This is a genomic window from Sphingomonas folli (genome assembly GCF_019429525.1).
In the GTDB taxonomy this organism is placed as follows: domain Bacteria; phylum Pseudomonadota; class Alphaproteobacteria; order Sphingomonadales; family Sphingomonadaceae; genus Sphingomonas; species Sphingomonas folii.
Window position 1 is genome coordinate 114,590 of the sequence record NZ_JAHXZL010000001.1, and the last position, 56,607, is coordinate 171,196.

General features: G+C 72.1%; 48 protein-coding genes, 1 tRNA gene and 1 pseudogene (2 of these 50 only partly in view). 32 read left to right on the top strand and 18 right to left on the bottom strand.

Translation table 11 applies throughout. The features are described from left to right. The 3 genes in view from uvrC to leuB are tightly spaced (at most 39 nt apart) and all read left to right on the top strand, a layout consistent with a single transcriptional unit that may run on beyond the window. Positions 1-682, top strand: partial view of an excinuclease ABC subunit UvrC gene (gene uvrC, locus KZ813_RS00530; protein ID WP_219753044.1) — the 3' end only. It extends 1,238 nt beyond the left edge of the window; 682 of the gene's 1,920 nt are visible here — the last part of the coding sequence; its start codon lies off the left edge, out of view; the stop codon is at positions 680-682. Between the two features lie 39 nt (positions 683-721). Beyond that, on the top strand, positions 722-1,453 hold the full coding sequence (gene recO / locus KZ813_RS00535) for a DNA repair protein RecO (RefSeq protein WP_219753045.1): 732 nt from the start codon (positions 722-724) through the stop codon (positions 1,451-1,453). Positions 1,454-1,481: 28 nt separating this feature from the next. Then, positions 1,482-2,534 carry a 3-isopropylmalate dehydrogenase gene (leuB, locus tag KZ813_RS00540; protein WP_258046289.1) on the top strand — a complete coding sequence of 351 codons (1,053 nt, stop codon included), beginning with the start codon at positions 1,482-1,484 and terminating at the stop codon, positions 2,532-2,534. Positions 2,535-2,721: 187 nt separating this feature from the next. Here leuB and KZ813_RS00545 read toward each other — a convergent pair whose 3' ends face one another. Beyond that, positions 2,722-3,963 carry a glycosyltransferase family 39 protein gene (locus KZ813_RS00545; protein WP_219753047.1) on the bottom strand — a complete coding sequence of 414 codons (1,242 nt, stop codon included), beginning with the start codon at positions 3,961-3,963 and terminating at the stop codon, positions 2,722-2,724. Between the two features lie 184 nt (positions 3,964-4,147). Between KZ813_RS00545 and KZ813_RS00550 the strand changes: the two genes are divergently transcribed. Genes KZ813_RS00550 through KZ813_RS19990 form a run of 4 tightly spaced genes read left to right on the top strand, consistent with a single transcriptional unit; the run spans position 4,148 to position 7,081 of the window. Then, on the top strand, positions 4,148-5,353 hold the full coding sequence (locus KZ813_RS00550) for a trans-sulfuration enzyme family protein (protein WP_219753048.1): 1,206 nt from the start codon (positions 4,148-4,150) through the stop codon (positions 5,351-5,353). A 14-nt stretch (positions 5,354-5,367) separates the two neighbouring features. Next, positions 5,368-5,766 carry a Co2+/Mg2+ efflux facilitator ApaG/CorD gene (apaG, locus tag KZ813_RS00555; protein WP_132909438.1) on the top strand — a complete coding sequence of 133 codons (399 nt, stop codon included), beginning with the start codon at positions 5,368-5,370 and terminating at the stop codon, positions 5,764-5,766. Next, entirely contained in the window at positions 5,763-6,554 is a 792-nt protein-coding gene (locus KZ813_RS19985; protein WP_308461747.1) for a LysR family transcriptional regulator, read from the top strand. The genes apaG and KZ813_RS19985 overlap by 4 nt, the downstream gene beginning before the upstream one ends. After that, the gene (locus KZ813_RS19990; protein WP_308461748.1) at positions 6,551-7,081 is read left to right on the top strand and encodes a GNAT family N-acetyltransferase; all 531 of its coding nucleotides are present in this window, start codon (positions 6,551-6,553) and stop codon (positions 7,079-7,081) included. The genes KZ813_RS19985 and KZ813_RS19990 overlap by 4 nt, the downstream gene beginning before the upstream one ends. Before the next feature lie 176 nt (positions 7,082-7,257). Here the strand turns inward: KZ813_RS19990 and KZ813_RS00570 are convergent, their stop codons facing one another. The 3 genes from KZ813_RS00570 to KZ813_RS00580 form a co-directional block, all read right to left on the bottom strand. Then, the gene (locus KZ813_RS00570) at positions 7,258-7,884 is read right to left on the bottom strand and encodes a hypothetical protein (protein ID WP_219753050.1); all 627 of its coding nucleotides are present in this window, start codon (positions 7,882-7,884) and stop codon (positions 7,258-7,260) included. A 75-nt stretch (positions 7,885-7,959) separates the two neighbouring features. After that, entirely contained in the window at positions 7,960-9,390 is a 1,431-nt protein-coding gene (locus KZ813_RS00575; protein WP_219753051.1) for an AMP nucleosidase, read from the bottom strand. Between the two features lie 209 nt (positions 9,391-9,599). Beyond that, on the bottom strand, positions 9,600-10,079 hold the full coding sequence (locus KZ813_RS00580) for a peroxiredoxin (RefSeq protein WP_219753052.1): 480 nt from the start codon (positions 10,077-10,079) through the stop codon (positions 9,600-9,602). Positions 10,080-10,176: 97 nt separating this feature from the next. Here KZ813_RS00580 and KZ813_RS00585 point away from each other — a divergent pair, with 97 nt between their 5' ends. The 11 genes and pseudogenes from KZ813_RS00585 to KZ813_RS00635 all read left to right on the top strand — a co-directional run bounded on the left by KZ813_RS00585 (position 10,177) and on the right by KZ813_RS00635 (position 27,288). Beyond that, positions 10,177-10,737 carry a YqgE/AlgH family protein gene (locus KZ813_RS00585; RefSeq protein ID WP_219753053.1) on the top strand — a complete coding sequence of 187 codons (561 nt, stop codon included), beginning with the start codon at positions 10,177-10,179 and terminating at the stop codon, positions 10,735-10,737. 72 nt (positions 10,738-10,809) lie between these two features. Next, a complete protein-coding gene (gene ahcY / locus KZ813_RS00590) occupies positions 10,810-12,282 on the top strand; it encodes an adenosylhomocysteinase (RefSeq protein WP_258046290.1) in 1,473 nt (490 codons plus the stop codon). 173 nt (positions 12,283-12,455) lie between these two features. Then, the gene (locus KZ813_RS00595; protein WP_258046291.1) at positions 12,456-15,464 is read left to right on the top strand and encodes a TonB-dependent receptor plug domain-containing protein; all 3,009 of its coding nucleotides are present in this window, start codon (positions 12,456-12,458) and stop codon (positions 15,462-15,464) included. A gap of 116 nt (positions 15,465-15,580) precedes the next feature. Beyond that, positions 15,581-17,917, top strand: a complete 2,337-nt coding sequence (locus KZ813_RS00600; RefSeq protein WP_219753055.1) for a sensor histidine kinase — start codon at positions 15,581-15,583, stop codon at positions 17,915-17,917. Then, positions 17,914-18,378: a tRNA (adenosine(37)-N6)-threonylcarbamoyltransferase complex ATPase subunit type 1 TsaE gene (gene tsaE, locus KZ813_RS00605; RefSeq protein WP_219753056.1), complete on the top strand. Its 465-nt coding sequence runs from the start codon at positions 17,914-17,916 to the stop codon at positions 18,376-18,378. The genes KZ813_RS00600 and tsaE overlap by 4 nt, the downstream gene beginning before the upstream one ends. After that, positions 18,375-19,352 (top strand): aminoglycoside phosphotransferase family protein, encoded by a 978-nt coding sequence (locus KZ813_RS00610; protein WP_219753374.1) that lies wholly within the window; start codon positions 18,375-18,377, stop codon positions 19,350-19,352. Before tsaE ends, KZ813_RS00610 begins: the two co-directional genes overlap by 4 nt. Next, the gene (locus tag KZ813_RS00615) at positions 19,349-20,104 is read left to right on the top strand and encodes a nucleotidyltransferase family protein (protein WP_308461749.1); all 756 of its coding nucleotides are present in this window, start codon (positions 19,349-19,351) and stop codon (positions 20,102-20,104) included. The genes KZ813_RS00610 and KZ813_RS00615 overlap by 4 nt, the downstream gene beginning before the upstream one ends. Further along, positions 20,097-23,093: a double-strand break repair protein AddB gene (addB, locus tag KZ813_RS00620; protein ID WP_219753057.1), complete on the top strand. Its 2,997-nt coding sequence runs from the start codon at positions 20,097-20,099 to the stop codon at positions 23,091-23,093. Before KZ813_RS00615 ends, addB begins: the two co-directional genes overlap by 8 nt. 22 nt (positions 23,094-23,115) lie before the next feature. Continuing rightward, a complete protein-coding gene (gene addA / locus KZ813_RS00625) occupies positions 23,116-26,538 on the top strand; it encodes a double-strand break repair helicase AddA (RefSeq protein ID WP_219753376.1) in 3,423 nt (1,140 codons plus the stop codon). Positions 26,539-26,580: 42 nt separating this feature from the next. Next, positions 26,581-26,910, top strand: a pseudogene (gene trxA, locus KZ813_RS00630) (thioredoxin); the annotation flags it as partial. 93 nt (positions 26,911-27,003) lie between these two features. Continuing rightward, complete coding sequence (locus tag KZ813_RS00635; RefSeq protein WP_219753059.1) at positions 27,004-27,288, top strand: virulence factor; 285 nt, start codon at positions 27,004-27,006, stop codon at positions 27,286-27,288. 166 nt (positions 27,289-27,454) lie between these two features. Here KZ813_RS00635 and nagE read toward each other — a convergent pair whose 3' ends face one another. The 6 genes from nagE to KZ813_RS00665 form a co-directional block, all read right to left on the bottom strand. Beyond that, positions 27,455-29,155: an N-acetylglucosamine-specific PTS transporter subunit IIBC gene (gene nagE / locus KZ813_RS00640; RefSeq protein WP_219753060.1), complete on the bottom strand. Its 1,701-nt coding sequence runs from the start codon at positions 29,153-29,155 to the stop codon at positions 27,455-27,457. Then, positions 29,152-31,620, bottom strand: a complete 2,469-nt coding sequence (gene ptsP / locus KZ813_RS00645; RefSeq protein ID WP_219753061.1) for a phosphoenolpyruvate--protein phosphotransferase — start codon at positions 31,618-31,620, stop codon at positions 29,152-29,154. Before ptsP ends, nagE begins: the two co-directional genes overlap by 4 nt. Before the next feature lie 29 nt (positions 31,621-31,649). Beyond that, on the bottom strand, positions 31,650-32,819 hold the full coding sequence (gene nagA / locus KZ813_RS00650; protein ID WP_219753062.1) for an N-acetylglucosamine-6-phosphate deacetylase: 1,170 nt from the start codon (positions 32,817-32,819) through the stop codon (positions 31,650-31,652). Beyond that, a complete protein-coding gene (locus KZ813_RS00655; RefSeq protein WP_219753063.1) occupies positions 32,816-33,874 on the bottom strand; it encodes an SIS domain-containing protein in 1,059 nt (352 codons plus the stop codon). Before KZ813_RS00655 ends, nagA begins: the two co-directional genes overlap by 4 nt. A 69-nt stretch (positions 33,875-33,943) precedes the next feature. Continuing rightward, positions 33,944-34,678 carry a copper homeostasis protein CutC gene (locus KZ813_RS00660; protein ID WP_219753064.1) on the bottom strand — a complete coding sequence of 245 codons (735 nt, stop codon included), beginning with the start codon at positions 34,676-34,678 and terminating at the stop codon, positions 33,944-33,946. Then, complete coding sequence (locus KZ813_RS00665; protein ID WP_219753065.1) at positions 34,675-35,697, bottom strand: glycosylasparaginase; 1,023 nt, start codon at positions 35,695-35,697, stop codon at positions 34,675-34,677. The genes KZ813_RS00660 and KZ813_RS00665 overlap by 4 nt, the downstream gene beginning before the upstream one ends. Before the next feature lie 184 nt (positions 35,698-35,881). On the opposite strand from KZ813_RS00665, the gene KZ813_RS00670 reads away from it, so the two are divergent. Beyond that, entirely contained in the window at positions 35,882-38,923 is a 3,042-nt protein-coding gene (locus KZ813_RS00670; protein WP_219753066.1) for a TonB-dependent receptor domain-containing protein, read from the top strand. Between the two features lie 79 nt (positions 38,924-39,002). Here KZ813_RS00670 and KZ813_RS00675 read toward each other — a convergent pair whose 3' ends face one another. The 6 genes from KZ813_RS00675 to KZ813_RS00700 form a co-directional block, all read right to left on the bottom strand. Next, positions 39,003-39,401: a DUF6165 family protein gene (locus tag KZ813_RS00675; protein WP_219753067.1), complete on the bottom strand. Its 399-nt coding sequence runs from the start codon at positions 39,399-39,401 to the stop codon at positions 39,003-39,005. Beyond that, complete coding sequence (locus tag KZ813_RS00680; protein WP_258046292.1) at positions 39,358-40,287, bottom strand: glycosyltransferase family 9 protein; 930 nt, start codon at positions 40,285-40,287, stop codon at positions 39,358-39,360. The genes KZ813_RS00675 and KZ813_RS00680 overlap by 44 nt, the downstream gene beginning before the upstream one ends. A gap of 120 nt (positions 40,288-40,407) precedes the next feature. Next, a complete protein-coding gene (locus KZ813_RS00685) occupies positions 40,408-41,625 on the bottom strand; it encodes an amidohydrolase family protein (RefSeq protein WP_219753068.1) in 1,218 nt (405 codons plus the stop codon). After that, positions 41,622-42,611: an aspartate carbamoyltransferase catalytic subunit gene (locus KZ813_RS00690; protein WP_219753069.1), complete on the bottom strand. Its 990-nt coding sequence runs from the start codon at positions 42,609-42,611 to the stop codon at positions 41,622-41,624. The genes KZ813_RS00685 and KZ813_RS00690 overlap by 4 nt, the downstream gene beginning before the upstream one ends. Before the next feature lie 12 nt (positions 42,612-42,623). Continuing rightward, on the bottom strand, positions 42,624-43,154 hold the full coding sequence (gene ruvX, locus KZ813_RS00695; RefSeq protein WP_219753070.1) for a Holliday junction resolvase RuvX: 531 nt from the start codon (positions 43,152-43,154) through the stop codon (positions 42,624-42,626). Continuing rightward, positions 43,151-44,251, bottom strand: coding sequence for a DUF3089 domain-containing protein (locus tag KZ813_RS00700; RefSeq protein ID WP_219753071.1), 1,101 nt, complete (start codon positions 44,249-44,251; stop codon positions 43,151-43,153). The genes ruvX and KZ813_RS00700 overlap by 4 nt, the downstream gene beginning before the upstream one ends. Positions 44,252-44,390: 139 nt before the next feature. On the opposite strand from KZ813_RS00700, the gene gatC reads away from it, so the two are divergent. From gatC to KZ813_RS00740, 8 genes are all read left to right on the top strand, one after another. After that, the gene (gatC, locus tag KZ813_RS00705; protein ID WP_219753072.1) at positions 44,391-44,678 is read left to right on the top strand and encodes an Asp-tRNA(Asn)/Glu-tRNA(Gln) amidotransferase subunit GatC; all 288 of its coding nucleotides are present in this window, start codon (positions 44,391-44,393) and stop codon (positions 44,676-44,678) included. Positions 44,679-44,729: 51 nt separating this feature from the next. Further along, positions 44,730-46,211 (top strand): Asp-tRNA(Asn)/Glu-tRNA(Gln) amidotransferase subunit GatA, encoded by a 1,482-nt coding sequence (gene gatA / locus KZ813_RS00710; protein WP_219753073.1) that lies wholly within the window; start codon positions 44,730-44,732, stop codon positions 46,209-46,211. A 45-nt stretch (positions 46,212-46,256) separates the two neighbouring features. Next, positions 46,257-46,553 carry an AbrB/MazE/SpoVT family DNA-binding domain-containing protein gene (locus KZ813_RS00715; protein WP_219753074.1) on the top strand — a complete coding sequence of 99 codons (297 nt, stop codon included), beginning with the start codon at positions 46,257-46,259 and terminating at the stop codon, positions 46,551-46,553. Beyond that, positions 46,550-46,960 carry a type II toxin-antitoxin system VapC family toxin gene (locus tag KZ813_RS00720; RefSeq protein WP_219753075.1) on the top strand — a complete coding sequence of 137 codons (411 nt, stop codon included), beginning with the start codon at positions 46,550-46,552 and terminating at the stop codon, positions 46,958-46,960. Before KZ813_RS00715 ends, KZ813_RS00720 begins: the two co-directional genes overlap by 4 nt. Further along, the gene (gatB, locus tag KZ813_RS00725; RefSeq protein ID WP_219753076.1) at positions 46,953-48,416 is read left to right on the top strand and encodes an Asp-tRNA(Asn)/Glu-tRNA(Gln) amidotransferase subunit GatB; all 1,464 of its coding nucleotides are present in this window, start codon (positions 46,953-46,955) and stop codon (positions 48,414-48,416) included. The genes KZ813_RS00720 and gatB overlap by 8 nt, the downstream gene beginning before the upstream one ends. 120 nt (positions 48,417-48,536) lie before the next feature. Continuing rightward, entirely contained in the window at positions 48,537-49,262 is a 726-nt protein-coding gene (locus tag KZ813_RS00730; RefSeq protein ID WP_308461750.1) for a hypothetical protein, read from the top strand. Next, positions 49,259-50,428: a M48 family metallopeptidase gene (locus KZ813_RS00735; protein WP_258046293.1), complete on the top strand. Its 1,170-nt coding sequence runs from the start codon at positions 49,259-49,261 to the stop codon at positions 50,426-50,428. Before KZ813_RS00730 ends, KZ813_RS00735 begins: the two co-directional genes overlap by 4 nt. An 11-nt stretch (positions 50,429-50,439) precedes the next feature. Next, positions 50,440-51,033, top strand: a complete 594-nt coding sequence (locus tag KZ813_RS00740) for a hypothetical protein (RefSeq protein ID WP_219753078.1) — start codon at positions 50,440-50,442, stop codon at positions 51,031-51,033. Between the two features lie 224 nt (positions 51,034-51,257). On the opposite strand, the gene KZ813_RS00745 is transcribed toward KZ813_RS00740, so the two are convergent. Continuing rightward, a complete protein-coding gene (locus KZ813_RS00745; RefSeq protein WP_219753079.1) occupies positions 51,258-51,458 on the bottom strand; it encodes a hypothetical protein in 201 nt (66 codons plus the stop codon). 11 nt (positions 51,459-51,469) lie between these two features. Then, positions 51,470-51,631 carry a hypothetical protein gene (locus KZ813_RS00750; RefSeq protein ID WP_219753080.1) on the bottom strand — a complete coding sequence of 54 codons (162 nt, stop codon included), beginning with the start codon at positions 51,629-51,631 and terminating at the stop codon, positions 51,470-51,472. A 112-nt stretch (positions 51,632-51,743) separates the two neighbouring features. Here KZ813_RS00750 and KZ813_RS00755 point away from each other — a divergent pair. The 5 genes from KZ813_RS00755 to clpX all read left to right on the top strand — a co-directional run. Next, a tRNA-Leu gene (locus tag KZ813_RS00755) sits at positions 51,744-51,828 on the top strand. A 58-nt stretch (positions 51,829-51,886) separates the two neighbouring features. Beyond that, a complete protein-coding gene (gene tig, locus KZ813_RS00760; protein ID WP_219753081.1) occupies positions 51,887-53,608 on the top strand; it encodes a trigger factor in 1,722 nt (573 codons plus the stop codon). Positions 53,609-53,753: 145 nt separating this feature from the next. Next, a complete protein-coding gene (locus KZ813_RS00765; RefSeq protein WP_219753082.1) occupies positions 53,754-54,713 on the top strand; it encodes a glycosyltransferase family 2 protein in 960 nt (319 codons plus the stop codon). Between the two features lie 56 nt (positions 54,714-54,769). Beyond that, positions 54,770-55,459 carry an ATP-dependent Clp protease proteolytic subunit gene (locus tag KZ813_RS00770; RefSeq protein WP_183943830.1) on the top strand — a complete coding sequence of 230 codons (690 nt, stop codon included), beginning with the start codon at positions 54,770-54,772 and terminating at the stop codon, positions 55,457-55,459. 248 nt (positions 55,460-55,707) lie between these two features. Then, positions 55,708-56,607, top strand: the 5' portion of a protein-coding gene (clpX, locus tag KZ813_RS00775) for an ATP-dependent Clp protease ATP-binding subunit ClpX (protein WP_219753083.1). The gene runs 366 nt beyond the window's last position; the window shows 900 of its 1,266 coding nt (coding positions 1-900); it begins with the start codon at positions 55,708-55,710; the stop codon falls past the right edge of the window.

A 56,607-nucleotide genomic window follows, 5' to 3' on the forward strand; every position in this document is an offset into this window, starting at 1 on the left:
GCTGGGCGACTCGCCCGACCGGATCGAGGTCTATGACAACAGCCACATCCAGGGCACCAACGCGCTCGGCGCGATGGTGGTCGCGGGGCCCGAGGGCTTCCGCAAAGGGCAGTATCGCAAGTTCAACATCAAGCAGGCCGCGACCGACGACGACTATGCGATGATGCGCGAGGTGCTCCAGCGCCGCTTCGCGCGCGCGCTGGAGGAGGACCCCGACCGCGACGGCGAGGCCTGGCCCGACCTGGTGCTGCTCGATGGTGGGCGCGGGCAGCTCAACGCCGCCAAGGCGGTGCTGGAGGATCTCGGGATCGAGGACGTGTGTCTGGTGGGCGTCGCCAAGGGGCCGCATCACGGCCGCGAGGGACGCGAGGTGTTCCACCTGATGGACGGGCGCGAGCTGACGCTGCCGGTCAACTCGCCGCTGCTCTTCTATCTCCAGCGGCTGCGCGACGAGGTCCACCGCTTCGCCATCGGCGCGCACCGCGCCAAGCGCGCCAAGGCGATCGGCGCGAGCCCGCTCGACGAGGTGCCGGGCATCGGCCCGGCGCGCAAGAAGGCGCTGCTGATGCACTTCGGCACCGGCCGCGCGGTGCGCAACGCCAGCCTGGAGGATCTGCGCAAGGCGCCGGGCGTGAGTGCCGCGGTGGCGCAGCAGGTCTACGACTTCTACCACGCGCGCTGAGGGCTGGGCGCGGCGGGCGCGCCGCCCTATCTCGGCGCGGTGCATCTCGCCGCCGACGCCTTGATCCTCTCCGCCCGCGCGCACGGCGAGCATGGCGCGGTGGTGCGCGGCTTCACCCGCGACGACGGGGTGCGCCCCGGCTACGTGCGCGGCGGCCACTCGCGCCGGCTGCGCCCCTCGCTCCAGCCCGGCAACGTCGTGCGCGGCGACTGGCGTGCGCGCAGCGACGAGCAGCTCGCCGCGCTCACGGTCGAGCTGGTGCACAGCCGCGCGCCGCTGTTCGCGCAGCCGCTGCCCGCCGCCGCGATCGAGTGGCTGTGCGCGCTCACCGCCGGCGTGCTGCCCGAGGCGCAGCCCTATCCGCGCCTGCACGACGCGCTCGCCGCGGTGTTCGACGCCATCGAGGCGGCGCCGAGCGCGCAGGGCTGGGCCGGCAGCGTCGCGCGCTACGAGCTGCTGCTGCTCGCGGAGCTGGGCTTCGGGCTCGACCTGAGCGGCTGCACCGTCACCGGCGCACGCGACGACCTCGCTTATGTCAGCCCGCGCAGCGGCGCCGCGGTGAGCCGCGCCGGCGCGCTCGGCTATGAGGCGCGGCTGCTCGCTCTGCCCGCGTTCCTGTTCTCGGGCGGCGCGGCGCGCTGGGACGAGGTGCTCGCCGCGCTGGCGCTCACCGGGCATTTCCTCGCGCGCGACGTGCTCGTCGATCGCCGCCGCGATCTGCTGACCGCGCGCGATCGGCTGGTGGCGCGGCTCGCGCGGGCGGTTGCGTGAGCGCGCGCGCCGCGCCATGCGGTGCCGCATGACCGACTCCACCCTCATCGCGATCCTGCCCGGCGACGGCATCGGCCCCGAAGTGACGCGCGAGGCGCGTCGCGTGCTCGAGGCGCTCGACCTCGGCCTCGTCTTCGAGGAAGCGCCGGTCGGCGGCGCCGCCTATCGCGCGAGCGGCCACCCGCTGCCGCCCGAGACGCTCCGACTGGCCGATCGCGCCGCGGCGGTGCTGTTCGGCGCGGTGGGCGACCCGGCGTTCGACTCGCTCGAGCGCGCGCTGCGTCCCGAGCAGGCGATCCTGGGCATCCGCAAGCATCTCGGCACCTTCGCCAACCTGCGCCCGGCGCGGATCTTCCCCGGCCTGGAGGATGCCTCGACGCTCAAGCCCGAGGTGGCGCGCGCGATCGACCTGGTGATCGTGCGCGAGCTCAACGGCGACGTCTATTTCGGCGCCAAGGGCCGCGGCACGACCGCGGAAGGCAAGCGCGAGGGGCACGACCTGATGCGCTACGACGAGGACGAGGTGCGCCGCATCGCGCGCGTCGGCTTCGAGACCGCGGCGAAGCGGCGCGGCAAGCTGTGCTCGGTCGACAAGGCCAACGTGCTCGAGACCTCGCAGCTGTGGCGCGACGTGGTGAACGAGGTGGCGCGCGAGTATCCGCAGGTCGCGCTCACCCATATGTACGTCGACAATGCGGCGATGCAGCTGGTGCGCGACCCGGGCGCGTTCGACACGATCGTGACGGGCAATCTGTTCGGCGACATCCTCTCCGACCAGGCTAGCATGTGTGTCGGCTCCATCGGTATGCTGCCGTCGGCCGCGCTCGACGGCGCGGGCAAGGGGCTGTACGAGCCGATCCACGGCTCGGCGCCCGACATCGCGGGGCAGGGCCGGGCCAATCCCTGCGCCGCGATCCTGTCGGCGGCGATGCTGCTGCGCCACTCGCTGGGGCAGGACGCGGCGGCGGACCGCGTCGAGGCGGCGGTCGCCGCGGCGCTGACGCGCGGGCTGCGCACGCCCGACATGGGGGGCGACGCGACCACCGCGGCGATGGGCGACGCGGTGCTGGCGGGACTGTAAGTGCTTCATTCCTCCCCGGTACGGGGAGGGGGACCGCCGGTGGTGGAGGGGGCTGTCCGCGAGCGTCACGCTATGTCTCCTGTTCCCACCGACGACGCGCGACGTGGCGAGCCCCCCACCGTGCGGCGCACGGTCCCTTCGCCGTGCCGGGGAGGATCGAGGTCGCGCCGCCTGACGCGCGCCTCCTTCACACCCAGCTCGGGAACCACGTCCAGCGGTGGAAGGCGGCCGCGTGCGCGAGCGGCGCGGCGGTGAGCACCGGCAGGAAGTAGAGCGTCAGCGCGAAGGCCAGCAGCAGGTACGCCTCGTCCCACCAGCCCAGCCGGTCCCGCCAGTGATCCAGCGCCACCGCCAGCGCGACGCTGAGGAAGACGCTCGCCGGATAGTAATAATAGTAGAAGCCCAAAGACTTAGGGATGACGGCGAAGATCCCGACCGCGAAGGTCCACAGTACCGCGGGCGCGAGCAGCCGCGCCGAGCCGCGCTTCACCCAGCCCCGGTAGCACGCCGCGACCGCCGCCAGCCCGCCCCACATGACCGCCGGGTTGCCGAGCAGGATGATGCCGCGCTGCGCGCCGTCGACGGGCTCGTACAGATACCAGATCGGGCGGATCAGCAGCGGCCAGGTCCACCAGTTCGACTGATAGGTGTGGTGCGGGAGTTTCTGCGTCTGGCGAAGGTACATGTCCCATTGGAACGGCAGCAGCCGCGCCAGCGTCATCGGCTCGCTGGCGTAGTAGAAGGCGGGAGCGAAGGTCAGGAAATACATCGCCACCGACGCGCCGCCCAGCAGCGCCAGCGCGCGGGCGGGGCCGAGCCCCGGCCAGCGTTCCGGCCGCTCGCGCTTCATCATCACGAAGGTCACCGCCGCCGCGGCGACGTACGGTGCCGCCACCCATTTGCACGCGGTGGCGAGCCCCAGCAGCGCCGCTCCCGCGGTCCAGCGCGCGGCGCTGCCGTCGCGCATCGCCGCGGTGAGCAGCACGACGCCCCATAGCAGGAAGGCGAGCATGAACGTGTCCAGCATCGCGATCCGCGCCTGGACATAGACGGTGAAGCCCAGCACCGAGAGCAGCGCGCCGGTGAGCGCGGCGCGGGTGCGCCCGGTCAGCAGCCAGGTCAGCGCGAACACGCCCGCGACCGTCGCGCTCCCCGCCAGCGTCGACATCGCGCGCCAGCCGAGCGGCACGTCGCCGAACAGCCGCAGCCCCAGCGCGATCAGCTCCTTGGCGAGCAAAGGGTGCTCCATGTTCGCCGGTCCGGTGAGATCGCGCAGCGCGCGCGCCGCGGGCAGGTAATGGACCTCGTCGAACACCGGCTTGTCGGGCACGGTCACGCGGAACAGGAACAGCAGCTCGGCCGCGAGCGCGATCGCCAGCGCGAGTAACCGGGGGCGGGGCGTCGTCACCGTGTCGTCGCGCGCGGCCATCTATTTCCCCGTTCGTGCTCCCGCGCACGCAGGAGCCCCAGGGCCGCGAGCGTGGCGGGTCATCACCCTGGGTTCCTGCGCACGCAGGAACATTCGGCTTCCTTGCGTCAGCGCCGCCGCCGCGACAAGCCTCACCGCCGCCGCCCCTTGTCTCTTCGCCTCGCGGGGGGCAAAGCGTGCCGCCATGAAGCGGCGCAGCGGACAGGACCGGTCGGTCACCCAGCATTGGCGTCCCGCCACCCTCGCGGTGCGCGGCGGGACCGCACGTTCCGAGTTCGGCGAGACCTCGGAGGCGATCTTCCTCACCTCGGGCTACAGCTACGATCGCGCGGAGGACGCCGCGGCGCGCTTCGCCGGCGAGCAGGAGGGGATGACCTATTCCCGCCTGCAGAATCCCACGGTCGAGATGCTCGAGCACCGCATCGCGTTGCTCGAGGGCGCCGAGGCGTGCCGCACCATGGCGACGGGCATGGCGGCGATGACCGCGGCGCTGCTGTGCCAGCTGCAGCAGGGGGACCATGTCGTCGCGGGCCGCGCCGCGTTCGGATCGTGCCGATGGCTGGTCGATACCCTGCTGCCGCGCTTCGGCATCCAGTCGACCACGGTGGACGCGCGGGACGCTGGCGCGTTCGAGGCGGCGGTGCGGCCGGAGACCAAGGTCTTCTTCTTCGAGACGCCCGCCAACCCGACGATGGACGTGGTCGACCTCAGAGCGGTGTGCGGGATCGCGCGCGAGCGCGGGATCGTCAGCGTGGTCGACAATGCCTTCGCCACGCCGGCGCTCCAGCGCCCGCTGGAGTTCGGTGCCGACGTGGTCGCTTACTCCGCCACCAAGATGATGGACGGCCAGGGGCGGGTGCTCGCCGGGGCGGTGTGCGGCAGCGAGGATTTCGTCACCAACACGCTCCTGCCGTTCACGCGCAACACCGGGCCGACGCTGAGCGCGTTCAACGCGTGGGTCGTGCTGAAAGGGCTGGAGACGCTCGACCTTCGCATCCGCCGCCAGTCGGAGAACTCGGTCGCGGTCGGTACATTCCTCGAGGGGCGCGTGCCGCGCATCCTTCATCCCGGGCTGGCGAGCCACCCGCAGCACGCCTTGGCGATGACGCAGATGGCAGCGGCGGGGCCGATCTTCGCCTTCGAGGTGGCCGATCGCGCGCAGGCGCACGCCCTGCTCAACGCGCTGGAGCTGATCGACATCTCGAACAATATCGGCGACTCGCGCTCGCTGATGACCCATCCCGCCTCCACCACCCATTACGGCGTCTCGCCCGAGGCGCGTGCCGAGATGGGCGTGACCGAGGGGCTGCTCCGGCTCAACGTCGGGCTGGAGGATCCGCGGGATCTGATCGACGACCTCGACCAGGCGCTCCGCCAGGTCGGCCTGTGAGCGGCGCGATCGGCATGGAGGCGCTGTTCCCGCTCGCCGCCACCACCGGCACGGTGACGGTGCGCGTCTCGGTCAGCTATCTGCCCGAACAGTCCGAGCCCGCGCGCGGTCGCTGGTTCTGGGCCTATCACATCCGGCTCGAGAACGACGGCGAGGGGGCGGTGCAGCTGCTCACGCGTCACTGGGTGATCACCGATGGCAACGGCGCGCGCCACACCGTGGAGGGCGAGGGGGTCGTCGGCGAGCAGCCGCTGATCGCGCCGGGGGCGAGCTACGATTATGTCTCGGGCTGCCCGCTCGCGACGCCGAGCGGCGCGATGCAGGGCAGCTATCGCATGATCGCCGAGGACGGACAGCTGTTCGACGTCGCCATCCCGCGCTTCGCCTTGACCGCGCCGGCGGTGGCGGAGTGAAGCGCACCCACCTGCCGCTCAACGGCCTGCGCGTGCTCGACGCGGCGGCGCGCCACCTGTCGTTCACCCGCGCCGCCGACGAGCTGGCGGTGACCCCGGCCGCGGTGGGGCAGCAGATCCGCGCGCTGGAGGACACGCTGGGCGTCGTCCTGTTCCGCCGTACCACCAAGGGACTGGAGCTCACGCCCGAGGGCGAGGCGGGGCTCGCGCCGCTGCGCCAGGGCTTCCTCGAGTTCGAGGAAGCGGTGCGCGCGATGCAGGCGGGCCAGTCGTCCAAGTCGCTGACGATCGCGGCGCCGCGCGACGTCACCGAGAAATGGCTGCTGCCGCGCCTCGCCGAGATCGCGGCGGGCGATGCCGAGCTGCGCTTCGCGCTGGTCGCGGCGGACGACAATGTCGACTTCACCGAGGCGAACCTCGACCTCGCGATCCGCTGGGGCGAGGGCCCCGGCGCGCTGGAAGGCGAGGCGATCGAGAGCGAGGGGCTGGTCACGGTCGAGCGCGCGGGCGGGGGCGCCGACACGGTGATCCACTGGCCCGGCGCGCCCGCGGGCGAGGGCGGCGCGCAGGTGCGCGTCGGCGACGCGGGGCTGGCGATCGACGCCGCCGCCGCGGGGCTGGGACGCGCCACCGTACCCGAGCTGCTCGCGACGCGCGACATCGCTGCGGGCCGGCTGGGTGTGGTCGGGGAGGCGGTGCCGTCGCGGCTCGGCTATTGGCTGATCGCGCCTACCCCGCAGTGGCGCCAGCGCAAGGTGCAGGCGCTGGTCGAGGCGCTGGGCGGGTGACGCCGCGGCTCGCGACCGCGCGGCTGGTGCTGCGCGCGCGCGTGCCCGACGACGCGGAGGCGCTGTTCGCGGCGATGGGCGACCCGGTGGCCATGACCTGGTGGTCGCACGCGCCGGTGGAGTCGGTCGCCGCGCTGCGCGAGCGTTTCGTCGCGCGCGACGACGGGAGCTGGCGCACCTGGGCGATCACGCGGGTCGACGATGACGTCGCGATCGGCTTCGTCGCGGCGGGTGAGAAGCGCGCCGGCGTGGTCGAGATCGGCTATCTGCTGGTGCCCGCGGCACAGGGACAAGGTCACGCGCGAGAGGCGGTGGGCGCCGTCATCGAGCAGCTCTTCGCGGAGGGGTATCGCCGCGTGTTCGCCGACACCGACCCGGAGAATGTCGGCTCGAACCGCCTGCTCGGTTCGCTCGGCTTCCGGCGCGAGGGCCTGCTGCGCGCCGAGTGGGAGACGCATCTCGGCGTGCGCGACACGGTGTTGTGGGGGCTGCTGCGCGGCGAGTGGGTCGGGGCGACCGCGTCGTAGAAGGTTTCCATCACCCTTCCCGCGACCCCGGCGCTGGCCAGGTCCCAGTCGGGAGGCGGGCGTGAGAAAGCATAAGCCCTCCCGACCGGACCCCCGGCCTGCGCCGGGGAACCAGTCGGAAGAGGATAGCTGCGCTCCGTGAGAGGAAGAGCGGCGCGCCGTGCCGCCCCGAGCCCTCACTCCGGGACAGTATTCTCGTCGGCGATCTTGGCCTCGAACGACTTACTCGAGTCGGTGCCGTCGGGCTGGTGCGCGCCGCCGGGCTTGGCGCCCGCCTTGCCCTCGACCTTCGCGCCGACCTTGCCGTCGGGCTTGGGGGTCGGCGCGGGCAGCGACGGCTGTTTCGGCGAGGAGCTGCGCAGCGACAGCAGCGCCGCGGTCGCCGCCGCGCCGATCGCCGCCACGCCGCCGGCGATCGCCGCCGCGCCCCATTTGCCGCCGACCTTGTCCGCGGCGCGCGAGGCCGCCTTGCCGGCGCCGCGCGTGCCGCGCGTGGCGCTCTTGCGCGTGTCGCCTACCGCGCGGGCGGCGCGCTTGCGCGCGGTGCCGGCGGCACGCGACGCGCTCTTGGTCGCCGCGGTCACCGCCTCGCCCGCCTGTTCCAGCGTCGACGACTCGGACGCGGTCGAGCGCTTGGCGGCCACGCGGCGCTTCGGTGCGGGCGTGTCGCCCGCGGTCTTGCGCTTGGTCGCGGGCTTGCTCGCCGCGCTCGCGCCGGTCTTGCGCGCCGCGCGGCGGCGCGGCGTCGCCGGCTTGGACGAGGCCGGCGCGGGGGTCGGCGTATCGCTGCTGTCGTCGGCCATCATCTGCTCCCTGGCGAAATGGTACGGCCGCGTAACGCGCGGCCGCCGCTTCGTTTCCCCGGGAGTGAGCGGCGCTTAGCGGAACGGCGGCTCGTTGAACGCGCGCAGCTTGCGGCTGTGCAGCTTGGCGCCCTCGCGACGCAGTTCCTCGCACGTCTCGATGCCGATCCGCATATGCTCGCTGATCGCGCGCTCGTAGAAGCGGTTGGCCTGGCCCGGCAGCTTGAGCTCGCCGTGGAGCGGCTTGTCCGAGACGCACAGCAACGTGCCATAGGGCACGCGGAAGCGATATCCCTGCGCCGCGATCGTCGCCGATTCCATGTCGATCGCCACCGCGCGGCTGAGCGAGAAGCGCAGCGCCGAGCGGGCGTAGCGCAGCTCCCAGTTGCGATCGTCGGTGGTGACGATCGTGCCGGTGCGCAGCCGCCGCTTGAGCGCGTCGCCCGACTGGCCGCTGACCGTCTCGGCGGCGCGCGCCAGCGCCTGCTGCACCTCGGCGATCGCGGGCACGGGGATCTCGGGCGGCAGCATGTCGTCGAGCACGTGGTCGTCGCGCAGATAGGCGTGCGCGAGCACGTAATCACCGATCCGCTGCGACGGCCGCAGCCCGCCGCAATGGCCGATCATCACCCAGGCCTCGGGGCGCATCACCGCGAGATGGTCGCAGATCGTCTTGGCGTTGGACGGGCCGACGCCGATATTGACGAGCGTGATGCCGGTGCGATCGTCGGCCATCAGGTGATAGGCGGGCATCTGCAGCCGCCGCCACGCGCTGTCGTCGAGCGTCGCTGGGTCGTCGCCGGCCTGGAACAGCACGCCGCCCGGCCCCGACAGCGCGGTGAAGCGGCTGTCGCCGCCGACCTGGCTCGCGCCCCAGCGGACGAACTCGTCGACGTAGCGGTGATAGTTGGTGAACAGCACGTAGCGCTGGACATGCTCCGGCGGGGTGCCGGTGTAGTGGCGCAGCCGCGCGAGGCTGAAGTCGGTGCGCAGCCCGTCGAACAGGGCGAGCGGGCGCGTGCCGTCGATCGAAGCCCACAGCCCGTCGGCGATCTCGTCGCCGATATAGGCGAGCTCGGTCGTCGGGAACCAGCGCGCCAGCTCGGCGGCGGAGACGGTGTCGAGGCTCAGCGCGTGGCCGGCGTCGATCACATAAGGGAAGGGGATTTCCTGCGTCCCCGCGACGGCGCTGACGGTGACGTCATAATCCTCGATCAGCAGCGTCAGCTGCTCGATGAGATAGTCGGCGAAGACGGCTGGCTTGGTGACGCTGATGCGATACTCGCCGGCGCTGACCAGCCGGCCGAAGGAGCGCAGCGGGGTGGGGCGGTCGTCGCCGCCGGCGAAACGCAGCCGGATCTCGGGGTAGGCGAAGGAGCCGTCGCGCCGGGTCTCGGGCGGGGGCGGCGTGCCCTCGGCGATATAGAGGGAGATCGCCGCCTTGAGCCGGTCGACCGACGCGCTGTAGAGCCGATCGAGTTCCTGTACGATGTCGTTCGCTGTCATTCCCGACGGTTACATTTGCCGTGTGACCGCGGCAAGTCGTGGCCTGCCACGGAGCTGGTCGCGATGATCAGCCATCCGCCCCGCTCGCGGGGAGGGGGGTATGGTGGAGCGCGGCTCCCGCAGATGCGGAAGCTGCGAGGAGAGCCCCCTCCACCACCGCGCCGACGCGCGGCGGTCCCCCTCCCCATGTCGGGGAGGATCAGGGAGGTTCACAGCAGCGTCAGCAGATGCTCCGCCGAGCTGACGCGAAACTCGCCCGGCGCCTCGACCTCGAGCGACTCGATCACTCCGTCGTTCACCACCATCGCGTAGCGCTGGCTGCGCTTGCCCATGCCGTATCTGCTGCCGTCCATGTCGAGCCCGAGCGCGCCGGCGAAGTCGCCGTTGCCGTCGGCGAGCATCGTCACGCCCTGGGCGTCGTTCTGCTTGGCCCAGGCGCCGAGCACGAAGGCGTCGTTCACCGCGGTGCAGGCGATCTCGTCGACGCCCTTGGCGCGCAGCTCCTCCGCCTTGTCGAGATAGCCCGGCAGGTGGCGCGCCGAGCAGGTCGGGGTGAAGGCGCCCGGCACCGCGAACAGCGCGACGCGACGTCCCCTGAAATACTCGGCGGAATCCACCGGCTCCGGCCCGTCGGCGGTGACCTTGGTGAGGCGGACGGACGGCAGAGTGTCGCCGACGCTGATCGTCATAAGCAGGTCTCCGGTACGAGGACGCGGCGGATGTCGCAGCCGGCGCGGGTGATTTCAAGCTTTGGCAAGCGCGGCCACACGCACTAGGCTCGGCGCGATGGAGCAAGCCAGCTATCTCACCGGTCAGTTCCTGCTCGCCATGCCCGGGATCGGTGACCCGCGCTTCGAGCATTCGGTGATCGCGATCTGCAGCCACGACGAGAGCGGCGCGCTCGGCGTCGGAGTCGGCGCGGTGGTCAACGGTCTGGGGCTGCACGACGTGCTCGAGCAGCTCGAGATCGCGCCGGGCGAGGCGCCCGACGCGCCGGTGCATTTCGGCGGGCCGGTGGAGACGCGGCGCGGCTTCGTGCTGCACTCGAGCGACTGGGGCGGGCACGACACGCTCGACGTCGCGGGGCGCTGGGCGCTGTCGGGCACGCTCGACGTGCTGCGCGCGATCGCCGCGGGCAACGGCCCCACTCGCTGGCTGGTCGCGCTGGGCTATGCCGGCTGGGCGCCGGGCCAGCTCGACGCCGAGATGACGCGGCACGGCTGGCTCAACGTCAGCGACACGCCCGAGATGCTGTTCGACACGCCGGTGGAACGCCGCTGGAGTCGCGGCTTCGCCGCCGCCGGGGTCGACCCGCGACTGCTGTCGAGCGAGAGCGGACACAGCTGAGTCGCTCCCGCAGAACGATATAAAGATATCTTTATATTTGATCGACGGCGCCGGCCGGGCTAAGGCGCGCGGATGCCGATCGGTGCGTGGCGCCTTGGTCGGCCCTATCGGACTGGAGACAACGCCGTGGCTACCGCCCCCGTGCTCGACACTAACGATTACGTCATCAAGGACATCGGCCTCGCCGATTTCGGCCGCGCCGAGATCAAGATCGCCGAGACCGAGATGCCCGGCCTGATGGCGCTGCGCGACGAGTTCGGCGCGGCGCAGCCGCTCAAGGGCGCGCGCATCACCGGCTCGCTGCACATGACGATCCAGACCGCGGTGCTGATCGAGACGCTGACCGCGCTCGGCGCCGACGTGCGCTGGGCGACCTGCAACATCTTCTCGACCCAGGACCATGCCGCCGCCGCGATCGCCGCCGCGGGTATCCCGGTGTTCGCGGTCAAGGGCGAGACGCTCGCCGATTATTGGGACTATGTCGGCTCCATCTTCGACTGGGACGACGGCAACGGGCAGACCGCCAACATCATCCTCGACGACGGCGGCGACGCGACCATGTTCGCGCTGTGGGGCGCCAAGCTCGAGGCGGGCCAGAGCTTCGGCGAGCCGGAGAACGAGGAAGAGGTCGAGTTCCAGCGGTCGGTCAAGGCGTTCATCGCCAAGAAGCCGGGGTATCTGACCGAGACGGTCAAGAACCTGAAGGGCGTCTCGGAAGAGACCACCACCGGCGTCCACCGCCTGTACGAGATCGCGAAGAAGGGCGAGCTGCCCTTCCCGGCGATCAACGTGAACGACTCGGTGACCAAGTCGAAGTTCGACAATCTCTACGGCTGCAAGGAGTCGCTGGTCGACGCGATCCGCCGCGCCACCGACGTGATGCTGGCCGGCAAGGTCGCGACCGTCGCGGGCTTCGGCGACGTCGGCAAGGGCTCTGCGGCGTCGCTGCGCAACGGCGGCGCGCGCGTGCTGGTCACCGAGATCGACCCGATCTGCGCGCTGCAGGCGGCGATGGAGGGCTATGAGGTCGTGACGATGGAGGAGGCGGTGAAGCGCTCCGACATCTTCGTCACCGCGACCGGCAACGCCGACGTGATCACCGCCGATCACATGAAGGCCATGAAGCCGATGGCGATCGTCTGCAACATCGGCCACTTCGACTCGGAGATCCAGATCGCCGCGCTGTCGAACTACAAGTGGACCGAGGTGAAGCCCGGCACCGACCTGGTCGAGTTCCCGGACGGCAAGCAGATCATCGTGCTCGCCAGGGGTCGTCTGGTGAACCTGGGCTGCGCGACCGGGCACCCGTCGTTCGTGATGTCGGCGTCGTTCACCAACCAGACGCTGGCGCAGATCGAGCTGTGGACCAAGGGCGAGACCTACAAGAACGAGGTCTACGTCCTTCCCAAGCACCTCGACGAGAAGGTGGCCGCGCTCCACCTCGAGAAGCTGGGCGTGCAGCTGTCGCAGCTGAGCGAGAAGCAGGCCAAGTATATCGGCGTGCCGGTCGCTGGCCCGTTCAAGCCGGACCATTATCGCTACTGATCGATCGGCCGATTGGTTGAGCAGGAAGGGGCGGTGCCGTGGGGCGCCGCCCCTTCTCGCATGTTGCCTCGGCGCAACAGCTAAACGTTAATCCACGATGAACCCTTGCGACGACGATCCCGAGATGTCCCTAATGCGACAGGAATGTTGCGGCCTCGAGCAGGGAAAAAGCGATGATGATCTCGCGGTGGATGATGATCTCGCATTGGCGGAGCGGCTGCGCGGTGATGGCGCTGGTGGCGGGCGGGTCCAGCCTGCCGGCCATGGCGCAGCAGCAGCCGCTTGAGACCGCGACCCAGCGGCAGGCTCCCGACGCGGCCCCTACTGCGGCGGACGCGGCGGAGGTCGACGACCCCGTCGACATCGTCGTCACCGGCTCGCGTATCGCTCGCCCCGAGATCGACTCACCGACCCCGGTGACCAGTTACTCCTCCGCCTCGCTGCAGCAGTCGGGCCGTGTCAATGTCACCGACTTCCTGACGCAGAACCCCGCGCTGATCGGCTCGTCGACCAGCGCGAGCCAGTCCGGCTCGACCGCCGACAACGGCGCCGCCGGCGTCAACCTGCTCAACCTGCGCAATCTCGGGTCGAACCGGACTCTCGTACTGGTGGACGGGCGGCGCCACGTCGCCGGGCTGCCCGGCACCGCGTCGGTGGACATCAACACCATTCCCGCCGATCTGATCGAACGGATCGACGTGACCACGGGGGGTGCCTCGGCGATCTACGGCGCCGACGGCGTGTCGGGCGTCGTCAATTTCGTGCTGAAGCGCGACTTCGAGGGGCTGATCGCGCGCGCGCAGACCGGCATCTCCGAATATGGCGACGCCGGCGGCCGGTTCGCCTCTGTGACGGGCGGCAAAAATTTCGCCGGCGGCCGCGGCAATGTCGCGCTCAACTACGAGTTCCGCGACGACGACCGGGTCAGCTCCTTCGCGCGCGAGCGCACCGGCAACCCGCTGCGGACCTACGGCATCGTGCGGGATGACGCTGCCGGCGGGCAGTACACACGCGTGCGCACCAACGATCTGCGTTACGCCGACAGCTCGCGCGGCGGCGCGGTCGACCTCGACCTCGATGGCCTGCCCGATTTCAACGGCGACGGCAGCGTCTACGACCGTGGCCGGCTCTTGCCCGGCACCGGCTTCACCCAGGGCGGCGACAGTACGCCGCTCGCCGGCTATCAGGGCGACCTGCAGCCCAAGAACCGCATCCACAACGTCAATCTGCTGACCAGCTTCGAGGTCTCGCCGGCGCTGCGGCTGTTCGCCCAGGGCAAATACACCAACACGCACAGCTACACCGTGTCGCAGCCGAGCTTCGACTTCTTCACCTATCTCGCTCCCGACAACGCCTTCCTGATCGATCGCTTCGGCGCCGACGCGGCGGCCGACGGCGCGCTCGTCTCCCGCGACAATTTCGATTTCGGGGTTCGGGGAGAGTCGTCGAAGCGCGAGACCTATCGTTCGGTGATCGGCGCCGACGGGCGGATGAGCGATCATGCCCGCTACGAGATCTCGTATACTTACGGCCGCACCGACAGCCGCTTCCTCTCCACCAACTACCGGATCAGCGATCGTTATTTCGCGGCGCTGGATGCCGTGCGCGACCCCGCGACAGGGCAGATCGTGTGCCGCTCGAACCTGGACCCCACCGCCAACATCGATCCGAACAACTACGACTCGCCGGCGACCACCTTCACGCCAGGTGCGAACAGCGGTTGCCAGCCGCTCAACATCCTTGGCGAGGGTTCGCCCAGCGCCGCGGCACTGGCGTTCGCTCAGGCCGATATGGTCAATTTCTATCGTGTCCAGCAGCACGTCGTCTCCGGATCGATCAGCGGCGACTTCGGCCAATTTTTCGAGCTGCCCGGCGGTCCGATCGGCTTCGCGCTCGGCGGCGAGTATCGCAAGGAGAGCAGCCGCTTCACGCCCGACCCGCTGGTCGAGGCGGGGGCGCTGCTGGACTTCTCGCAAACCTCGCGGGAGAGCGGCAGCTTCGACGTGAAGGAGGCGTTCGGCGAGCTGCGCGCGCCGCTGCTCAAGGATCTGCCCTTCGCCGACACGCTCGAGTTCAACGCCGCGCTACGAGTCTCAGATTACAGCACCGTCGGCAACACGACCACGTGGCAGGTCAGCGGCATCTGGGCGCCCGTCCGGGACATCCGCTTCCGCGGCGGCTACTCGGAAGCGGTGCGCGCCCCCAACATCAGCGAGCTGTACGCGCCGGTGAGCGGCGCCTACTCCTTCATCGACGACCCGTGCGACCCGGAGAACCTGCCCGAAGGCACGCAATACCGCGTCGCCAACTGTCAGGCCGCGCTCACCGCGGCGGGCCTGTCGCCGGCCCAGATCGCGGCGTTCAACCCGGTCAATGATCCGACCGCCACGGTCAGCCTCCCGGGCCGGGCCGGCGGCAATCGCTCATTGCGCGAGGAGATCGCGAAGACCTGGACCGCGGGCGTGGTGCTGCTGCCGCGATTCGCGCCCGGCCTGTCGATCACCGCCGACTGGTATGACATCAACTTGACCAACGCGGTGAACTTGCCCACCGCGCAGCAATTGGTCGACCTCTGCGTGGATCAGCCGACGCTCGACAATCCGTATTGCGCGAATGTCTCGCGGAGCGGCACGACCGGCTATGTCAGCGACTATCTGCTGCAGCCGCAGAACGTCGCCGCGTTCCGCACGCAGGGACTGGACCTGCAGGTCGCCTATAACATCGACGCGGGTAAGATCGGCCGCTTCTACGCCAAGCTCATCGGCAACTACCTCGATCGCCTCGACTTTGTGCCTACTCCTGGAGCCGAGCGCGAGGATCAGCTCCAACTCCCGACGCTGCCCGCGCCGAAATATTCGGGCACGTTCGACCTCACCTGGACCAAGGGCGCGATCACGCTCAACTACGGGCTCAACTACGCCAGCAAGGTCCGTCGTTTCACCCGCGATCAGGTCAGCGCCAACCCGGATATCGCCGCGCCCGAATACCTCTACTATCGCGAGCGTTGGGAGCACGACGTCCAGGCCTCGATCGCGGTCGAGAAGGGCTTCAGCTTCTACTTCGGCGCCAACAACTTCACCGGCGCCGGCGTCGAGCCGACCGGCTACAGCCCCTTCCCCTACTCGTTCCTCGGCCGCTATTACTACGCCGGCGCGCGCATCGCGCTGGACCGGCTGCTCTGATCGCGAGGCGGTGCGGCCGCGACGCCGCCCGTTTTCCTCCCGCCGGCGCTTTTCCCGCGCGAAGGGCTTGCTAAATCACGGGACATGACGTCCCTGCGTGCCATGGTGCAGCGTCCATGATCACCATCGCGCCCGCTACCGCGGTGATCGTCGGTACCGTCGTCGCGCTGCTGCTGGTCGCGGGTGCGGTGCTGCTCGCGCTAGGGTTGCGCGCGCGTGCCGCGGCGGCCGGGGCGATCCGCGGGCGTGACGCGCTCGAGTCGCTGCTGGCGGTCGCGCCGATGCAGCCCGTGGTGGTCCATCCCGACGGGCGGGTCGAGATGGCGCGTCGCGTCGCCGATTGGCTCGGACTCTCGGGCGTGCCCTCCTATCTGCAGGAGCTGGAGGCGGCGGGCTGGGGGATGGACGCGTCCGATGGCGAGGCGATGGCGCGCGAGCTGTCGGCGTGCCAGCGCTCGGCGCGCGGCTTCACGCGCAGCCTGCACGCGCGCGACGGCCAACGCACGCTGACCGTGCAGGGCGAGCGGCGCGGCAGCGCGGTGATCCTGTGGTTCTACGATTCCACCGTCAGCGAGGGCGAGCGCCGCCGGCTGCGCGCCGAATATGCCGAGCTGTCCGACGCGTTCGACGCGCTCACGGGCCTGGTCGAGGCGGCGCCGCTGCCGATGTGGTACCGTGACAGCGACCTCCATATCGCGATCGTCAACTCGGCCTATGTCAGCGCGGTCGAGGGTAGCGACGCCGCCGACGTGGTCGGGCGCGGGCTCGAGCTGGTCGACGGCTCGGGGCAGGGCGGCCCCAGCGCCGGCGCCGAGGTGGCGCTCGTCGAGGGGCGGCCGCAGCAGCGCGTGCTGCCCGCCACGATCGGCGGCGCGCGGCGCTCGCTGCGGATCCACGACGTGCCGCTCCCGGTCGGCGGGGTCGCCGGCTACGCCATCGACATCGAGGAGCTGGAGCAGAGCCACCTGCGCGAGCGCCGCTTCGCCGACGCGCAGCGCGCCATGCTCGACCGGCTCTCCGCCGGCGTCGCGCAGTTCGGGCGCGACCGCAGCCTGGTGTTCTGCAACCAGCCGTTCCGCCGACTTTTCGCGATGCGGATCGAGTGGCTCGCCGATCGCCCCGAGTTCGACCGCGTGCTCGAGCGGATGCGCGAGGCCAATCGCGTGCCCGAGGTGCGTGACTTCCCCGGCTGGAAGGCGGAGCGGCGCGGCTGGTTCGTCGACGCCGAGGGCGCGATCGAGGAGAATTGGCACCTTCCGGGCGGCACGCACCTGCGCGTCGTCGCGCAGCCGCTGCCCGACGGCGGGCTGCTGCTGATCTTCGAGGACCGTACCGAGCAGGTCCAGCTCGCCAGCGCGCGCGACACGCTGCTGCGCGTCCGCACCGCCACCTTCGACAATCTGTTCGAGGCGCTCGGCGTGTTCGCCGCGGACGGGCGGCTGCAGCTGTGGAACAACCGCTTCCGCGCGCTCTGGGACCTTGACGAGGAGTTCCTCACCGGCCACCCCCGCGTCGACGTCATCGCCGAGAAGGTGGCGGCCAAGCTCTCCAACCCGCGTCGCGCGCGCTCCATCGCCGAGCTTGTCCGCGTCGCCACGGTCGAGCGGCAGCAGCGCGCCGGCCACATCGCGCTGGCGGACGGGCGCAACTTCGAGTTCGCCGCGGTGCCGCTGCCCGATGGCAACGCGCTGTTCACGATGCTCGACGTCACCGACAGCCGCGCGATGGAGCAGGCGCTGCGCGACCGCAACGACGCGCTCGAGGCGGCCGACCGGGTCAAGACCGCCTTCGTCGCCAACATGAGCTACGAGCTGCGCACGCCGCTCACCTCGATCAGCGGCTTCGCTGAGATGCTCCACGGCGGTTACGCCGGCGAGCTGACCCCCGACGCGACCGCCTATCTCGACGCCATCCTCGACTCGGTCGACCGGCTCGGCCTGCTGATCGACGACGTGCTCGACCTCACCTCGACCGAGACCGGCGCGCGCCCGCTCGAGCGCGGCGACGTCGATCTCGGCGCGGTCGCGCGCGCCGCGGCGGACGCGCTGCGCGCCGCGGCCAAGCGCCACCACGTCGAGCTGGTGATCGAGGTGCAGCGGTCGGCGGGGCGGCTCACCGGCGACGCGCGTCGCATCCGCGAGGTGATCGAGCATCTGCTGCGCCACGCGGTCGGCTCGGCGCGCAGCGAGGGCCGCGTGCTGCTCCACGTCGACGGCAACGCCAAGACCGCGCGTATCATCGTCTCGGACGACGGCGAGGGTCTGCCGCCCGACCTGGCCGCACGCGCCTTCGACCGGTTCGCGCAGAGCGGCGTGTCGGCGGGCAGCGAGCGCGCGCTCGGGCTCGGCTTGCCGCTGGCCAAGCAGTTCGTCGAGGCGCACGGCGGGACGATCGCGTTGGTCAGCGAGCAGGGCGAGGGCACGCTGATCACGGTCGAGCTCCCCCGGCGATGAGCGTCGCCACGGGCACGCTGCGGCTGGCCGACGCCGCCGCGACCCTGGCGCTCGGCACCTCGCTCGCGCCGCTCCTGCGCGCCGGTGACGTTGTGACGCTGTCGGGCGGCCTCGGCGCGGGCAAGACCAGCCTCGCGCGCGGTGTACTCGCCGCGCTCGGCCTCGCCGAGGAGGCGCCGAGCCCGACCTTCGCGATTGTCCAGCCTTATGCGCCGCCTGAGGTGACGCTGCCGCTGCTCCACGTCGACCTGTACCGGCTCGACGATCCGGCCGAGGTCGAGGAGCTGGGGCTCGACGAGGCGCGGCTCGACTCGGCGCTGCTGATCGAGTGGCCCGAGCGCGCCGGCGCGGGGCGCTGGCCCGACGCGCTGGCGCTCACCCTCGCGGTCGCGCCGGACGGCGCGCGCCTATTGACTTGGGAGGCGCCGGCCGCTTGGGGAGCGCGATGGCGACCCCGATGATCCCGCCGGCGGACGCCGCGGCCTTTCTCGACACGCATGGCTGGCACCGGGCGCGCGTCGACCCGCTCGCGGGCGACGCCTCGTTCCGCCGCTATTTCCGCGTCGTCGCGGGCGAGCGCCGCGGCATCCTGATGGACGCGCCGCCCCCGCATGAGGACCCGCGCCCTTTCCTCGACGTCGCGCGCTGGCTCACCGAGCGCGGCTTCGCCGCTCCCGCGGTCCACGCCGTCGACCTCGAGCGCGGGCTGGTGCTGCTCGAGGATTTCGGCGACGAGCGGCTGCGCGAGACCGCCGACGCCGACCCGGACGCGGCGGTGCCGCTCTACGCCGCCGCGATCGACCTGCTGGTGGCGCTGCGCGCGCATCCCGCCGCCGCGGTGCGCGCGTATGACCGCGCCGAGCTGCAGCGCGAGGCGGGGCTGCTCATCGACTGGTACTGCCCCGCGATCGGCGTGGAGGTCGACGTCGACGGCTATCGCACCGCCTGGGACGAGGTGCTCGGCCACGCCGACGCGGCGGTGCCGGTGACGGTGCTGCGCGACTATCACGCCGAGAATCTCATGCTGGTGGGCGCCGACCGCTCGCTCGGGCTGCTCGACTTCCAGGACGCGCTCGCGGGCCACCCCGCCTACGATCTCGTCTCGCTGCTGCAGGACGCGCGCCGCGACGTCGATCCCTCACTGGAGGATCGTATGCTGGCGCGCTACCGCGCCGCGACGGGGGAGGGAGAGGCGTTCCTGCGCGCCTATCACGTGCTCGGCGCGCAGCGGAACGCCAAGATCATCGGCATCTTCACGCGGCTGTGGCGGCGCGACGGCAAGCCGCGCTACCCGGCGCTGTGCCCGCGCGTCTGGGGCTATCTCGAGCGCGACCTGGGGCAGCCCGTGCTCGCACCGGTGGCGCGCTGGTTCGCGGACAACCTGCCGCCCGAGCGGCGCGGCGACCCGATGCTGATCGCCGGCGCGCGCGCGTGACCCGCCCGCGCTACATCCGTCCCGACCCGGGCGCGCGCGTGCCGCGCACCGCGATGGTGATGGCGGCGGGGATCGGCAAGCGCATGCGACCGCTCACCGCGACGCGGCCCAAGCCGCTGGTCGAGGTGGCGGGGCGCGCGCTGCTCGACCACGTCTTCGACCGGCTGCGCTCGGCCGGGGTCGAGCGCGCGGTCGTCAACGTCCACTATCTCGCCGACGCGCTGGAGGCGCACCTGCGCCACCGCGTCCACGGCATCGAGGTGATCGTGTCGGACGAGCGCGAGCGGCTGATGGAGACCGGCGGCGGCCTGGTACAGGCGCGCGCGCTGCTCGGCGATGAACCCTTCCTCGTCGTCAACAGCGACAATTTCTGGCTCGACGGACCGACCGACGCGATCCGCCAACTCGCCGCGCGCTGGGATGGCGCCACGATGGACGCGCTGATGCTGATGGTGCCCTGCGCCCGCGCGCACAATCACGGCGGGCAGGGCGACTTCCATCTCGCGCCGAACGGTCGCGTCACCGGCCGGCGCCAGCCCGGCCGCGTCGCGCCCTTCGTCTATACCGGCGTGCAGATCATGGCGCCGTCACTGATCCGCGACTGGCCCGAGGGGCCGTTCTCCACCAACGTCTTCTGGAACCGCGCGATCGCGGCGGGGCGCGCCTATGGCTTCGTCCACCAGGGTTTATGGTCCGAGGTCAACGTGCCCGGCGCGATCGCGCGCACCGAGGCGCTGCTCGCCGATGTCTGAGGCGCCCGGCCGCCGGCGCGGCCCGCGGCTCTACGCGATCCCGGCGCACCGCGCCTTCGCCGACGCGCTCGTCGCCGGGCTGCTGCGTCGGCACGGCGGCGACCGGATGGCGCTCGCGCGCGGCCTCGTGCTGGTGCCCAACAACCGTGCCGGGCTGGCGATCAGCGAGGCGTTCGTTCGCGCCAGCGGCGGCGCGCTGCTGCTGCCACGCATCGTCGCGCTGGGCGGCGACGACCTGGAGGCGGCGGTCGGCGCCGCGCTCGACCCCGCTGACGCGGTGCCGCCGCTGCCGCCCGCGATCGACCCGCTCGAGCGCCGCATGATCCTCGCCCGGCTGGTGAGCGAGGAGCGCGCCGCGAGCGGGCGCGCGGTCGACGCCGCCGAGGCGGTGCTGCTCGCGGGCGAGCTGGCGCGCACGCTCGACCAGCTCCTCGTCGAGGAGGTGCCGCCCGAGAAGCTCGCCGCGATCGACCCGGGCGAGGGTCTGTCGGACCATTGGGAGGCCTCGCTGCGGCTGTTCCGGTTGCTGCTCGAGCGCTGGCCGCAGGAGCGCGAGCGGCGCGGCCGTGTCGACGCGGCGTGGCGGCGCGGCCAGCTGCTCGACCGCCAGGCGGCGCGGTGGCGCGCCGAGCCGCCGGCGCACTTCGTCTGTGCGGCGGGCATCACCGATCCCGCCCCAGCGATCGCGCGGCTGCTGCGCGTCGTCGCGGAGTTGGAGCAGGGGGCGGTGGTGTTCGCCGACCTCGACCTGCACCTCCCCGAGGAGGAGTGGGACTCGCTCGGCCCGCACCGCCCCGACCCGGTCACCGGGCTGCGTCGCCGCGCCACCGAGGTCCACCCGCAGTATCACCTCAAGCTGCTGCTCGAGCGGATCGGCGCGGCGCGCGGCGAGGTGGTGCGCTGGGGCGCGGTGAGCGAGCAGGACGCGGGCGCCGCGCGCGGTCGCGCCATCGCCAACGCGCTCGCCCCGGCGGCCTTCACCGCCAAATGGACGCGGCTCGATGCCGCCGACCGCCGGCTCGCCGGGGTCGAGGCGGTCGAGCTCGCCACCCCCGCCGAGGAGGCGCAGGCAATCGCGCTCGCGCTGCGCGAGGTGGTCGAGACGCCCGGCCGCACCGCCGCGCTCGTCACCCCGGACCGCGCGCTGGCGCGCCGCGTCGCCGCGCACTGCCGGCGCTGGAACATCCAGGTGGACGACAGCGCCGGCCGCCCGCTGACGATCCTGCCGCCGGGCACGCTGCTGGCCGCGATCGTCGAGGCGGCGGCGCAGGACTTCGCGCCGATGGCGCTGCTGACCTTGCTCAAGCACCCGCTGATCCGCGCCGGCGCCGAGCGCGGCGCGTGGCTCGACGGGGTGCGCCGGCTCGACCGCGCGCTGCGCGGGCCGCGGCCGGGGCCGGGGCTCGACGGGATCGAGCGCCATCTCGTCGGCGGCAACGAGCGCGAGCGCGCGATCCGCTCACGCGCGGCCGAGTGGTGGCGCGAGGCGCGGCTGCTGCTCGACCCGGTCGCGCGCGTGTTCGGCGGCGGCGAGGCGCCGCTCGCGCCGCTGGTGGCGGGGCTTCGCGAGGCGGCGCAGCGGCTCGCCGGCGACGAGGCGTGGCGCGGTCCGGCGGGACGCGCCGCGGCCGACCTGCTCGCCGCGCTGGAGGAGCAGGCGCCGCGCGGCCCGGCACAGGTGGCGCCCGCCGGCTTCGCGACGATGCTGCGGCTGCTGATGGACGAATCGGCGATCCGCCTGCTGCCGCGCGAGCGCCACCCGCGGCTGGCAATCTACGGGCTGATCGAGGCGCGCCTCCAGTCTGCCGACCTGATGATCCTCGCGGGGCTCAACGAGGGGGTGTGGCCCGGCCTGCCCGCGCCCGACCCGTGGCTCGCACCTCGCGTCCGCGCCGAGCTGGGGCTCCCGGGGCTGGAGCGCGGCATCGGTGTCGCCGCGCACGATCTCGCGCAGGCGCTCGGCGCGCCGCGCGTGCTGCTCACCCGCGCGCGGCGCGACCAGCGCTCGCCCGCGCTCGCCTCGCGCTTCTGGCTCCGGCTGGAGGCGATGACGGGCGAGCGCTTCCCGCGCACCACCGCGCTGGCCGAGTGGGCGCGGGCGCTCGATCACGGCGGGCCACCGCGCCCCGCGGCGCGCCCCGCGCCGCTGCCCCCCGCGGCGCTGCGCCCGCGCGCGATCTCGGTGACCGAGGTCGATCGGCTCAAGGCCGACCCTTACGCCTTCTACGCGCGCCGCATCCTCAGGCTGCTGCCGCTCGACCCGGTCGACGCGGATCCCAGCGCGGCGTGGCGCGGCACCGCGGTCCACGCCGTGCTCGAGGCCTGGGCGCGCGACGATCGCTGCGACCCCGCCGCGCTGCTGCCGCGCGCGCGACGGCTGCTCCAGGATCCGGCGGCGCACCCGCTGCTGCGCGCGCTGTGGCAGCCGCGACTGGTCGCCGCGTTCGAGTGGGTCGCCGAGCGGACGCTGGCGGACCGCGCCGAGGGGCGGGAGGTGCTGGCGGTCGAGGGCCGTGGCCGCGCCGAGCTGTCGGGCATCGCGCTGGACGGTCGCTTCGACCGGATCGACCGCATGCCCGACGGCGGGCTCGGCATCGTCGATTACAAGACCGGCAAGGCGCCCTCGGTCGCGGCGGTGCGCGGTGGGTTCAATCTCCAGCTCGGGCTGCTCGGCGCGATCGCGGAGCAGGGCGGCTTCGACGGCGTCACCGGCGCGGCGACCGCATTCGAATATTGGTCGCTCGCGAGGAAGGGCGAGGGCTTCGGCTCGGTCAGCTCGCCCGCCGACCCGGCGGGCAAGGGCGGTCGTATCCCGACCGGCGAGTTCGTCGCCGCCGCGCGCGACAGCTTCGCTCAGGCCGCGGCGCGGTGGCTCACCGGCGAGGAGGCGTTCACCGCCAAGCTCCACCCCGAGTTCGCGCCCTACGCGGAGTACGACCAGCTGATGCGTCGCGACGAATGGTACGGGCGGGAGCAGGCGCGTGGCTGAGCGCGCGGTCGGACCGTTGCCCATGCTGCGCGGCGAGCAGCTCCGCGCCAGCCGACCCGAGGCGCATGTCTGGCTCTCGGCCTCGGCCGGGACGGGCAAGACCCAGGTGCTCGCCGCGCGCGTGTTCCGGCTGCTGCTGCGCGACGTCGAGCCCGGCGCGATCCTGTGCCTCACCTTCACCAAGGCGGGCGCGGCCGAGATGGCGGGGCGGATCAACCGCCAGCTCGCCGCCTGGGTGCGGATGGACGAGACCGAGCTGGCCGCCGACCTGCTCGCGCTCGGCGAGCGCACCACGCCCGCGCTGATCGCGCGCGCGCGCACGCTGTTCGCCAAGGTGCTCGACGCGCCCGGCGGGGGGTTGCGCATCCAGACCATCCACGGCTTCTGCCAGGGGTTGCTCGCCGCTTTCCCGATCGAGGCCGGTCTGGTGCCGGGCTTCCGCCCGCTCGAGCCGCGCGAGGAGGCGCTGCTGCGGCGCCGGGCCCTCTCGGACCTGCTGGTCGACGCCGAGCGCGAGGGGCGCGCCGCGCCGGTCGAGACGATCGGCCGGCTCAGCCTTCGGCTCGGCGAGCAGGGCGCGGAGCAGTTCCTCGTCGCCTGCGCGCGCGCCGGCGCCGCGCTGGAGGCGCTGCCGAGCGGGATCGCGCCGTTCGTCCGCGGCCAGCTGGGCGTGCCGCTCGGCGACCTCGACTCGCACGTCCACGACGCCTGCGGCGACGACCGCGTCGACCGTGCCGCGCTCGACCGGCTCGTCGCGCTCAACCGCGGCTGGGGCACCAAGAGCGGGGTCGAGCGCGCCGAGGCGATCGGTGCCTGGCTCGCCGCCGCGCCCGCCGCGCGCGCCGCCACGCTCGACCGGCTGCACCTCGTCTGGGCGCGCAAGGACGGCGAGCCGCAGTCGTTCGGCAAGGGCCGCGCCCCCGCCGATCCCGATTACGCCGACCACGCGCTGCGCCTCCACGGCTGGTGCGGCGAGCTGCTGCTGCTGCGCAGCCGCGCCGCCTATGCCGACCTGCTCGGCGCCGCGCTGGAGGTGGGGCGCGACTATGCGCGCGGCTATGCCGCCGCCAAGCGCCGTGCCGGCGCGGTCGACTTCGACGATCTGATCGGCGCCGCGGTCGCGCTGCTCCAGCAGGACGGCATCGGCGAGTGGATCCGCTACAAGCTCGACCAGCAGACCGAGCACGTCCTGGTCGACGAGGCCCAGGATACCAACGTGGCGCAGTGGACGATCGTGCGCGCGCTGGTGGACGAGTATTTCGTCGGCCGCGGCGTCTTCGCGCCTTCGGTACGGACGCTCTTCACCGTGGGTGACCTGAAGCAGGCAATCTTCGGCTTCCAGGGCACCGATCCCTCCACCTTCCTCGCCGCGGAGCGGCACTTCCAGCGCAAGGCGGGCGAGGTGGCGGGCCACGACGACATGCCCGACGACGAGCGCGGCCTGCCGTTCGACCGGCTCTCACTGACCGAGTCGTTCCGCTCGACCGCGCCGGTGCTCGAGTTCGTCGACGCCGCGATCGCGCAGCTCGGCGCCGAGGCGCTCGGCTCGCTCGACACCATCCCCGCCCACGCCAGCCGCGTCGCCGGCCCCGGCGCGGTGACGCTGTGGCCCGCGGTCGCCGCGGGCACGAGCGAGGCGGAGGAGGACGGCGAGGAGGGCTGGGCCGACGACGCGGTGCGCCGCAACGCCTCGGACGTCGCGCGCCAGGTGCGCGACTGGCTGCGCCCGGTGGAGGAGGGCGGGCTGCTGCTCGGCAGCAAGGGACGCGGGCTGCGGCCCGAGGACGTGATGATCCTGGTCAAGCGCCGCGGCGAGCTGGCGCAGCTGCTCGTCGCGCGGCTGTACGCCGAGGGCGTGCCGGTCGCGGGCGTCGACCGGCTGCGACTGTCCGCGCCGCTGGCGGTGCAGGACCTGCTCGCCGCGATCCGCTTCGCGCTCCAGCCCGAGGACGACCTCAGCCTGGCCAGCCTGCTCGTCTCGCCGCTGGTCGGCTGGAGCCAGGACGAGCTGATGGCGCGCGCGGTACCGCGCGAGGGGGGGCTGTGGCGGCATCTGCGCCAGACCTGCGGCGACGCGGTCGCGCCGGTCGCCGCGCTGCTGGCGAGCGCCGACTATGACACGCCCTATCGCTTCCTCGAGCAGCTGCTGTCCGGCCCGCTCGAGGGGAGACGCAAGCTGCTGGCGCGGCTGGGCGAGGAGGCGCGCGACCCGATCGAGGAGCTGCTCAACGCCGCGCTCGACTTCGAGCTCGATTCGACCCCGTCGCTGCAGCGCTTCCTCGACTGGTTCGAGCGCGACGAGGTCGAGATCGTGCGCGACGCCGCCGCGCCGCTCGACGCGGTGCGCGTGATGACCGCGCACGGCGCGAAGGGCCTGCAGGCGCCGCTGGTGATCCTCGCCGACGCCACCGCCGACCCCGACGCGACGCCGCGATCGGTCCTGGCGTGGACGCCCGAGGACATGGAGCTGGCGGTGCCCGTCTTCCGCCCGCGCGCGACCGAGCGCGCCGGCGCGATCGACGCCGCGCTCGCCGCGGCCGAGCGGCGCGAGCGCGAGGAGCATTGGCGGCTCTTCTACGTCGCCGCGACCCGCGCCGAGGAGCGGCTGGTGATCGCCGGGTCGCTCAGCGCCAAGTGGCAGGGCGTGCCGCCAGAGGCGAGCTGGTATGCCGCGGCGGCGCGCACGCTCGACGCGCTCGGCGTTCCCGCGGCCGCGGAGGGCGAGCGCAGCTTCCTCGGCCACGTGCCCGCGGCCCCGGTCACGGCCAAGCGTGCCGCGTCGGCGGTCGCAGCGACCGCGCCGCTGCCCGAATGGGCCCGGCGCGACGCGCCCGAGGACGCCCGGCCGCCGCGCCCGCTCACGCCCTCGTCGATCGGCGACGACTCGGTCGCCGACCCGCCGCCGACGCCCGCCACCGGCGCCGCGGCCGAGCGCGGGCGGCTGCTCCACGCGTTGTTCGAGCGGCTGCCCCCGCTCGCGCCCGAGCGTCGCGCCGCCGCCGCCGCGGCCTGGCTCGCCCAGCGCGGCGTGGCCGATCCCGCACCGATGGTCGCCGCGGTGCTCGCGGTGCTCGACGACCCCGCGTTGGCACCGCTGTTCGGTCCGGAGTCTCTCGCCGAGGCACCGATCAGCGCGACCCTCCCCTCGGGTCGGGTCATCTCGGGCACGGTCGACCGGCTGCTGCTCGGCGACGGCGTCGTGCGCGTGATCGATTACAAGTCCTCGCGCGCCGTGCCCGAGCGCGCCGCGGACGTGCCCGACTATCATCTGCGCCAGATGGCCGCCTATGCCGCGGCGCTGGAGGTGATCGTCCCGGGCGCGCGGGTGGAGGCGGCGCTGCTCTACACCGCGGCGGCGCGGCTGATCGTGCTGCCCGAGGCGCAGCTCGCCCCGGTCAAGCGCCGCTTGGCGGGGCCGGAGCAAAGCTTGGGGCTGGACGGTTGAGCGCGCGGGTGCGGCGCCCTAGCTAAGGCGCAACGAAGGAGAAACACGATGGCCACCAAGACGATCACCGACGCCAGCTTCCAGAGCGACGTGCTCCAGGCAGACAAGCCGGTGCTGGTGGATTTCTGGGCCGAGTGGTGCGGGCCGTGCAAGATGATCGGGCCGTCGCTCGAGGAGATCAGCGAGGAGCTGGGCGAGCAGGTCACCATCGCCAAGCTCAACATCGACGACAACCCCGACGCCCCCGGCCGCTACGGCGTGCGCGGCATCCCGACGATGATCCTGTTCAAGGGTGGCGCGCCGGCCGCGACCAAGATCGGCGCCGAGCCCAAGGGGCGGATCAAGGCGTGGCTCGAGGGCGAGCTCGCCTGAGTCGCCGATCGCCGGACCGGGTCAGCCCGGTCTCCCGGCCCCCGTCGCCCGCGCCTAGGGATAGGCGCGGGCTTCGGCGTTTCAGGGGGATGAATGTACGCGATCGTGTTCGACCTCGACGCGACCATCCTCGAGCGGCGCTATCCCAGCCCCTCGCTGCGCGACGCCTATCGCGAGGTGAGCGATATCCTGCGCCATCACGGCTTCGCGCAGCGCGACGGCGCCAGTCTCTACGTCAGCGACGCGGCCAAGGCGGTCGACTGCGTGCTCGCGGTGCAGGACCTCAGCCGGATCTGCGCCTGGTTCGCGCCGTCGGTGCTCGACATCCGCATGCTCCGCATCGACGAGGAGAGCGACCTGTCCGCCGCGCTGCGGTGAGGGACTGTCGCGGTGCTCCCGCGCACGGGGGGAGCCTCGGCGGCGGTCCATCTCGCTTGAACCGTCCTGCTCCCGCATATACACGAGCTTCGGGCCACTTAGACCACCCTTGTGGTTCTGGGCTCCGGCGCTCGCCGTTGGACGGTGAGCGTCGAGCACAGGCTTCCTAAGCCAGCAGCGTCTCCGGCTCGCGCGCGAGCAGGTGCACGACGTCCCTGCCTGGCCGCGCCACCTGCCGCACACCCGCCCCGCGGAGCGCCGCTTCGTCGACTGCGCCGCCGCCCAGCTCGACCCGCACGCGGCCGGCGTGGACGCTGGCGCCGCGCACGTTGCCGGCGCCGCCGAGTGCGGCGAGCAGCGCGGGTGCCAGCGTCACCGCCGTCGCGGCGGGGGCGGGCGCCTCGGCCGTCGCGACCGGCGTGCCGCCACCCGCCGCGAGCGCGTCCCGGATCTCGACCGCGACGCTGTCGGCGACGGGCCCGAGCACCACCTGCAGCGCGGTCGGGGAGGGGCGGATCACCCCGCGCGCGCCGAGCGCCTTGAGCGCGGCCTCGTCCACCGCCGCCTGGTCGCGCACCCCGAGCCGCAGCCGGGTGGTGCAGGCGCCGACATTGGTGAGGTTGGCGCCCCCGCCGAGCGCGCGCGCGAACGCCGCGCCGCGCTCACCTACCGCGACCGGGGCCGCGGCCGTCGCGGGGGCGTCGTCGCGCCCCGGCGTCTTGAGGTTGAGCTTGGCGATGAAGAAGCGGAACAGCGCGTAGTAGAGCACGGCATATACCGCGCCGACCGGCAGCAGCAGCAGCGGACGCGTCGCCTTGGAGAAGTTGAGGACATAGTCGAGCAGCCCGGCGGAGAAGCCGAACCCCAGCTTCACCCCCAGCGCCGCCATCAGCGACATCGACAGCCCGGTCAGCACCGCGTGAACCGCGTACAGCACGGGCGCGAGGAACATGAAGCTGAACTCGATCGGCTCGGTCACGCCGGTCAGTGCCGAGGTGAGCGCGAGGCTGAACAGCATGCCGCCCACTTCCTTGCGACGGTCTTTCGGTGCGGCGTGGTACATCGCCAGGCAGGCGGCGGGCAGGCCGAACATCATGATCGGGAAGAAGCCGGCCATGAACGCGCCCGCGCTCGGATCGCCCGCGAAGAAGCGCCGCAGGTCGCCGTTGGCGCCGTGATAGTCGCCCATCACGAACCAGGCGATGTTGTTGATCAGATGGTGTAGGCCGGTGACGAGCAGCAGCCGGTTGAGCAGCCCGAACAGGAACAGGCCGACGCTGCCAGCGCCGGTGATCGCGTAGCTCAGCTGGTCGATCCCGCTGCTGATCCCCGCGAAGCCGAGCCCGACCGCGACCGCCAGCACCAGCCCGGCGACCCCGCTGACGATCGGCACGAAGCGTCGGCCGCCGAAGAAGGCGAGATACTCGGGCAGCTTCACGGTGGAGAAGCGGTTGTAGAAGCCGCCGCCGACCAGCCCCGAGATGATGCCGATCGGCACGTCGAGCCGAGCGATCGCCTTCGCCTTCCACGCCGCGACGGCGAGATCGAGGCTCGCGCCGGTCAGCCCGGCGGTGACCTCGGGCGGCACCGTCAGCAGCACCTTCGACGCCTCGGTCGCGACCAGGAAGCACACCATGCCCGCGAGGCAGGCGGCACCGTTGCCATCGCGCGCGAAGCCGGTGGACACGCCGATCGCGAAGAGGAGCCCGAGATGGTTGAAGATCGCGTCGCCCGCCGCGCTGACGAAGGCGATGTTGAGCAGGTCGGGCTGGCCGAGCCGCAGCAGCAGGCCCGCGATCGGCAGCACCGCGATCGGCAGCATCAGCGCGCGGCCGAGCGGCTGGAGCGTTCCCAAGATCGACTTCATCGTGCGAACTCCCGTGCGAGCTGGCGGACCTCGGCGGCCCCCGCGCAGTCGAGCGCGGCGCGGGCGTGATCGCGCGCGCGGACCATGTCGAGGTCGCGCACCAGCGCCTTGATGTCGGCGACCGCGGCGGGCGCGACCGACAGCTCGGTGACGCCGAGCCCGACCAGGATCGGCACCGCGAGCGGGTCGGAGGCGAGCCCGCCGCACACGCCGGTCCAGCGCGCGTGGCGCGCGCCGCCCGCGACGGTCTGCTCGATCAGGCGCAGCACCGCGGGGTGGAGCCCGTCGAGCGCGCCCGCCACCGCGGCGTTCCCGCGGTCCATCGCCAGTGCATATTGGGTGAGATCGTTGGTGCCGATCGACAGGAAGTCGGCCTCGAGCGCCAGCTGCGCCGCGGTCACCGCGGCGGCGGGGGTCTCGACCATGATGCCGAGCTCGACCCCGTCGCCGCCGCCGACGCGGTCGAGCGCGGCGCGGACCTGGCGCAGCTCGTCGAGCCCGACCACCATCGGCACCATGATGCGGCATTGGCCCATCGGGCGCACCGCGAGGATCGCGCGCAGCTGGTCGTCGAGGATCTCGGGGTGCGCCAGCCCGACGCGAATGCCGCGGAGGCCGAGCGCCGGGTTTTCCTCGGGCCCGATCGGCAGATAGGGCGCGGGCTTGTCGCCGCCGATGTCGAGCAGGCGGACGATCACCGGCCTGCCCGCGAGCGCGTCCGCGACCGACTGATAGGCCGCGGTCTGCTCGGCGACGTCGGGGGCGGTGGTGCGGTCGAGGAACAGCAGCTCGGTGCGGAGCAGCCCGCAACCCTCGGCGCCGTTGGCCGCGGCGACGCGCGCGTCCTCGGCGGAGCCGCAGTTGGCGACCACCTCGATCCGGGTGCCGTCGGCGGTGCGGCACTCTTCGGCGGCGCGCGCGCGCGCGGCGGCGCGGCGCGCGGTCACGGCGGCGAGGCGCGCCTCGGCCTCGGCGACCAGCTCGGGCGAGGGCGCGACGTGGAGCAGCCCCTCACTCGCGTCGAGCACGACCCGCGCGCCGTCGGCCAGGTCGCGCACCGGTGCGCCGAGTGCCACCAGCGCGGGCAGCCCGCGGGAGGCGGCGAGGATCGCGACGTGCGAGGTCGGGCCGCCGCGCTCGATCGCCAGCCCCGCGACGCGGTCCAGGTCGAGCGCCATCAGCTGCGACGGCAGCAGGTCGTCGGCGAGGAGGATCGCGCCCTGGGGCAGCGTCGCGACCTCCTGCTCCACCCCCATCAGCCGCGCGATCAGCTGACGCTCGAGGTCGCGCATGTCGTCGGCGCGCTCGGCCAGCCGAGGGTCGCCGCCGGCGCGCAGCGCCTCGGCCTGCGGCCGGATCGCGTCGCGCCATGCCCGCGCCGCGCTCGCGCCACCCGCGATCGCGCGGTGCGCGGCGTCGACCAGCGCGGGGTCGGCGAGCATGTCGGCGTGCGCCTGGAAGATCGCGCGCGCCGGACCGGTCGCGCCCGCCGAGCGCGCGCCGAGGTCGTCGGCGAGCGCGGCGCGCGCGGACTCGAAGCACGCTTCCTCCGCGGCGATGCCCGCCCCGGCGGCGGGGACGTCGAGGTCGCGCACCTGCCAGCGCGCGACGGCGCCGATCGCGAGACCGGGCGAGGCGGTGACGCCGGCGATGGCGCCCTCGGGCACCGCGCGCGGCGCGATCGGGGCGGGGGTGGTGGTCGGCCCGCCCGCGTCGAGATCGGTGGCGAGCAGGTCGGCGATCGCGGTGACCGCCGCCTCGGCGTCCGCGCCGCGCGCCTCGATCGTGAGCGCGTCGCGGTGCGCGACGATCAGCGAGAGCAGGCCGACCGGGCTGCGCGCGCTGGCCGAGCGCTCGCCCTTTGTGAGCATGACGTCGGCGGTGAAAGTCTTGGCGGCGGCGGCGATCTTCGCGGCGGGGCGGGCGTGGATGCCGTGCGACAGGGCCACCGTCACCGCGCGGCGGACCGCGGGTCCCTCCCCCGCGTCACTGACCGTCTCGGCGTGAAGCGCCACGAGCGTGAGCAGCGGCGTGCCGAGCGCCACCGCCCCCGCCTCGGCGCGCTCGGCGATGGTGAAGCGCTCGCCGTTGGTGACGATCACGGGGGTGATCGCCGCCTGCGCTTCCCGCACGATCAGGTCGAGGTCGAAGCGGATCAGCGGCTGACCGCGCGTCACCGTCGCGCCCGCCGCGACCAGCGGCTCGAAGCCGCGCCCGTCGAGCGCGACCGTGTCGATGCCGAGATGGATCAGCAGCTGCGCGCCCTCGGCCGTCTCCAGCGTGATCGCGTGGCCGCTCGGCTGCACCACCAGCACGCGCGCGTCGCACGGCGCCACCAGCGTGTCCCCGGTCGGGTCGATCGCCAGTCCGTCTCCCAGCATCCGCTCCGCGAAGACCGCGTCGACGACCTCGTCGAGCGGGCTGACCCAGCCCTCCAGCGGTGCGGTCAGCGAGATGGTGGCCATGGATGCTCCGGACGGGGGAAGGGGATGGGTCAGGCGACGGGCTCGCCGAGCGCCGGCTGGAGCAGCGCGACGCGCTCCGCGCCGCCGACCCAGGTGCCGAGCGGTTGGAGGTCGGCGTCGAGCCGCACCCAGTCGGCGCGCAGCCCGACGGCGAGCGCGCCGCGCTTCGCCTCCAGGCCGAGGAAGGCGGCGGGGCTCGTCGCCGCCAGCGCCGCCGCGGTCTCTGGCGCGAGGCCGAGCCGCCGCACCGCGTTGCGCACCGCGCCCGCCATGTCGAGGTCGGAACCCGCGAGGGTGCCGTCGGCGCCGACGCAGCGACCGTCCTCGACGTGGATCGGCTTGCCCTGCAGCACGAAGTCCTTCCGCGCCGCGCCGACGCACGGCATCGCGTCCGACACCAGCATGAAGCGATCGACCGGGCGCGCGCGCAAGGCGATGCGCAGCGCGGCGTCGTCGACGTGGAAGCCGTCGACGATGATCCCGCACCAGGCGCGCTGGTCGTCGAGCGCGGCGCCGACCACGCCGGGCGCGCGATGCACCAGCGGCGACATCGCGTTGAAGAGGTGGGTCACCGCGGTCGCGCCCGCGGCGAAGGCGGCGGTGGCGGTGGCGTAGTCGGCGTCGGTATGGCCGAGGCACACCCGAACGCCCGACCGCGCCAGCGTCGCGATCTGGTCGGCGCTGACGCGTTCGGGCGCGAGCGTCACCATCACCACGCCGCGGCGGGGCTGGAGCAGCAGCGCCATCAGCTCGTCGTCCAGCGGCTGGAAGCGCGCGGGGTCGTGGATGCCCTTGCGCGCGAGGCTCAGCACCGGCCCCTCGACATGCGTGCCGAGCACGCCGGGCACGCCCGCCGCGATCGCCGCGTCGGTTGCGTCGAGCCCGCGCGCGATCACCGCGGGGCGGTCGCTGATCAGCGTCGGCATGAAGCCGGTGGTGCCATAAGGCGCGTGCGCGGCGCCGATCGCGGCGATGCCCTCGACCGTGGGCGTGTCGTTGAAGAGCACGCCGCCGCCGCCGTTGACCTGGGTGTCGATGAAGCCGGGCATCACCCAGCCGCCGTCGAGGTCGACCGCGTCGCGCTCGGCACCCGCGCGCAGCGCCGCGATCGTGCCGTCGCCGGCGACCTCGATCGTCGCCGCGTCGAGGACCCCGTCGCGCGTCGCGATCCGGCCGTTGCGGAAGCTGTGCGTCGTCATAGCGTCTTGGTGACCTTGCTGAGGTGGCGCGGCGAGTCCGGATCGAGCCCGCGCGCGACCGAGAGCGCGTTCGCCATGCGGTAGAAGCTCTGGATCATCAGCACTGGCTCGAGCGCGGGATGGTCGCGCAGCGCCGCGGGACTGCCCGCGCCGTCCCGCGCCGCATCGGCGAGCGCGACGCGGGCGTCGCGCTGCGCGAACTCGGCCGCCGCCTCGCGGACGCCGTCGCCGGCCTGGTCCGAGGTGGCGAAGGCGATCAGCGGGAAGCCGGCGTTGACGATCGCCATCGGCCCGTGGCGCACCTCGGCGCTGCTGAACGCCTCGGCGTGGAGCGCGCACGTCTCCTTGAGCTTGAGCGCCGCCTCCTGCGCGATGCCGAAGCCGAGGCCGCGGCCGATCACGAAAAGGTTGCTGGCGTCGCGAAGCAGCTCGACCACGCCGCTCCAGTCGAGCGCCCAGGCGGCGCCGAGCCGCTCGGGCAGGCGGTCGAGCGCGTCGGTGAGCGCGGCGTCCTGACTCCACTCGGCGGTGAGCAGCGCCAGCGCGGCGAGCGCGGCGATGTACGACTTGGTCGCGGCGACCGAGCGCTCCGGCCCGGCCATCAGCGGCACCAGCGTGTCCGCGGCCTCGGCGAGCGGGGAGCTGATGTCGTTGACCAGCGCGACGACGTGCGCGCCCGCCGCCTTCTGCGCGGCGACGCTGGCGAGCAGGTCGGGGCTGCGCCCGCTCTGCGAGATGGCGATGCACAGCGCGCCCGAGGGGGCGACGTCGGCGGCATAGACCGAGGCCACCGAGGGCGCGGCGGAGGCGACGGGCACGCCGACCAGCGTCTCGATCAGATACTTGCCATAGGTCGCGGCGTGATCGGACGAGCCGCGCGCGCAGGTGACGACCACCGCCGGCGGGGCGGCGCGCAGCCGCTCGCCGAGCGCGGCGAGCGTCGTGCGATTGGCCTCGATCAGCCGCGCCACGGCGGCGCCGGCCTCGGCCGCCTCGGCGTGCATCAGCGTGGCGCTCGCGTCCTTGGCCGGTGGCTGGTCGGTCGTCGCGATCATGCTGGGCTCCCCTGCCGCGCGGGACCGTCGCGGCGTGTCTCAGAGGGTTAAGTTATAAATTGGTATTGTTCAAGCGGCCTCGTCGCGCAGCATGGCGGCGAGCCGGGCGACGGTCGCACGGTCGGTGGCGTAGCTCGTCTCGGCGACGAAGCCGAAGCGCCGCAGCGTGGCGTCGGGCGCGCTGGTGCGGGCGACGCGGCACGAGGCGTGGACCTCGCGCGCGCCGGTCGCGAGCAGCGCCGGGAGCGTGCTGGGCGACACGCCGCTGCCGATCAGCAGGGTGAGGCGGCCGCACGCGGCGGCGACCAGCCGGGTCAGCACGTCGACCGCGTCGACCGCGCGCGGCGCACCGCCCGAGGTGAGGATCCGGTCGAAGCCGAGCGCGACCGCCTGCTCGAGCGCGGCGAGGGGGTCGGGGGTGAGGTCGAAGGCACGGTGGAGCGTCGGCGACAGCCCGCTGTCGCGCGCCACCGCGACCCATCGCGCGAGGCAGTCGGTGTCGAGCGAGCCGTCGCGCGCGCTGGCGCCGATCACCACGCCGGCGAGCCCGGCGTCGGCCGCGGCGCGGATGTCTTCCTCCACCAGCAGCCGCTCGTCCGAGTCATAGACGAAGTCGCCCGCGCGCGGGCGTGCGAGGAGATGCACCGGGATCGGCGCCGCCGCCGCCGCGCGGATCAGCGAGAGCGGGGGCGTCAGCCCGCCGACGTCGAGCGCGGCGCACAGCTCGATCCGGTCGGCGCCGCCGTCCACCGCCGCGGCGACGCCGTGCAGGTCCTCGACGCAGACCTCGAGCAGCCGCCTCACGCGCGGTACAGCGAGGGGGCGGGGTGCACCGTCGTCTTCCCGCGCGGATCGGTCACCGCATAGGTGAAGCCGGGCAGCAGGCAGAAGGCACCGACGTCGCCCTTCGTGTCGAGCGCGAGGAAGCCGACCTGCAGGCCCCTGATCGCGTCGCCGCGCAGCGCGGCGATGTGGCGCACCACCTCCTCGCACGCGTCCTGCGCCGAGCGGCCGGCGCGCATCGAGGCGACCACGCGCGCGCTGCCCGCCACGCGCGTCACCTCCTCGCCGACCCCGGTCGAGGTGGCGCCGCCGACGCCGCGCTCGACGTAGAGGCCGGCGCCGACCTGTGGCGAGTCACCGACGCGGCCGCGGATCTTGAACGCCATGCCAGAGGTGGTGCAGGCGCCCGCCATGCGCCCGTCCTGGGTGCGCGCGAGGAGCCCGATCGTGTCATGGTCGAGCGCGCCGCCGGGCGTCCGGTGGCGCGCGCCACCGCCGTAGGTGCCGGTCTCGCTGTTGGCGACGGGCTGGTATTCGGCGGTCTTGAGCCACTCGCGCCAGGCCTTCTCGGCGGGCGGGGTGAGCAGGTCGACCTTCTCGAAGCCCTGCTCGCGCGCGAAGCGGGTGGCGCCCTCGCCGACGAGGAAGGTGTGCGGCGTCTTCTCCATGACGCGCCGCGCGACCGAGATGGCGTGGACTGTGTCCTCCAGCGCGGCGACCGCGCCGACCGCGCCGGCGTCGTCCATGATCACCGCGTCGAGCGTGACACGGCCGTCCCGGTCGGGATAGCCGCCGTAGCCGACCGAGTGGTTCTCCGGATCGGCCTCGGGCACGCGAGCGCCGGCCTCGACCGCGTCGAGCAGCGTGCCGCCCGCGCGCAGCCGCGCGAAGGCGGCGTCGTTGGCCGCGGCGCCGAAATCCCAGGTGGAGAGCACGCGCACGTCGCGCGCCGGCGCGGCCGCCACCGCTGCGCCGCGTACCAGCGGCAGCGCGCCGCCGACCGCACCGAGCGTCGCCAGCAAGGATCGTCTCGTCGTCATGCGGTCCCCTCCGTCTCGCCGCGTCGCGGCCCAGCGCACGACAAGCACGGATCGGCGCCGCGGCGCAACCGTCCGCAGGATTGGTAACGTCAGTGGTCCTGTCAGGTATTGACCTTTGTGGCAGATTGATGAATTAGGGGCGAAAGTAAGCTTTACCAATGAAAACAAAGTAGAGGGTCCGCCGATGACGCCGCAGCACCATGTCTCACTGGCGGCGCTCGCCGCCGCTTTGTTGGCGGCGACGCCGGCGCTCGCGCAGCAGGCGGACGCGCCCGCCGACTCGACCCAGGCCGCGGGGCAGGCGACCCCCGAGCGCGCCGAGGCGATCGCGGGCGAGCAGGGCAACCCGACGCCCGCCGCCGCCTCGGTCGGCGACGTGGTGGTCACCGGCACGCGCATCCAGCGCCCCAACGTCACCTCCGCCGCGCCGATCACCTCGGTGACGACGCAGGACATTCGCGCCCAGGCGCCGGTCAACGTCGAGGACGTGCTCAACCGGCTGCCGCAGATCGCGCCCGACAGCCAGCAGACCTACAACGACTCCGACGGTCGCCAGCGCATCAAGCTGCGCAGCCTCGGCTTCGAGCGCACCCTGGTGCTGATCGACGGCAAGCGGCTGGGCACGCAGAACGGCCAGGACGTCGGCATCATCCCGCCCTCGCTGCTCGAGCGAGTCGACGTGCTGACCGGCGGCGCGTCCTCGGTGTACGGCTCGGACGCGGTCGCGGGCGTGGTCAACTTCGTCCTGAAGAAGGACTTCGAGGGGCTGCAGCTCGACGCCAATTACAATTTCTACAATCACAACAACAAGGACACGATCGTGTCCCCGCTGGCGCGCGCGGCCGGCTTCGGCAGCCAGCGCGGCTGGACCAACGACGGCGGCCGCGCCGACGTGACGCTGACCGCGGGCAAGAAGCTGTTCGACGGCGCGCTGCGGCTGAGCGGCTTCGTCAACTATCGCAAGACCGAGGAGGTCGGGCTCACCGATCGCTCGAACGCGGGCTGCTATCTGACGCAGCTCCAGGCCAACGGCCCGCTGTCGTGCGGGCTTACGCCGAGCAGCTCGACCAGCGGCCTGATCACGCCGCGCGCGGGCGCCAACGCGGGCGCGCAATATGTCAACAACCCCGACGGCACGCGCAACTTCGTGCCCTTCGCCGCGGGCGCGGGCAACGCCTCCAACTATTTCAGCGGCTATGCCTATCAGCGGCCGTCCGAGCGGGTGAACGCGGGCGGCTTCGCCAGCCTCGACCTCGGGCCGGACGCCGAGCTGTACACCTCGGGTATCTGGTTCCGCGACAAGTCGTTCAACAACTATCCGACGATCGCCAGCGGCACCGTCAACGTCAGCTGCGGCAACCCGTATCTCTCGGCGGCGCAGGCCGGCGCGATCGGCTGCGCGGCGGGCGTGGCGGGCGTGCCGCTCGACCTGCGCTACCGCCTCGGCGAGGGCAGCGACCGGCCGGACACCTACATCAACACCGGCGTGCGGCTGACCGGCGGCGTGCGCGGCAAGGTGGGTGACGCCTGGACCTATGACGTGGGCGGGGTCTACGCGCGCAACCACCAGGACTATACGCCGAGCTTCGGCATCCCCGGTCGCCTGCAGGACGCGGTCAACGTCGGCGGCACCGCGGCGTCGCCGACCTGCGCCAGCGGCGCGGCGGGCTGCGTGCCGTTCGACATCTTCAGCGCCGGCAACAGTGACCCCGCGCTGATCAACTATCTGTTCGGCACCGGCACCTCGACGACGACGGGCACCTTGTACGACGTCCAGGCCAACATGACCGGCGACCTGGGCAAGTACGGGATCACCTCGCCTTTCGCCGAGCAGGGGCTCGCGATCGCGCTCGGCACCGAATATCGCAAGGACACGCTCCGGTCGTCCGCGGACGCTGCCTACCGCGGCACGTTGGGCGGCAACGACACGTATCTCAGCCAGGACGTGTGGGAGTCGAACATCGAGGTCCAGGCGCCGCTGGTCGAGCACAAGCCCTTCGCCGAGCTCGTGCAGCTCAACGGCGGCTTCCGCGTGTCGAAGTACAGCAGCAACCCAAGCACCTTCACCACCTGGAAGGTGGAGGGCATCTACGCCCCGATCAGCGACCTGACTTTCCGCGCCTCGTTCAACAAGGCGCAGCGCGCGCCGACCGTGGTCGAGATCCGCCAGGCCACCAACATCGAGTTCGCCGCGGGCGGCTCGGGCACGTTCAACGACTTCTGCGCGCCGACCGTGATCAACGGCGCGAACGGCGTCAGCTATGGCGCGCCGGTCGCCTCGCGCGAGGTGTGTCGCGCCACCGGCCTGTCCGACGCGCTCTACGGCAGCCAGACGCTGCTGTGCAGCAACGGCACCACGCCCAACGGCACCGCGGCCTGCTCGGTGCGCTCGGGCGGCTTCACCGCCGACCCCGAGACGGCCTACACCCAGACCTACGGCCTGGTGGTGAAGCCGCGCTTCCTCCGCGGCTTCGTCTTCTCGGTCGACCGTTACCGCATCAAGATCAACGACTCGCTCGGTTACAACGACTATAGCTATTACACCGACGGGTGCCTGCGCTCGGGCGGCGACCAGTTCTTCTGCCAGGGCATCGTCCGCAACGCCAACGGCACCCTGTTCTCGGCGGCGGGGTCGAGCACCGGCTTCATCCGCCAGGGCACGACCAATTACTACACGTCGCTGGCGCGCGGCTGGGACTTCCAGGCGCAGTACACGCTCAACCTCGAGTCGGTCGGTCGCTTCGACATGTCGTTCAACGGCTCGCTGACGACGGACGCGGGCGGGCAGGACTCGCCGGTGCAGCCCGAGCGCAACTGCGCGGGCTATTATGGCAACGGCTGCGGCCAGCTGATCCCGAAGTGGAGCCACGGGCTGCGCGGCACCTACACCACGCCCGACCAGAAGTTCGGCGCGTCGCTCAACTGGCGCCACGTCGGCTCGCTCACCAATGCCAACAACTCGGGCGACGAGGCGATCGGCGGCACGCCGGAGCGTGCGCTGACCGACTATTACCGCGTCGACCCGGCCGACTATTTCGATCTCGCGCTCAACTTCGCGGTGTCGAAGCAGTTCTCGCTGCGGCTGATCGCGAACAACCTGCTCGACAAGGCGGCGCCGATCGTGCCCGACTCGTACAACATCAGCCTCGCGCGCAGCAACACCATCCCGCAGCGCTACGACTCGCTGGGTCGCAACATCGCGATCGCCACGACGATCAAGTTCTGATCGGCGGTGTCACGCCCCCGGGGCCGGTGCCTCGGGGGTGTCAGGTGCGAAGGGTGTTCGCTGCCCCGTGCGGCGGCGATCAGCCCATCGCGGCGTAGCTCTTCTCCTCGATCAGGTCCGACTCGAGTGCCAGGTTGATCGCTCGCTTCAGCCGCGCGCGCTCGTCGTTCTTGTGATAGACCGAGCGCGCGAGCTGGATGAAGTCGGTGCCGAACGACGCCGCCGCCTCCTCCTGCCGGATCGCGTCCTCGATCTCCCACAATTCACGGTTGATCGACTTGAGCTGGCCGAACAGCGGCGCGATCGCCTGCTGGCCGATCACGCCGGCGCCGATGTCGCTGAGCGCCCGGTGCTCGCGCGCGACGTTCGCGCGGGCCTCGGCGCGCGCGATCCGCTCGCGCTTGATCTCGAGGATCGTGATCTTGTCGAGCAACTCACCCCAGGAGACGGGCACCGATGGGCTGGGCAGGCTGGCCATGGATCGTCTCTCCCTGATCGTCGATGAAGGCGCCGAGCTCGCGCGTGACCGCGGCCACGGCCGGTGACCAATCGCCGGGGTGCGGCTGCGCGTGGAGGCGGAGCGTGGGGTACCAATCGCTGTCGTGGCGCGCCGGGTCCCAGCGCCAGTCGGGGTCGTGCTTGAGCAGCAGCCAGGTCGGCCGGCCGAGCGCGCCCGCGAGATGCGCCACCATCGTGTCGACCGTCACCACCGCGGCGCAGCCGGCGACCAGCGCGGCGGTGGCGGCGAGGTCGAAGGGGCAGCCGTCGGGGTTGATCACCGGCAACGCCGAGGGCGCCGCGACCAGCGTGAGGCAGCGGTGCCGGGCGGCGAGCGGGGCGAGCATCGCCTCGGGCAGGGAGCGGTCCGCGTCCCAGTCGCCGGCCCGATGACATAGCCCGACCGTCGTCGACGGGATCGGCGCCGGCGCGACGCGGAGATAGGGGACGGGGATGTCCGGCGGCGCCAGCGCGAGGGCGCCGGGCAGCTCCGTGATCTCAAGGTCGCAGGCGCGCGGCGCGAGCGGGCGCGCGGGATCGAAGGCGTGGAGGCTCACCTCGGCGATCCCGGCGAGCAGCGGGTGTAGCCGCACGGGCGCCTCGACCGTGACGCGCGACGCCCGGCGCGCGAGCGCGGGCAGGTAGCGCGCGAACTGGAGCGTGTCGCCGAGCCCGTGGTAGCAGCGCACCAGCACGTCGGCGCCGTCGACCGAGCGGCCGTCCCACACCCAGCGCTGGTGATAGGGCAGGCGCGGGTCGTCGCGCGTCGCCGGGTCACGCGCGGCGATCACCGCGCGCTCGAGCGACCAGGCGGCGACATAGTCGCGCGCGCGCATCACCTCCGCCCAGCTGCTATGTAGCTCCATGCGCGACGAACAACGCTGAGCCCGCCGCGGTTCCCTCGTTGCGCCCGCGTGATGGCTTTAAGAGGCTGATCTTACGGTCTTCGCTGGGCCGACGTGGTGCGCGCGGCGACGCGAAGGCGCTCAGACCAGCTCGCGTCCGCCCTTCCACATGCGCAGCAACCTGCCTTGCACCGGCAGCCCGTCGAACGGCGTATTGCCCGCCTTGCCCGGCAGCGTGTCGGCGTCGATCCGCCACGGTGCCGCGGGATCGGCGAGGATGACGTCGCCCGGCAGCCCGGGCAGCAGCGCGCCCGTCTCCAGCCCGAGCAGCGCCGCCGGCGCGCGCGCGAGCAGCGCGAACAGCCGCGGCAGCGACACGCGCCCGTCGCGCGCCAGCCCGAGCCCCAGCGCCAGTAGCGCCGCGGCGTCGGCGGCGCCGGGGCTGGCGTCGGCGAAGGGCAGGCGTTTCTCCTCGGGGCCACGCGGGTCGTGGCCCGAGCAGAGCAGGTCGATCGTGCCGTCCGCCAGCGCGGCGAGCGCCGCTTGGCGGTCCGACTCGGATCGGAGTGGCGGGGACAAATGCGCGAAGGTGCGGAAATCGCTCATCGCAATGTCGGAGAGCAGCAGATAGGCCGGGGTGATCCCGCATGTCACCCGCACCCCGCGCGCCTTGGCGGCACGCACCAGCGCGAACCCCGCCGCGGTGGTGACCGCGCGCAGATGGAGCCGCGCCCCGGTCTCCTCCGCCAGCATCAGGTCGCGCGCGATCGCGAGCGCCTCCGCCACGGCGGGGGCGGCGGGCAGGCCGAGCCGCGACGCGGTCTCGCCCTCGCTCGCCACCGCGCCGCGGGTCAGCCCACCGTCCTCGACATGCGTGATCACCGCGACGTCGAGGTCGCGCGCGTAGCTCAGCACGCGGTGCATCACGCCCGAGTCAGCGATCCAGCCGCGCCCGGTGCCGACCGCGCGCGCGCCGGCGGAGAGGCAGATCGCCATCTCGGCCAGGTCGGCGCCGGCGAGCCCGCGCGTGGCCGCCGCGATCGGGTGGATCCATAGATCTGGACGGCCGATCAGCGCGAGCCGCTGCACCGCGCCGGGTTCGTCGAGCACCGGCACCTGATCGGGCATCGGCGCGACGCGCACGATCCCGCCCGCGCGCGCGGCGGCGCGGTCGATCCGCGCGACGCCGACGTCGATCAGAGCGGGCGCGAGCAGCCTGCCGCGGCAGTCGACCCGCGCGGCGTCGGCGGGCGCGGGGCCGTCGGTGATGACGCCGTCGACGATCAGCAGCTCGCCGTCGTGCTCGCCGCGCTCGGGGCAGACCAGCCTTGCGTCGGTGAATAGGACCGCGCGGCTCATGCCCAGCCCTCCACGCCGCGCGCGCGTCGCGTCAGCACGTCGAGACAGGCCATCCGCACCGCCACGCCCATCTGCACCTGCTCGGTGATCGCGGACTGCTCGACGTGGTCGGCCACGGCCGAGTCGATCTCGACGCCGCGGTTCATCGGCCCGGGATGCATGATCAGCGCGCCCGGCGCGTGCTTGGTGAGCCGCTCGAGCGTGAGCCCGTAGCGGAGGTGATACTCGCGGCTCGACGGGACATAGCCGCCCGCCATGCGCTCGGTCTGCAGGCGCAGCATCATCACCACGTCGGCACCCTCCATGGCGCGATCGAAGTCGGTGAAGGCGGTGACCCCGAACCGCTCGATCGCAGGCGGCATCAGCGTCGAGGGCGCGCAGACGCGCACCTCCGCGGCGAGCGCGGTGAGCGCGAGGATGTTCGAGCGCGCTACCCGGCTGTGGAGCAGGTCGCCGCAGATCACCACGCGTTTGTGCGCGATGCCGCCGAGCCGGCGGCGGATCGTGAGCGCGTCGAGCAGCGCCTGGGTCGGATGCTCGTGGCGACCGTCGCCGGCGTTGAGCACCGGGCAGTCGACCTTGTCCGCGATCAACCGCACCGCGCCGGAGGACATGTGGCGGATCACGATCACGTCGGCGCGCATCGCGTTGAGCGTCTGCGCGGTGTCGATCAGCGTCTCGCCCTTCTTCACGCTCGACTGCGCGGCGTGCATGTTGACCGTGTCGGCGCCGAGCCTTTTGCCCGCGATCTCGAAGCTGAGCAGCGTGCGCGTCGAGTTCTCGAAGAAGGCGTTGATCTGGGTGAAGCCGGCGAGGCGCCGGTCGGGCGCGGCCCGGACGCGGTTGGCCTCGACCCAGGTCTCGGCCTCGTCGAGCAGGAAGGTGATCTCGTGCGGCTCCAACCCCTCGATGCCGGTGAGGTGGCGATGCGGGAATACCGCGCCGCCGGGGATCAGGGTTCCGGGGCGGTGGTCCGACTGGGTCATCGAGCGCGGTGCCTAGTCCGCGCTCCCCGACGGTGCAAGCGGTTCGCCCCGCTCGACCGGCGCGAGCACCAGCGCGTCGATCGCGGCCTGGAGGATCGTCGCGGCGGCGTGATTGTCGATCCGCCCGGCGCGCTTGGCACGGCTGACGTCCTGCGCGATCAGCGCGCGCTCGGCGCTGACGGTGGACCAGCGCTCGTCCCACAGCAGCAGGGGCAGGCCAAGGTCGGCGCAGTTGCGCGCGAAGGCGCGGGTCGATTGGGTCCGCGGGCTCTCACTACCGTCGAGGCTGAGCGGCAGGCCGATCACCCAGCCGGCGACCTGCTGCTGCGTCGACAGCGCGAGAAGTGCCGCCTTGTCGGCGGTGAACTTGGTGCGGCGGATCAGCTGCGCGGGGCTGGCGAAGCTCCAGCCGGAGTCGCATAGGGCGGTGCCGATCGTCTTGGTGCCCACGTCGAGCCCGAGCAGCCGGCCGCCGTGCGGGAGCGAGGCGCGGAAGGCTGCCGCGGAGGTGGCGATGGTCACGCGCTGGGTGGCGCCTGTCATCGCGCCGCCAGTCGCCGCGCGGCGTCGGCGCGGACGTTGGCCCAGAACAGGCTATAGTCGTAGACATGGTAATTGTTGCCGGGCAGCGTGTACGGCCCGAGCTCGGGCGGGCTGCCGATGAGCAGCAGCCCGCGCCCGGCGCAGCGCGCGCCGATCGTGCCGCCGCGGATGGTCGCGCCCGACAGGTCGGCGTTGGGGTAGAGCGTGCCGAGATTGGCGCTGGCGGGCGCGCTGCCGCCGTTGGCGCCGGTCAGCGGGTTGGTGCACAGCAGCGGCGTGCCGCGGCGCGGGCGGCCGTCGAAACCCGTGGTGCGATCGAACGTGTCGAGGATCAGCGACGGGTCGGCGGGCTCGGCGAAGCTCTGCCACGCCAGCACGCAGCCGCGCTGGTCGGGCGCGGCGCAGGCGGGGAGGCCGAGCGCGGGCAGGTCGGTGGTGGTCGAGATCGGCCAGCCGATCGCGTAAGCGGCGACGACCCGCTTGGCCAGCGGCGTGCCCGCGACACGGTCCTTGAGCAGGTGGGTGAGGTGGAGCGCGCCCTGGCTGTGCCCGGCGAGGATGATCGGGCGATCGGGCCCGATCTCGGCGAGGAAGACGTCGAAGGCGGCGAGCAGGTCGTGATAGGCGAGCGCCAGCGCCTGGTCGGCGGCGGCCTTGTCGGTGAGGAAGGCGCCGAAGGTCGCCTGGCGGTAGCGCGGCGCCCAGATCTCGCCCGCCTCGTTGAACGCGCTCGCCTGGCCGCGCAGGAACAAGGCGGCGCGGTCGTTCGCCTCGCGGTCGTCGAGCGGCGCGTTCCAGTGCGCGCGACTCAGATAGGACGTGGGATGGATGAAGAACACCGCCGCGCCGCCGTGCGTCGCGCGCGGCGTGTAGCTGGGCGGCGTCCAGCGCGCCGGGTCGTTCGCCAGCGACGGCCGCGCCAGCCACATGCCGTCCGAGCGATAGTCCGTGACGCTCAGCCCCGGCTGAGCGCGGAACGTCTCGCCGGGAACGAGCGCGGCGCGCATCAGCGACACGCCCCAGATGCGGTAGGCGAGGAGGCCGGCGAGCGCGAGCACGATCAGGCCGGCGATGACGTAGAGGAATTTGCGGACCAAGCGGGCATCACCATGCTGCGGTGCAGCAAGGTCGCCGCGGCCGCAATCGCAAAGCAGGTGCCCCAGAGTTGCGATCCGCGCAACCGCGCGTGTGCCGCCGCGGTTGCGTTGCGTCGGGGGGCGCGGTAGCGCGCCGGCTATGTCCGTTGATATCGCAACCGTGCGGCGCATCGCTGGGCTCGCCCGCATCGCCATCACCGAGGAGGAGGCCGAGCGGCTCTCCCCCGAACTGGGTAACATCCTCGACTGGATCGAGCAGCTCGGCGAGGTCGACACCGCCGGCGTCGAGCCGATGACCGCGGTGATCCCCAACCGGCTGCGGCTGCGCGACGACGTCGTGACCGACGGCGGCATCCGCGAGTCGGTGCTCGCCAACGCGCCCCAGGCCGAGCACGGCTTCTTCACCGTGCCCAAGGTGATCGAGTGACGATCGCGCTCGATCGTCGCTCGATGATTCCTCCCGCATGGACGACCTCTCGTGACTGACCTCACCGATCTCGGCATCCGCGACATCCGCGACGGCGTGCGCGCCGGCACGTTCAGCGCGCGCGAGGTGGCCGAGGCCTTCACCGCCGCGGTCGCCGCCGCCAAGCCGCTCAACGCCTTCCTGGTCGAGACCCCCGAGCACGCGCTCGCCGCCGCCGACGCCGCCGACGCGGCGCGCGCCGCGGGCGAGGCGCCCGGGCCGCTCGCGGGCGTGCCGATCGGGATGAAGGACCTGTTCTGCACCAAGGGCGTGCCGAGCACCGCGGCGAGCCACATCCTCGAGGGCTTCACCCCCGAATATGAATCGACCGTCTCGCAGAAGCTGTGGGACGCGGGCGCGGGCATGCTCGGCAAGCTCAACATGGACCAGTTCGCGATGGGCTCGTCCAACGAGACGAGCTATTTCGGCAACGTGGTGAGCCCGTGGCGGCGCGCCGACGGCGGCAACGCGCCGCTCGCCCCGGGCGGCTCGTCGGGTGGCAGTTCGGCCGCGGTGGCGGCCCGGATCGCGCCGGGCGCGACGGGCACCGACACCGGCGGCTCGATCCGCCAGCCCGCGGCCTTCACCGGCATCTCAGGGATCAAGCCGACTTACGGCCGCTGCTCGCGCTGGGGCGTGGTCGCCTTCGCCTCGTCGCTCGACCAGGCCGGGCCGATGGCGCGCGACGTGCGCGACTGCGCGATCATGCTGGAGGCGATGGCGGGGTTCGACCCGAAGGACGCGACCTCGCTCGACCTCGAGGTGCCGCGCTGGGAAGCCGGGCTCAACGCCTCGCTCAAGGGCAAGCGCGTCGGCATCCCCAAGGAATACCGGGTCGATAACATGCCCGCCGAGATCGACGCGCTGTGGCAGCGCGGGATCGACTGGCTGCGCGACGCGGGCGCGGAGGTGGTGGAGGTGTCGCTGCCGCACACGCGCTACGCGCTGCCGGCCTATTACATCATCGCGCCCGCCGAGGCCTCGTCCAACCTCGCCCGCTACGACGGCGTCCGCTACGGGCTGCGCGACCTGCCCGACGGCGCCAACCTGCAGGAGATGTACGCGCGCACCCGCGCCGAGGGGTTCGGCGACGAGGTCAAGCGCCGCATCCTGATCGGCACCTACGTGCTGTCCGCGGGCTTCTACGACGCCTATTACACCCAGGCGCAGAAGGTGCGCACGCTGATCGCGCGCGACTTCGAGCGCGCTTGGGAGCGGTGCGACGTGCTGCTGACGCCGACCGCACCCTCCGCGGCGTTCGCGCTGGGCGAGAAGTCGGACCCGCTGGCGATGTATCTCAACGACGTCTTCACCGTGCCCTCGTCGCTCGCCGGCCTGCCGGCGATGAGCGTGCCGGGTGGGGTCGACACGGGCGGGCTGCCGCTCGGGCTGCAGATCATCGGCAAGCCGCTCGACGAGCAGGGCGTGCTCGACGCCGCGCTGGCGATCGAGGAGCGCGCCGGCTTCGTCGCGCGGCCGGGGCGGTGGTGGTAGACGGCCGTCAGCGCGAGTGTTACCCTTGGTAACACTGGAGGACGCATGCCCGCTCCGCTCGAGAAGCGCACCCGCACCAACATGACCAGTAAGGGACAGGTGCTGATCCCGAAGGACGTGCGCGACCAGATCGGGCTGGTGCCTGGCGCACCGGTTGACGTGGGCGTGAATGACCGCGGCGAGGCGGTCGTGGTGCCGAGTGGCGCGACGTCCACCGAGACCGCGGAGGAGCGCACGCAGCGACTTGATCGGCTGTTCGCCAGTGTCGACGCCGATCCGCTGTTCGATCGAACGGGTGACGAGATCCTTCGCGACGTGCGCGGCGACGAGCGCCTCCCATGATCTTCCTCGACACCAACGTCGTCATCGATCTGTTCGGCGCGCGGCAGGGCGTCGGCGCGGCATGGTCGCGCGACGCCTACCGCGCGGTGGCGGATCGCCTGCTGATGGTCAATCTGATCGTCGTCGCCGAGCTCGCCGGCTATGCGACGCGGCCGGAGCGGCTGCTCGATCGACTCCAGGCGTTCCGGATCACCGCCGTCGATCTGACCGTGGACGCCTGCTTCGCCGCCGGGACGGCCTTCCGCGAATATCGCCGTCGCGGCGGCACCCGGGATGCGATGCTCGCCGACTTCCTGATCGCGGGTCATGCCGTCGCGCTGGGCGCCTCGCTCATGACGCGGGACCGCCGGCTCGCTTCTTACTTCCCCGACCTCACCCTCATCACACCCGAGACCGATCATGGCTGACGCATCCACCCCCTATCGTATCAAGGGCGACACCGGCGAGTGGGAGGTCGTGATCGGCCTCGAGGTCCACGCCCAGGTGACCAGCCAGGCCAAGCTCTTCTCGGGCGCGGCCACTGAATTCGGCGCCGAGCCCAACACCCAGGTGTCGCTGGTCGACGCCGCCATGCCGGGCATGCTGCCGGTGCCCAACTGCGAGTGCATCCGCCAGGCGGTCCGCACCGGCATGGCGATCGACGCGCAGATCAACCGCTGGTCGCGCTTCGACCGCAAGAACTATTTCTACGCCGATCTGCCGCAGGGTTACCAGATTTCTCAGCTCTATCATCCGCTTGTCGGCGAAGGCTCGGTCGAGATCGAGGACGGCGAGACGGTCAAGACGATCGGCGTGGAGCGCATCCACGTCGAGCAGGACGCGGGCAAGCTGATGCACGACCAGCACCCCACGCGCTCCTATGTCGACCTCAACCGGTCGGGCGTGGCGCTGATGGAGATCGTCAGCCGTCCTGACATGCGTTCTCCCTCTGAGGCAGGTGCTTATCTGAGAAAGCTGCGGGCGATCCTGCGCTATGTCGGGTCGTGCGACGGCAATATGGAGGAGGGCTCGATGCGCGCCGACGTCAACGTCAGCGTGCGGCGGCCCGGGGCCGAGTTCGGCACGCGGACCGAGACCAAGAACGTCAACTCGGTCCGCTTCGTGATGGCGGCGATCGAGCATGAGGCGAAGCGCCAGGTCGAGCTGATCGAGGGCGGCGGCACGGTCGTGCAGGAGACGCGGCTGTTCAATCCCGACAGCGGCACGACCCGGTCGATGCGCTCCAAGGAGGACGCGCACGACTATCGTTACTTCCCCGATCCCGACCTGCTGCCGCTCGAGCTCGACGACGCCTTCCTGGAGGCGTGCCGCGCGAGCCTGCCCGAGCTGCCCGACGCCAAGCGCCAGCGCTACGTCGGGCTCGGGATCACGCCGTACAACGCCGAGGTGCTCACCGCCGAGGTGGAGAGCGCGCGCTGGTTCGACGCGCTGCTCGCCGCGGGGGCGGCCCCGGTCGCGGCGGCCAATTGGGTGACGAGCGAGCTGTTCGGCGCGCTCAACCGTCTCGGCAAGTCGATCGGCGACAGCCCGGTGCTGCCGGGGCAGGCGGCCGAGCTGCTCGCGCTGGTGGCCGACGGCACGCTCTCGGGCAGCCTCGCCAAGCAGGTGTTCGAGGCGATGCTCGAGACGGGCGACGCGCCGGGCAAGATCGTCGAGGAGCGCGGGCTCAAGCAGACCAGCGACACCGGCGCGATCGAGGCGGTGATCGCCGAGGTGCTGGCGAAGAACCCGGGGCAGCTGGAACAATATCGCGGCGGCAAGGTGACCCTGTTCGGCTTCTTCGTCGGCCAGACGATGAAGGCGATGGGCGGCAAAGCGAACCCGCAGGTCGTCAACGACTTGCTGAAGAAAGCACTGAACTGAGCCAGCCGCCCGCTTGCCCACTGTCAGGCGGGCGGTAGCCTCTCCCTCGACGATCGGGTCGACGGTGAGGGGGTCATGTTTATCTGGCGAGCCGCTCTCGTGGTTTTCTGTCTCGTGCTCGTGTCGGTCACGGGACTCGCGCCGGCGCTCGCGCAGGAGCGGTCGGCGATACGACCCGGCTTCAGGTTGCCCAGCGGCAGCACGCATATCCTGCTCCTGCGTCCGCATATCATGGTGGGTGGGCAGTCGACCGGCGGGGTGTTCCAGCCCAACGCCGACTGGACCGCGCAGGCGCGCGGGCAGATCGACGCCGCGCTGGCGGCGGCGCAGGCTACGCTCGGCAACGAGGTGGTGCGCGCGCCCGAGACGATCGGCGCCGACACGCGCCTGATGGCCGACTATCAGGCGCTGTTCGCGGTCGTCGCGCAGTCGGTGATCGACTACCAGTTCTTCAAGGGCAACCGGCTGCCGACCAAGAGACGCGCCGGGCAGTTCGACTGGACGCTCGGCCCCGACGTGGCGCGGATCGCGCGCGGCCAGGGGTGCGACTATGCGCTGTTCGTCGACACCGCTGACGCTTACGGCTCGACCGGGCGCAAGATCTTCCAGGTTCTCGCGGCGGTGACGGTCGGCGTCCGGGTCAGGTCGGGCGAGCACAAGGGCTATGCCGGGCTGGTCGACCTGCGCACCGGCGACCTGGTGTGGCTCAACGCCGACAGGCACATGGGTGGCGACGTGCGCACGCCCGAGGGCGCCGCCAAGCGCGTCGCCGAGCTGCTCGAGGGCTTCCCCGGTCGCGCGGCGGGACCGGGCGCGGCCGTCGCGGTGGCGGAGGCGCGGCGATGATGCGCCCGGTCACCCGCGCGGCGCTCGCGCTCGCCGCGCTCTGCCTGCCGCTCGACGCCGTCGCCGCGGGCGCGGCCGAGCTGACCGTGCCGCCGTTCGCCCACGCCTATGAGCCGCGCACCGCGGCGGAGCGCGGGCTCTGGATGCAGGCCGACGAGGACGAGCGGCAGCTGCGCGACTCGCGCCTGCTGGTCGAGGATGCCGCGCTCAACGCCTATCTGCGCCACGTGCTGTGCCGCACCGTGGGCGAGGAGCGCTGCCACGCGGTGCGACTGTACCTGCTCCGGGTCCCCGCGATGAACGCCACGACCGCGCCGAACGGCGCGATCACGGTATGGAGCGGGCTGCTGCTGCGCCTCCGTGACGAGGCCGAGCTCGGCGCGGTGCTCGGGCATGAGTTCGCGCATTTCGAACAGCGCCACACCCTGGCGGGGCAGCGTCGCCGGCTCGGCAACAGCGACCTCGGCGCCTGGGCGACGCTGCTCACGGGCACGGCGGCGCCGCTGATCCGGCTGATCGCGACCGCCGACATCTATTCCTTCAGCCGGGCGCAGGAGAGCGAGGCCGACTCGCTCGGGCTGCGCTTCGTCGCCGCCGCGGGCTACGACGCGCGCCGGGTCGCCGATGTGTGGAGCCGGCAGATGGACGAGGCCGACGCCACCGCGGCCGGCCGGAAGCAGCGCTCGCACCGCTACGACGGGGTCCACCTTCTGGCGACGCATCCGACCGACCTGCAGCGCATGACCGCGCTGCGCACCGCGGCGGCGTCGCTGCCCGGCGGCGGCGCGACCGAGGCGGCGGCCTATGCCGCGGCGCTGCGGCCGTGGCGCGCCGCGTTCCTGGCCGATCAGATCAAGCTCAACGACCTCCGCGGCACCGACTATCTTCTCGGCCAGCTCGCGCAGGGCGGCTGGACCGAGGACCTGCTGTTCGCGCGCGGCGAACTCTACCGCCAGCGCGGCAACCCGCGCGACCTGGTCGTCGCGGCCGATCTCTATCGCCAGGCGCTCGTGCTCGACCAGCGGCACGCCGAGAGTCACCGCGGGTTGGGGCTGGCGCTGCTGCGCGGCGGCGAGACCGAGGCGGGACGCGCCGAGCTGCGGCGATACCTCGAGCTCGCGCCCGACGCCGCCGACGCGGCGATGGTGCGCGCGCTGATCTCGTGAAGGATCGTTCCATGACCCGCGCTTATGGCGCGCTCGCGCTGCTCCTCCTCGCCACCGTCGTGCCCGCGCGCGCGGCCAACCGGCTGGTCGACCCCGGCCGCCCCGTCGCTGTCGCTCGTTCCACGCTGGCGGTGACGCCCGAGCGCGAGTGGAACGAGCTTCGTCGCGGACCCGGCCCGCGCTGCGACCGCTGGACGCTGGACGGCGAGGGGCTCAACGCGGTCACGTTCTGCGGCGCGATCGAGGGCGGGCGACCGATCTTCTACGAGGTGTCGAAGCACGATCGACCGCTGCCGCATTTCGCGACGACGATGCTGCTGACCGATCTGCCCGACCTGATCGAGCAGAGCTACCGTCTCGCGCTGGGCGCGTCGCTGATGACGATCGACTCGGTCGAGCCGGCACAGCTCGGCGGCGAGCGCGCGATCCGCTTCCGCTACTCCTTCACCCGCCAGGACGAGGAGTTGGAGCGCCACGGCGAGGCGATCGCGACGATCCGCGGCAAGAAGCTGTACTGGATGAGCTACGAGGCGCCGTCGATCTTCTACTACGCGCGCGACTTGGAGAGCTGGCGGCGGCTCACGGCCTCCGCGCGGTTCAGGTGACAGGGGCCGGGTGCTCCTCAGAAAGGCGGGGGGGAGGGACGTCACGCGTTCGCGATCCACGACCCGCACCCACCATCTCACCCCGCCCCTGGTCCGAGATCCACCGTCCGCGCAGCCGGGGGGCGCGGGGTCAGTGAGGGGTCAATCCCGGAACAAGCCCAGGATCACGGGAAGGACGGTGCGAGCCGGCCACAGGGCCGGCGCGCGACCGCCTCAGCGCAGCGTCACTGCTGATCGACGTCCTGGTTTTTCACCTCACCGCCGGTCCCGCTGTTGCCGTCGAACTCGCCGGTGTCGGTGAAGCGGGCGGGTTCCTTCCCGCCCTCGCCGCGCGCGACCGCGTCGCTGCGCGCCTCGACGGCCTGCTGGATATCGGGACGCTCGTCGTCTCGGTTGGGGATGGGGTCGATCTCTCGCTCGGTCATGTCGCGCTCGCTCAGATATTGGGGTTGGCGGGGGCCGGGTCGCCCGCGGGGGCGCCGGGGGCGGGCACGTCGATGTCGGGGCCGGGCGGACTGATCTCGGGCGGCGGGGCATCGGGCGTGCCCGGTGAGGTCGGCTGCGGCACGTCGGGCGGGCTGACGGGGTTGGTGGCCATGGCTTTTCTCCTTTCCGGGTCAACGTCCCGCCGCGCGCTGGGTTGCCCGCTCACGGCGCTTGCTCCGATCGCGCCCGCGGTATAGAGCCCGCCGACCGGCGGTGTCCGACTTGCGGGCGTGGCGGAACTGGTAGACGCGCTGGATTTAGGTTCCAGTATCGCAAGATGTGGGGGTTCGAGTCCCTTCGCCCGCACCAGTCCCCGCGCTTCACGCGGGGTGGCCATCACTCATCCTATTCCAGACGAAAGCGGCCTATGCAGACTGTCGAGACGTTGAACGAGGGCCTGAAGCGCGCCTACACCGTGACCATCCCCGCCAGCGCGATCGCGGGCCGGGTCGACGCCGAGCTGAAGCGCGTCGCGCCGCAGATCCGCATGCCCGGCTTCCGCCCCGGCAAGGTGCCCGCCAACCTCGTGCGCAAGATGCACGGCCCGGCGCTGCACCAGGACGCGCTCAACACCTCGATCCAGGAGGGCATCCAGGCGCTGATCAGCGAGAAGCAGCTGCGCCCCGCGATGCAGCCGTCGGTGGAACTCGCCGAGGGCTATGAGGCGGGCAAGGACGCCGAGCTCAAGGTGGAGCTCGAGGTGCTGCCGCAGGTGCCGACCCCCGCGATCGAGGGGCTGAAGCTGGAGCGGCTCACCGTGCCGGTCGACGATTCAGCCATCGACGTGCAGCTCAAGCGGTTCGCCGACATGCAGAAGCGCTGGGAGGATGCGGGCGACAAGGCGGCCGAGACCGGCGACCAGGTGGTGATGGACTTCGTCGGCAAGACGCTCGACGGCACCGCCTTCGAGGGCGGCACCGGCACCGACATGGCGGTCGAGCTCGGCGCGGGCCAGCTGATCCCGGGTTTCGAGGACCAGGTGGTCGGCGTGAAGGCGGGCGACGAGCGTCAGATCACCGTGACCTTCCCCGCCGATTACGGCGCCAAGGAGCTCGCCGGCCAGCAGGCGACGTTCGATCTCACGATCAAGTCGGTGAAGACCGCGGCCGAGAGCGCGATCGACGAGGAGCTCGCCAAGGCGCTGGGGCTGGAGAGCCTCGACCAGCTGCGCGGGCTGCTGCGCGGACAGGTCGAGCAGGAGCACAACCAGCTCACGCGCACCTATATGAAACGCAAGCTGCTCGACCAGCTCGCCGAGGGGCATGACTTCGAGGTGCCGCCGTCGATGGTGGAGGCCGAGTTCAACCAGATCTGGCAGCAGCTGCAGCACGAGGCGACGCACGAGCCCGATCCGCAGGCGGCTCTCGCCGAGATGGAGGCCGAGCGCGACGATTACCGCAAGATCGCCGAGCGCCGCGTCCGCCTCGGCCTGCTGCTGAGCGAGATCGGCCAGGCCAACGGCGTCGAGGTGACGCAGCAGGAGATGAACCGGCTGATCGCACAGGCCGCGCAGCAGTATCGCGGCGAGGATCAGCAGCGCTTCGTCCAATATGTCCAGCAGGACCCGATGGCCGCCGCGCAGCTGCGCGCGCCGCTGTACGAGGACAAGGTGGTCGATTTCCTGTTCGACAAGGCCGAGGTGAGCGAGCGCGAGACGACGCGCGAGGAACTGGAGGCGGCGATCGAGAGCGAGGACGGCTTCGCCACCGGCACGCACCACCACGACCACGACACGCACAAGCCCAAGCAGACCCGCGCCAAGAAGAAGCCCGCGGCGAGCGACGGCGAGGGCGGTGCCACCGAGGGCGAGGCGCCCGCGGCCGAGAAGCCGGCGCGCAAGCCCGCCGCGAAGAAGGCGGCGAAGGCCGAGGAGCCGGTGCCGGGCGATGCGCCTGTGGCCGAGGCTGCTGCGGCCGAGCCGGCGGCGTCCGAGGCACCCGCGAAGAAGCCGCGTGCCAAGAAGGCGGCGCCGGTGAGCGAGGAGACCCAGGTGCTCGAGTCCGACCCGGCCGCGGCCGAGGCGGCGGCGGGCACCGAGGCCGCCGACGCGCCCGCACCGAAGCGCACGCGCGCCAAGAAGGCCGAGTAAGCGGGCGATCGGGTCGCCGGACAGCGAGAGAGCCGGGCCGCCGCGACGCGGCCCGGCTCTTTTTACGTTTCGGTCGGCATCATCGTCTAGGATGTCGATACGATAGGCGGATCAGAGGGCGGCAGGGCGACGGATGCGGGGCGGCATGACGGTGGACGAGGCGCAGGCGGCGCGCGTGGCGGTGCTGCTGCCGTGCTACAACGAGGAGGCCGCGATCGCCGACACGATCGCCGGCTTTCGGCGCGCGCTGCCAGAGGCGGTGATCTACGTCTATGACAACAACAGCCGCGATCGCACCGTCGAGGTGGCGCGCGGCGCGGGCGCGGTGGTGCGGACCGAGCGGATCCAGGGAAAGGGCGCGGTGGTGCGGCGCATGTTCGCCGACGTGGACGCCGACGTCTATGTCATGGCCGACGGCGACGCGACCTATGACTCCGCCTCCGCGCCCGCGATGGTGGCGCGCGTGCTCGACGAGCAGCTCGACATGATCGTCGGCACGCGCGTCGGGGAGGCGACGGCCGCCTATCGGCGCGGCCACCGCCTCGGCAACAGCCTGCTCACCGGCATGCTCACGCGGCTGTTCGGCCGCAGTTTCAGCGATATCCTGAGCGGCTATCGGGTGTTCTCGCGGCGCTTCGTGAAGAGCTTCCCGGTGCTGTCGGTCGGCTTCGAGATCGAAACCGAGATCAGCGTCCACGCGCTCGAGCTCAAGATGCCGCTGGGCGAGGTGGAGACGCCTTATTACGCGCGCCCCGAGGGGTCGGTGTCGAAGCTCAGCACCTACGGTGACGGGTGGCGGATCCTGCGCACGATCGCGACCTTGTACCGGATCGAGCGGCCCTTGTGGTTCTTCGGCGGGGCGGGGGCGCTGCTCGCGCTGGTGGCGGTGGTGCTCGCCGCCCCGCTGGCGGTGACCTACGCGCACACCGGGCTGGTGCCGCGGCTGCCCACCGCCGTGCTGGTCACCGGGCTGATGATCCTGGCGGCGCTGTGCGGCTTCGCGGGGCTGATCCTCGACACCGTGGTGCGCGGTCGGCGCGAGGTGCGGCGGCTCGCCTATCTCGCGCAGCCGGCGCCGCGGCGGGGTGCCGGCGACGGGGCTTGAACAAGCTGCGGGGAGCGCCGATGTTGGCCACCTTCAGGGCATAAGAGAGTTTTTCCATGCACAATCCGTTCGAGACCGGCGATTTCGCAGGCGCCTTGGCGCGCGCCGGCGTCGGCATGCAGCAGACCCAGGCCGGGCTCGTCCCGATCGTGATCGAGCAGTCGAACCGCGGCGAGCGCTCGTTCGACATCTTCTCGCGGCTGCTGCGCGAGCGGATCGTCTTCGTCACCGGCGGGGTCGAGGACGGCATGGCCTCGCTGATCTGCGCGCAGCTGCTCTTCCTCGAGTCGGAGAACCCGAAGAAGGACATCTTCATGTACATCAACTCGCCGGGCGGCGTCGTCACGGCGGGCATGGCGATCCACGACACGATGCAGTACATCCGCCCGCGCGTCGGCACGCTCTGCATCGGGCAGGCCGCGTCGATGGGCTCGTTCCTGCTCGCCAGCGGCGAGCCGGGCATGCGCGTGGCGACCACCAACAGCCGTATCATGATCCACCAGCCCTCGGGCGGCGCGCAGGGCATGGCGGCCGACATCGAGATCCAGGCGCGCGAGATCCTGCGCATGCGCCACTTCCTCAACACGCTGTACGCCAAGTACACCGGCAAGCCGCTCGAGGAGATCGAGCGCGCGATGGACCGCGACAAGTTCATGAGCGCCGAGGAGGCCAAGGAGTTCGGCCTGATCGACGAGGTGTTCGACAAGCGCCCGGTGCCCAGCGAGGACGTCAGCGCCGCCGCCTGACGCGACCCGCCGGCGGTCGCGAGCCGATCCGCCGGCGTGTCTCGATCCGCCTGATGCGGGTCAGCCATTCCCCGCTATGCTCTTGAAGCCATGCGACGGAGAGGTGATATTGCGGTTTAGCGACACCGCGCGACCGCTCCCGCGGCCCCAGATTTCGGCCGCTTTTGTACGTTGTTGCTTAAGGTGCAGTGCGGTAGCCTGCGCCACGCCCAGGGCAGGCGGCTGGCCTGCGACGAAGGATGATCTGAATGACGAAACTCAGTGGCGGCGATAGCAAGAGCACGCTCTATTGCTCGTTCTGCGGCAAGTCGCAGCACGAGGTGCGCAAGCTGATCGCCGGCCCCACCGTCTTCATCTGTGACGAGTGCGTCGAGCTCTGCAACGACATCATTCGCGAGGAGACGAAGTCGGCGCTGGTGGCCAAGAAGGACGGCGGCGTTCCCTCGCCGCAGGAGATCTGCGACGTGCTCGACGATTACGTCATCGGGCAGAAGCAGGCCAAGCGCGTGCTCTCGGTCGCGGTGCACAATCATTACAAGCGCCTCAACCACGGCGCCAAGGGCGCCGACGTCGAGCTCGCCAAGAGCAACATCCTGCTCGTCGGGCCCACCGGCTGCGGCAAGACGCTGCTGGCGCAGACGCTGGCGCGCATCCTCGACGTGCCCTTCACCATGGCCGACGCGACGACGCTGACCGAGGCGGGCTATGTCGGCGAGGACGTCGAGAACATCATCCTCAAGCTGCTCCAGGCGTCCGACTATAACGTCGAGCGCGCGCAGCGCGGCATCGTCTACATCGACGAGATCGACAAGATCAGCCGCAAGGCCGAGAACCCCTCGATCACGCGCGACGTGTCGGGCGAGGGCGTGCAGCAGGCGCTGCTCAAGCTGATGGAAGGCACCACCGCCAGCGTGCCGCCGCAGGGCGGCCGCAAGCACCCGCAGCAGGAGTTCCTCCAGGTCGACACGACCAACATCCTGTTCATCTGCGGCGGCGCCTTCTCTGGGCTCGAGAAGATCATCGGCGACCGGCTCCAGGGCAAGTCGATCGGGTTCGGCGCCTATGTCGCCTCGCCCGAGGAGAAGCGCACTGGCGAGGTGCTGCGCCAGACCGAGCCGGAGGATCTGCTCAAGTTCGGCCTCATCCCC

Excerpts from the sequence above, each read along its gene's own strand:
- KZ813_RS00580 (WP_219753052.1), bottom strand. The coding sequence starts at position 10,079 with ATGACGATCAGCGTCGGCGACACTCTGCCGTCCGTCCGCCTCACCAAG.
- addB (WP_219753057.1), top strand. The coding sequence starts at position 20,097 with ATGTCTGAGGCGCCCGGCCGCCGGCGCGGCCCGCGGCTCTACGCGATC.
- KZ813_RS00585 (WP_219753053.1), top strand. The coding sequence starts at position 10,177 with ATGGAGCAAGCCAGCTATCTCACCGGTCAGTTCCTGCTCGCCATGCCC.
- KZ813_RS00735 (WP_258046293.1), top strand. The coding sequence starts at position 49,259 with ATGATGCGCCCGGTCACCCGCGCGGCGCTCGCGCTCGCCGCGCTCTGC.
- KZ813_RS00715 (WP_219753074.1), top strand. The coding sequence starts at position 46,257 with ATGCCCGCTCCGCTCGAGAAGCGCACCCGCACCAACATGACCAGTAAG.
- KZ813_RS00680 (WP_258046292.1), bottom strand. The coding sequence starts at position 40,287 with ATGGAGCTACATAGCAGCTGGGCGGAGGTGATGCGCGCGCGCGACTAT.
- ahcY (WP_258046290.1), top strand. The coding sequence starts at position 10,810 with ATGCCGATCGGTGCGTGGCGCCTTGGTCGGCCCTATCGGACTGGAGAC.
- gatC (WP_219753072.1), top strand. The coding sequence starts at position 44,391 with ATGTCCGTTGATATCGCAACCGTGCGGCGCATCGCTGGGCTCGCCCGC.
- KZ813_RS00550 (WP_219753048.1), top strand. The coding sequence starts at position 4,148 with ATGAAGCGGCGCAGCGGACAGGACCGGTCGGTCACCCAGCATTGGCGT.
- gatB (WP_219753076.1), top strand. The coding sequence starts at position 46,953 with ATGGCTGACGCATCCACCCCCTATCGTATCAAGGGCGACACCGGCGAG.
- KZ813_RS00750 (WP_219753080.1), bottom strand. The coding sequence starts at position 51,631 with ATGGCCACCAACCCCGTCAGCCCGCCCGACGTGCCGCAGCCGACCTCA.
- tsaE (WP_219753056.1), top strand. The coding sequence starts at position 17,914 with ATGAGCGTCGCCACGGGCACGCTGCGGCTGGCCGACGCCGCCGCGACC.
- KZ813_RS00635 (WP_219753059.1), top strand. The coding sequence starts at position 27,004 with ATGTACGCGATCGTGTTCGACCTCGACGCGACCATCCTCGAGCGGCGC.
- KZ813_RS00655 (WP_219753063.1), bottom strand. The coding sequence starts at position 33,874 with ATGATCGCGACGACCGACCAGCCACCGGCCAAGGACGCGAGCGCCACG.
- KZ813_RS00685 (WP_219753068.1), bottom strand. The coding sequence starts at position 41,625 with ATGAGCCGCGCGGTCCTATTCACCGACGCAAGGCTGGTCTGCCCCGAG.
- KZ813_RS00545 (WP_219753047.1), bottom strand. The coding sequence starts at position 3,963 with ATGGCCGCGCGCGACGACACGGTGACGACGCCCCGCCCCCGGTTACTC.
- KZ813_RS00595 (WP_258046291.1), top strand. The coding sequence starts at position 12,456 with ATGATGATCTCGCGGTGGATGATGATCTCGCATTGGCGGAGCGGCTGC.
- nagA (WP_219753062.1), bottom strand. The coding sequence starts at position 32,819 with ATGACGACGCACAGCTTCCGCAACGGCCGGATCGCGACGCGCGACGGG.
- tig (WP_219753081.1), top strand. The coding sequence starts at position 51,887 with ATGCAGACTGTCGAGACGTTGAACGAGGGCCTGAAGCGCGCCTACACC.
- KZ813_RS00740 (WP_219753078.1), top strand. The coding sequence starts at position 50,440 with ATGACCCGCGCTTATGGCGCGCTCGCGCTGCTCCTCCTCGCCACCGTC.
- addA (WP_219753376.1), top strand. The coding sequence starts at position 23,116 with ATGCTGCGCGGCGAGCAGCTCCGCGCCAGCCGACCCGAGGCGCATGTC.
- KZ813_RS00575 (WP_219753051.1), bottom strand. The coding sequence starts at position 9,390 with ATGACAGCGAACGACATCGTACAGGAACTCGATCGGCTCTACAGCGCG.
- KZ813_RS00690 (WP_219753069.1), bottom strand. The coding sequence starts at position 42,611 with ATGACCCAGTCGGACCACCGCCCCGGAACCCTGATCCCCGGCGGCGCG.
- KZ813_RS00765 (WP_219753082.1), top strand. The coding sequence starts at position 53,754 with ATGACGGTGGACGAGGCGCAGGCGGCGCGCGTGGCGGTGCTGCTGCCG.
- KZ813_RS00570 (WP_219753050.1), bottom strand. The coding sequence starts at position 7,884 with ATGGCCGACGACAGCAGCGATACGCCGACCCCCGCGCCGGCCTCGTCC.
- KZ813_RS00720 (WP_219753075.1), top strand. The coding sequence starts at position 46,550 with ATGATCTTCCTCGACACCAACGTCGTCATCGATCTGTTCGGCGCGCGG.
- ruvX (WP_219753070.1), bottom strand. The coding sequence starts at position 43,154 with ATGACAGGCGCCACCCAGCGCGTGACCATCGCCACCTCCGCGGCAGCC.
- KZ813_RS00610 (WP_219753374.1), top strand. The coding sequence starts at position 18,375 with ATGATCCCGCCGGCGGACGCCGCGGCCTTTCTCGACACGCATGGCTGG.
- KZ813_RS00745 (WP_219753079.1), bottom strand. The coding sequence starts at position 51,458 with ATGACCGAGCGAGAGATCGACCCCATCCCCAACCGAGACGACGAGCGT.
- KZ813_RS00675 (WP_219753067.1), bottom strand. The coding sequence starts at position 39,401 with ATGGCCAGCCTGCCCAGCCCATCGGTGCCCGTCTCCTGGGGTGAGTTG.
- KZ813_RS00600 (WP_219753055.1), top strand. The coding sequence starts at position 15,581 with ATGATCACCATCGCGCCCGCTACCGCGGTGATCGTCGGTACCGTCGTC.
- KZ813_RS00770 (WP_183943830.1), top strand. The coding sequence starts at position 54,770 with ATGCACAATCCGTTCGAGACCGGCGATTTCGCAGGCGCCTTGGCGCGC.
- apaG (WP_132909438.1), top strand. The coding sequence starts at position 5,368 with ATGGAGGCGCTGTTCCCGCTCGCCGCCACCACCGGCACGGTGACGGTG.
- nagE (WP_219753060.1), bottom strand. The coding sequence starts at position 29,155 with ATGAAGTCGATCTTGGGAACGCTCCAGCCGCTCGGCCGCGCGCTGATG.
- KZ813_RS00670 (WP_219753066.1), top strand. The coding sequence starts at position 35,882 with ATGACGCCGCAGCACCATGTCTCACTGGCGGCGCTCGCCGCCGCTTTG.
- ptsP (WP_219753061.1), bottom strand. The coding sequence starts at position 31,620 with ATGGCCACCATCTCGCTGACCGCACCGCTGGAGGGCTGGGTCAGCCCG.
- leuB (WP_258046289.1), top strand. The coding sequence starts at position 1,482 with ATGACCGACTCCACCCTCATCGCGATCCTGCCCGGCGACGGCATCGGC.
- KZ813_RS00665 (WP_219753065.1), bottom strand. The coding sequence starts at position 35,697 with ATGACGACGAGACGATCCTTGCTGGCGACGCTCGGTGCGGTCGGCGGC.